Source organism: Nonomuraea sp. NPDC052116 (genome assembly GCF_040680035.1).
GTDB lineage: Bacteria > Actinomycetota > Actinomycetes > Streptosporangiales > Streptosporangiaceae > Nonomuraea > Nonomuraea angiospora_A.
Genome location: NZ_JBFAWA010000033.1, coordinates 55,329 through 112,046, shown reverse-complemented (window position 1 = coordinate 112,046; position 56,718 = coordinate 55,329). Strand labels below are relative to the sequence as shown.

55 protein-coding genes (1 of these 55 cut by a window edge) are annotated in these 56,718 nt (G+C 69.1%); 23 read left to right on the top strand and 32 right to left on the bottom strand.

All coding sequences use genetic code 11. The features are described 5' to 3' along the window. A protein-coding gene (locus AB0L65_RS46135) for a DNA polymerase ligase N-terminal domain-containing protein (RefSeq protein WP_364259923.1) crosses the window boundary here: on the top strand, positions 1-257 show its final stretch. Its footprint begins 691 nt before the window's first position; only the last 257 of its 948 coding nucleotides appear in the window; its start codon lies off the left edge, out of view; its stop codon occupies positions 255-257. Positions 258-283: 26 nt separating this feature from the next. On the opposite strand, the gene AB0L65_RS46130 is transcribed toward AB0L65_RS46135, so the two are convergent. From AB0L65_RS46130 to AB0L65_RS46100, 7 genes are all read right to left on the bottom strand, one after another. Continuing rightward, the gene (locus AB0L65_RS46130) at positions 284-1,204 is read right to left on the bottom strand and encodes an aldo/keto reductase (RefSeq protein ID WP_364259920.1); all 921 of its coding nucleotides are present in this window, start codon (positions 1,202-1,204) and stop codon (positions 284-286) included. A 260-nt stretch (positions 1,205-1,464) separates the two neighbouring features. Then, positions 1,465-2,445, bottom strand: coding sequence for an ABC transporter permease (locus AB0L65_RS46125; protein WP_364259917.1), 981 nt, complete (start codon positions 2,443-2,445; stop codon positions 1,465-1,467). Between the two features lie 5 nt (positions 2,446-2,450). Then, a complete protein-coding gene (locus tag AB0L65_RS46120; RefSeq protein WP_364259914.1) occupies positions 2,451-3,932 on the bottom strand; it encodes a sugar ABC transporter ATP-binding protein in 1,482 nt (493 codons plus the stop codon). Next, positions 3,932-4,957, bottom strand: a complete 1,026-nt coding sequence (locus AB0L65_RS46115) for a sugar ABC transporter substrate-binding protein (protein ID WP_364259911.1) — start codon at positions 4,955-4,957, stop codon at positions 3,932-3,934. The genes AB0L65_RS46120 and AB0L65_RS46115 overlap by 1 nt, the downstream gene beginning before the upstream one ends. Positions 4,958-4,971: 14 nt before the next feature. Next, on the bottom strand, positions 4,972-5,706 hold the full coding sequence (locus AB0L65_RS46110) for an SDR family oxidoreductase (protein ID WP_364259908.1): 735 nt from the start codon (positions 5,704-5,706) through the stop codon (positions 4,972-4,974). Further along, positions 5,703-7,001 (bottom strand): L-fuconate dehydratase, encoded by a 1,299-nt coding sequence (locus AB0L65_RS46105; RefSeq protein WP_364259905.1) that lies wholly within the window; start codon positions 6,999-7,001, stop codon positions 5,703-5,705. Before AB0L65_RS46105 ends, AB0L65_RS46110 begins: the two co-directional genes overlap by 4 nt. Continuing rightward, positions 6,998-7,843, bottom strand: a complete 846-nt coding sequence (locus AB0L65_RS46100; protein ID WP_364259902.1) for a fumarylacetoacetate hydrolase family protein — start codon at positions 7,841-7,843, stop codon at positions 6,998-7,000. The genes AB0L65_RS46105 and AB0L65_RS46100 overlap by 4 nt, the downstream gene beginning before the upstream one ends. Before the next feature lie 920 nt (positions 7,844-8,763). On the opposite strand from AB0L65_RS46100, the gene AB0L65_RS46095 reads away from it, so the two are divergent. After that, a complete protein-coding gene (locus AB0L65_RS46095; RefSeq protein ID WP_364259899.1) occupies positions 8,764-9,948 on the top strand; it encodes a cytochrome P450 in 1,185 nt (394 codons plus the stop codon). 202 nt (positions 9,949-10,150) lie between these two features. Next, complete coding sequence (locus AB0L65_RS46090) at positions 10,151-11,347, top strand: transposase (protein WP_364259896.1); 1,197 nt, start codon at positions 10,151-10,153, stop codon at positions 11,345-11,347. 100 nt (positions 11,348-11,447) lie between these two features. Here AB0L65_RS46090 and AB0L65_RS46085 read toward each other — a convergent pair whose 3' ends face one another. The 3 genes from AB0L65_RS46085 to AB0L65_RS46075 form a co-directional block, all read right to left on the bottom strand. Next, on the bottom strand, positions 11,448-11,858 hold the full coding sequence (locus tag AB0L65_RS46085; protein WP_364259893.1) for a DUF2000 domain-containing protein: 411 nt from the start codon (positions 11,856-11,858) through the stop codon (positions 11,448-11,450). A 56-nt stretch (positions 11,859-11,914) separates the two neighbouring features. Then, the gene (locus tag AB0L65_RS46080) at positions 11,915-12,748 is read right to left on the bottom strand and encodes an SRPBCC domain-containing protein (protein ID WP_364259891.1); all 834 of its coding nucleotides are present in this window, start codon (positions 12,746-12,748) and stop codon (positions 11,915-11,917) included. Positions 12,749-12,828: 80 nt separating this feature from the next. Further along, entirely contained in the window at positions 12,829-13,542 is a 714-nt protein-coding gene (locus tag AB0L65_RS46075) for a helix-turn-helix domain-containing protein (protein WP_364259888.1), read from the bottom strand. Between the two features lie 61 nt (positions 13,543-13,603). Between AB0L65_RS46075 and AB0L65_RS46070 the strand changes: the two genes are divergently transcribed. Further along, entirely contained in the window at positions 13,604-14,437 is an 834-nt protein-coding gene (locus AB0L65_RS46070; protein WP_364259885.1) for an AraC family transcriptional regulator, read from the top strand. Between the two features lie 3 nt (positions 14,438-14,440). On the opposite strand, the gene AB0L65_RS46065 is transcribed toward AB0L65_RS46070, so the two are convergent. Continuing rightward, positions 14,441-15,463: a GDP-mannose 4,6-dehydratase gene (locus tag AB0L65_RS46065; RefSeq protein WP_364259882.1), complete on the bottom strand. Its 1,023-nt coding sequence runs from the start codon at positions 15,461-15,463 to the stop codon at positions 14,441-14,443. Between the two features lie 254 nt (positions 15,464-15,717). On the opposite strand from AB0L65_RS46065, the gene AB0L65_RS46060 reads away from it, so the two are divergent. The 4 genes from AB0L65_RS46060 (at position 15,718) to AB0L65_RS46045 (ending at position 19,862) form a co-directional block, all read left to right on the top strand. Beyond that, positions 15,718-16,977 (top strand): glycosyltransferase family 4 protein, encoded by a 1,260-nt coding sequence (locus AB0L65_RS46060; protein ID WP_364259880.1) that lies wholly within the window; start codon positions 15,718-15,720, stop codon positions 16,975-16,977. 3 nt (positions 16,978-16,980) lie between these two features. Beyond that, on the top strand, positions 16,981-17,691 hold the full coding sequence (locus tag AB0L65_RS46055; protein ID WP_364259877.1) for a methyltransferase domain-containing protein: 711 nt from the start codon (positions 16,981-16,983) through the stop codon (positions 17,689-17,691). Next, on the top strand, positions 17,688-18,743 hold the full coding sequence (locus tag AB0L65_RS46050) for a prenyltransferase (RefSeq protein WP_364259874.1): 1,056 nt from the start codon (positions 17,688-17,690) through the stop codon (positions 18,741-18,743). The genes AB0L65_RS46055 and AB0L65_RS46050 overlap by 4 nt, the downstream gene beginning before the upstream one ends. A gap of 123 nt (positions 18,744-18,866) precedes the next feature. Further along, positions 18,867-19,862 (top strand): DUF1702 family protein, encoded by a 996-nt coding sequence (locus AB0L65_RS46045; RefSeq protein WP_364259871.1) that lies wholly within the window; start codon positions 18,867-18,869, stop codon positions 19,860-19,862. On the opposite strand, the gene AB0L65_RS46040 is transcribed toward AB0L65_RS46045, so the two are convergent. Then, positions 19,863-20,492, bottom strand: coding sequence for a class I SAM-dependent methyltransferase (locus AB0L65_RS46040; protein WP_350729798.1), 630 nt, complete (start codon positions 20,490-20,492; stop codon positions 19,863-19,865). Between the two features lie 85 nt (positions 20,493-20,577). On the opposite strand from AB0L65_RS46040, the gene AB0L65_RS46035 reads away from it, so the two are divergent. The 3 genes from AB0L65_RS46035 to AB0L65_RS46025 are packed head-to-tail and all read left to right on the top strand — an operon-like array spanning position 20,578 to position 22,339. Further along, positions 20,578-21,030, top strand: a complete 453-nt coding sequence (locus AB0L65_RS46035; protein WP_364259868.1) for a pyridoxamine 5'-phosphate oxidase family protein — start codon at positions 20,578-20,580, stop codon at positions 21,028-21,030. Further along, positions 21,027-21,218, top strand: coding sequence for a ferredoxin (locus AB0L65_RS46030; RefSeq protein WP_350729366.1), 192 nt, complete (start codon positions 21,027-21,029; stop codon positions 21,216-21,218). The genes AB0L65_RS46035 and AB0L65_RS46030 overlap by 4 nt, the downstream gene beginning before the upstream one ends. Positions 21,219-21,250: 32 nt before the next feature. After that, positions 21,251-22,339 (top strand): Zn-dependent alcohol dehydrogenase, encoded by a 1,089-nt coding sequence (locus tag AB0L65_RS46025; RefSeq protein ID WP_364259864.1) that lies wholly within the window; start codon positions 21,251-21,253, stop codon positions 22,337-22,339. A gap of 39 nt (positions 22,340-22,378) precedes the next feature. Here AB0L65_RS46025 and AB0L65_RS46020 read toward each other — a convergent pair whose 3' ends face one another. The 4 genes from AB0L65_RS46020 to AB0L65_RS46005 form a co-directional block, all read right to left on the bottom strand. Next, positions 22,379-22,963 (bottom strand): TetR/AcrR family transcriptional regulator, encoded by a 585-nt coding sequence (locus AB0L65_RS46020; RefSeq protein ID WP_364259861.1) that lies wholly within the window; start codon positions 22,961-22,963, stop codon positions 22,379-22,381. A 20-nt stretch (positions 22,964-22,983) separates the two neighbouring features. Then, a complete protein-coding gene (locus tag AB0L65_RS46015) occupies positions 22,984-24,237 on the bottom strand; it encodes a cytochrome P450 (protein WP_364259858.1) in 1,254 nt (417 codons plus the stop codon). Between the two features lie 151 nt (positions 24,238-24,388). Next, entirely contained in the window at positions 24,389-25,546 is a 1,158-nt protein-coding gene (locus tag AB0L65_RS46010) for a HAMP domain-containing sensor histidine kinase (RefSeq protein ID WP_364259855.1), read from the bottom strand. Beyond that, positions 25,543-26,199 carry a response regulator transcription factor gene (locus tag AB0L65_RS46005; RefSeq protein WP_364259852.1) on the bottom strand — a complete coding sequence of 219 codons (657 nt, stop codon included), beginning with the start codon at positions 26,197-26,199 and terminating at the stop codon, positions 25,543-25,545. The genes AB0L65_RS46010 and AB0L65_RS46005 overlap by 4 nt, the downstream gene beginning before the upstream one ends. A 119-nt stretch (positions 26,200-26,318) precedes the next feature. Here AB0L65_RS46005 and AB0L65_RS46000 point away from each other — a divergent pair, with 119 nt between their 5' ends. Further along, positions 26,319-27,419, top strand: coding sequence for a serine hydrolase domain-containing protein (locus tag AB0L65_RS46000; protein ID WP_364259849.1), 1,101 nt, complete (start codon positions 26,319-26,321; stop codon positions 27,417-27,419). A 133-nt stretch (positions 27,420-27,552) separates the two neighbouring features. Beyond that, a complete protein-coding gene (locus AB0L65_RS45995; protein ID WP_364259846.1) occupies positions 27,553-27,996 on the top strand; it encodes a macro domain-containing protein in 444 nt (147 codons plus the stop codon). A 251-nt stretch (positions 27,997-28,247) separates the two neighbouring features. Here the strand turns inward: AB0L65_RS45995 and AB0L65_RS45990 are convergent, their stop codons facing one another. The 8 genes from AB0L65_RS45990 to AB0L65_RS45955 all read right to left on the bottom strand — a co-directional run bounded on the left by AB0L65_RS45990 (position 28,248) and on the right by AB0L65_RS45955 (position 37,419). Further along, positions 28,248-29,249, bottom strand: coding sequence for a sugar phosphate isomerase/epimerase family protein (locus tag AB0L65_RS45990; protein ID WP_350729357.1), 1,002 nt, complete (start codon positions 29,247-29,249; stop codon positions 28,248-28,250). A 3-nt stretch (positions 29,250-29,252) separates the two neighbouring features. Beyond that, positions 29,253-30,410: a Gfo/Idh/MocA family oxidoreductase gene (locus AB0L65_RS45985; RefSeq protein WP_364259843.1), complete on the bottom strand. Its 1,158-nt coding sequence runs from the start codon at positions 30,408-30,410 to the stop codon at positions 29,253-29,255. Positions 30,411-30,421: 11 nt separating this feature from the next. Then, complete coding sequence (locus AB0L65_RS45980; protein ID WP_363976548.1) at positions 30,422-31,474, bottom strand: ABC transporter substrate-binding protein; 1,053 nt, start codon at positions 31,472-31,474, stop codon at positions 30,422-30,424. Continuing rightward, positions 31,471-32,400, bottom strand: a complete 930-nt coding sequence (locus tag AB0L65_RS45975) for an ABC transporter permease (protein WP_364259840.1) — start codon at positions 32,398-32,400, stop codon at positions 31,471-31,473. The genes AB0L65_RS45980 and AB0L65_RS45975 overlap by 4 nt, the downstream gene beginning before the upstream one ends. Positions 32,401-32,483: 83 nt before the next feature. Further along, positions 32,484-33,968 (bottom strand): sugar ABC transporter ATP-binding protein, encoded by a 1,485-nt coding sequence (locus AB0L65_RS45970; protein WP_350729349.1) that lies wholly within the window; start codon positions 33,966-33,968, stop codon positions 32,484-32,486. A gap of 16 nt (positions 33,969-33,984) precedes the next feature. Next, positions 33,985-35,142 (bottom strand): ROK family transcriptional regulator, encoded by a 1,158-nt coding sequence (locus AB0L65_RS45965; protein ID WP_364259837.1) that lies wholly within the window; start codon positions 35,140-35,142, stop codon positions 33,985-33,987. A 292-nt stretch (positions 35,143-35,434) separates the two neighbouring features. Beyond that, the gene (locus AB0L65_RS45960) at positions 35,435-36,307 is read right to left on the bottom strand and encodes an SDR family oxidoreductase (RefSeq protein ID WP_350729346.1); all 873 of its coding nucleotides are present in this window, start codon (positions 36,305-36,307) and stop codon (positions 35,435-35,437) included. A 53-nt stretch (positions 36,308-36,360) separates the two neighbouring features. Next, on the bottom strand, positions 36,361-37,419 hold the full coding sequence (locus AB0L65_RS45955; RefSeq protein WP_364259834.1) for an MBL fold metallo-hydrolase: 1,059 nt from the start codon (positions 37,417-37,419) through the stop codon (positions 36,361-36,363). 44 nt (positions 37,420-37,463) lie between these two features. Between AB0L65_RS45955 and AB0L65_RS45950 the strand changes: the two genes are divergently transcribed. Beyond that, positions 37,464-38,309: a glutathione S-transferase C-terminal domain-containing protein gene (locus tag AB0L65_RS45950; protein WP_364259831.1), complete on the top strand. Its 846-nt coding sequence runs from the start codon at positions 37,464-37,466 to the stop codon at positions 38,307-38,309. On the opposite strand, the gene AB0L65_RS45945 is transcribed toward AB0L65_RS45950, so the two are convergent. Next, complete coding sequence (locus AB0L65_RS45945; RefSeq protein WP_364259828.1) at positions 38,257-39,525, bottom strand: MFS transporter; 1,269 nt, start codon at positions 39,523-39,525, stop codon at positions 38,257-38,259. The two genes, AB0L65_RS45950 and AB0L65_RS45945, sit on opposite strands and share 53 nt — an antisense overlap. Next, positions 39,522-40,088, bottom strand: a complete 567-nt coding sequence (locus tag AB0L65_RS45940) for a winged helix-turn-helix domain-containing protein (RefSeq protein ID WP_364259825.1) — start codon at positions 40,086-40,088, stop codon at positions 39,522-39,524. Before AB0L65_RS45940 ends, AB0L65_RS45945 begins: the two co-directional genes overlap by 4 nt. A 74-nt stretch (positions 40,089-40,162) precedes the next feature. On the opposite strand from AB0L65_RS45940, the gene AB0L65_RS45935 reads away from it, so the two are divergent. From AB0L65_RS45935 to AB0L65_RS45915, 5 genes are all read left to right on the top strand, one after another. Next, positions 40,163-40,807 carry a phenylalanine--tRNA ligase beta subunit-related protein gene (locus AB0L65_RS45935; protein WP_364259822.1) on the top strand — a complete coding sequence of 215 codons (645 nt, stop codon included), beginning with the start codon at positions 40,163-40,165 and terminating at the stop codon, positions 40,805-40,807. Between the two features lie 204 nt (positions 40,808-41,011). After that, a complete protein-coding gene (locus AB0L65_RS45930; RefSeq protein WP_364259819.1) occupies positions 41,012-44,653 on the top strand; it encodes a multifunctional oxoglutarate decarboxylase/oxoglutarate dehydrogenase thiamine pyrophosphate-binding subunit/dihydrolipoyllysine-residue succinyltransferase subunit in 3,642 nt (1,213 codons plus the stop codon). Between the two features lie 68 nt (positions 44,654-44,721). Continuing rightward, complete coding sequence (locus AB0L65_RS45925; protein WP_192793777.1) at positions 44,722-44,901, top strand: DUF6104 family protein; 180 nt, start codon at positions 44,722-44,724, stop codon at positions 44,899-44,901. Positions 44,902-45,056: 155 nt separating this feature from the next. Continuing rightward, positions 45,057-45,884: a DUF4097 family beta strand repeat-containing protein gene (locus tag AB0L65_RS45920; RefSeq protein ID WP_350729333.1), complete on the top strand. Its 828-nt coding sequence runs from the start codon at positions 45,057-45,059 to the stop codon at positions 45,882-45,884. Next, a complete protein-coding gene (locus AB0L65_RS45915) occupies positions 45,881-46,621 on the top strand; it encodes a PadR family transcriptional regulator (RefSeq protein ID WP_364259816.1) in 741 nt (246 codons plus the stop codon). The genes AB0L65_RS45920 and AB0L65_RS45915 overlap by 4 nt, the downstream gene beginning before the upstream one ends. Before the next feature lie 7 nt (positions 46,622-46,628). On the opposite strand, the gene AB0L65_RS45910 is transcribed toward AB0L65_RS45915, so the two are convergent. The 6 genes from AB0L65_RS45910 to AB0L65_RS45885 all read right to left on the bottom strand — a co-directional run bounded on the left by AB0L65_RS45910 (position 46,629) and on the right by AB0L65_RS45885 (position 51,648). After that, on the bottom strand, positions 46,629-47,456 hold the full coding sequence (locus AB0L65_RS45910; protein ID WP_364259813.1) for an oxygenase MpaB family protein: 828 nt from the start codon (positions 47,454-47,456) through the stop codon (positions 46,629-46,631). Positions 47,457-47,563: 107 nt separating this feature from the next. Then, positions 47,564-48,520, bottom strand: coding sequence for a zinc-binding dehydrogenase (locus tag AB0L65_RS45905; RefSeq protein WP_364259810.1), 957 nt, complete (start codon positions 48,518-48,520; stop codon positions 47,564-47,566). Positions 48,521-48,529: 9 nt separating this feature from the next. Beyond that, entirely contained in the window at positions 48,530-49,408 is an 879-nt protein-coding gene (locus AB0L65_RS45900) for a hypothetical protein (protein WP_364259807.1), read from the bottom strand. Between the two features lie 46 nt (positions 49,409-49,454). After that, positions 49,455-49,874, bottom strand: a complete 420-nt coding sequence (locus tag AB0L65_RS45895; protein ID WP_364259804.1) for a type II toxin-antitoxin system VapC family toxin — start codon at positions 49,872-49,874, stop codon at positions 49,455-49,457. Then, positions 49,861-50,115, bottom strand: a complete 255-nt coding sequence (locus AB0L65_RS45890; protein WP_364259801.1) for a hypothetical protein — start codon at positions 50,113-50,115, stop codon at positions 49,861-49,863. Before AB0L65_RS45890 ends, AB0L65_RS45895 begins: the two co-directional genes overlap by 14 nt. 96 nt (positions 50,116-50,211) lie before the next feature. Further along, positions 50,212-51,648 (bottom strand): acetyl-CoA synthetase, encoded by a 1,437-nt coding sequence (locus AB0L65_RS45885; RefSeq protein ID WP_364259798.1) that lies wholly within the window; start codon positions 51,646-51,648, stop codon positions 50,212-50,214. A 283-nt stretch (positions 51,649-51,931) separates the two neighbouring features. On the opposite strand from AB0L65_RS45885, the gene AB0L65_RS45880 reads away from it, so the two are divergent. The 4 genes from AB0L65_RS45880 to AB0L65_RS45865 all read left to right on the top strand — a co-directional run bounded on the left by AB0L65_RS45880 (position 51,932) and on the right by AB0L65_RS45865 (position 56,351). Then, positions 51,932-53,053 (top strand): serine protease, encoded by a 1,122-nt coding sequence (locus AB0L65_RS45880; RefSeq protein ID WP_364259795.1) that lies wholly within the window; start codon positions 51,932-51,934, stop codon positions 53,051-53,053. Positions 53,054-53,333: 280 nt separating this feature from the next. Beyond that, positions 53,334-54,455 (top strand): hypothetical protein, encoded by a 1,122-nt coding sequence (locus tag AB0L65_RS45875; RefSeq protein ID WP_364259792.1) that lies wholly within the window; start codon positions 53,334-53,336, stop codon positions 54,453-54,455. 197 nt (positions 54,456-54,652) lie between these two features. After that, positions 54,653-55,816, top strand: a complete 1,164-nt coding sequence (locus tag AB0L65_RS45870) for a hypothetical protein (RefSeq protein WP_364259789.1) — start codon at positions 54,653-54,655, stop codon at positions 55,814-55,816. Positions 55,817-55,949: 133 nt separating this feature from the next. Then, positions 55,950-56,351, top strand: coding sequence for a transposase (locus tag AB0L65_RS45865; protein ID WP_364259786.1), 402 nt, complete (start codon positions 55,950-55,952; stop codon positions 56,349-56,351). The last annotated feature ends 367 nt before the right edge of the window (positions 56,352-56,718 follow it).

The window sequence follows — 56,718 nt, the reverse complement described above, 5'->3', positions numbered from 1 at the left end:
AGATCCTGGTCTTCTACGACCTGCTGTACGACGACGGCCGCTCCCTGGTCGACCAGCCTTACACGGAGCGGCGGGCGGCGTTGGACGCGCTGGAGCTGGCGGGAGCGCATTGGCAGACCGCTCCGTCGTGGCCGGGCGAGGCGGGCCCGGTCCGTCAGGCCGCCCGCGAACAGGGCCTGCCCGGGATCGTGGCCAAACGCCTCGACTCGGCGTACGAGCCAGGGCCCTCGAAGTCCTGGCTGTACATCCCCACCTGAGCCCCGCCGGGCTCAGCGCCTCGCCGTCACTCCTTCGGCAGTAACTCCTCCGACATCAGCTCGTCCCACACCACCTCCGGGACCGGGCGGGACAGCAGGGCGGCGTTCGCGGTGATCTCCTCGGGCGAGCGGGCGCCGAGGACGACCGAGGCGACGGCCGGGTGCCGCAGGGGGAAGGCCATGGCCGCCTGGGGCAGCGTGGCGCCGTGGCGTTCGCAGATCTCCGCGATCCTCGTCGCCCGCTCCATCACCGACGCCGGTGCGGGCTCGTAGTTGTACGTGCCGGTCGGCCGCGGGGTGGCCAGGATGCCGCTGTTGAAGACGCCCGCCGCCAGCACCCTGACCCCGCGACGCGCGCATTCCTCCAGGAGCGGCAGGCCCGACTGGTCGAGCAGGGTGTAGCGGCCCGCGAGCATCACGACGTCGATGGAGGTCTCCCGGACGAAGCGCAGAAGCGCCTGCCACTGGTTCATCCCGACGCCGATGGCCTTCACCACGCCCTGCGCCCGCAGCTCGGCCAGCGCCGGGTACGCCTCCGCCAGCGCCTGGTCCATGTGGTCGTCCGGGTCGTGGATGAGCGCGATGTCGACGGCCGGGAGTCCCAGGCGTCCCAGAGACTCCTCCAGGGATCTGCGTACGCCGTCGCCGGAGAAGTCCCACACCCGCTGGAGGTCGGCGGACACGTCGAAGCCCTGCTCGTCGCGGCCGCCCGATGACGAGGCGGGCACCAGCAGGCGGCCGACCTTGGTGGACAGGACGTAACCCGAACGGTCCTTGAGCGCGGCGCCGAGGCGGCGCTCCGACAGGCCGAGCCCGTAGTGGGGCGCGGTGTCGAACAGGCGCACCCCGGCGTCCCATGCCGCGTCGACCGTGGCCCGCGCCTGCTCCTCCGACACCCCCTGGTACAGGTTTCCGATCGGCGCCCCGCCGAAGCCGTGCCGCGACACCTCAACCCCGCCACCGTCACGCCCGACCCACGACCCGCCGCCGTCACGCCCGACCCAAGACTCGTCGCCATCACGCCGGACCCAAGACTCGTCGCCCTCATGCCCGCCCGGAGAATCACCGGCCGCGCCGCCACCGTGCCCAGCCGACACACCACCGTCACGACCGGTCGGAGACCCGTCTGACGCACCACCGTCACGACCGGCCGGGGACCCGTCCGGCGCGTCGCCGTCCGAGCCGGCTGGAGGTTCGTCGATCCCGTTCAATCCTGTGCCTTTCCGCCCGCGATCCGGCTGATCATCAACGCGATGAGGATGATCCCGCCATAGATCACCGGCTGCCAGAAGCCGGAGACGCCGATGAGCGTCAAGATGTTCTGCACCAGGCCGATCACCAGCACGCCGGTGAGCGCGCCCAGGATCGTGCCCTTGCCGCCGTCCATGCTCACGCCGCCGATGACCGCCGCCGCGAACACCATGAAGATCCACCCGACGCCCTGGTTGTTGCCGATCGCCCCGAGGCGGCCGGTCTCCAGGATCCCGGCGAGCGCCGCGAGCGTCCCGCCCAGGATGAACACCCCGTACAGCACCCGATCCACCCGGATGCCGGCGGCGCGGGCGGCGTCGGTGTTGCCGCCGATCGCGTAGAGCGCGCGGCCGAGCCGCAGGTAGCCCAGGCCGAAGATGCCCGCCGCGAACAGCACACCGGCGATCCAGATGGCCGCCGGCAGGCCGAGCCACATGGCGCTGCCCAGGTAGAGGATCGAGTCGGGGAGCTGGAACAGCGTCTTGCCCTCGGTCGGCCCCTGCAGGAGGCCGTGCACGATGATCAGCATGGCCAGCGTCACGATGAACGCCGACAGCTGGAACCTGATGATCAGGAAACCGTTGAACGCCCCGATGGCCGCGCCGACCAGCAGGGCCAGCGGGATCACCAGCGCGCCGGGCAGCCCGATGCCGAACCCGCCCGCGGCCGCCGGGATCACCAGCATCACCGCGATGGCCGGCGCGGTGCCGACCGTCGACTCCAGCGACAGGTCGAACTTGCCGGCGATGAGGATCATCGCCTCCGCCAGCACGACGAGCGAGATCGCCGCCTGCTGCTGGAGCACGTTCGTGAGGTTGCCCGCGGTCAGGAAGGTCGGGTCGAGGAACGCGCCCACGACGAGCAGGATCACGATCACCGGCACCAGCGTCAGGTCACGGAACCTGGCCAGGCGCACCCGTGGAACCGGCGCAGTCATAGTGGTCAATCTTCTATGCCCTCCATCACGGCCACGAGTTCGTGGTCCGTCCAGCCACGCGGCACGTCCTTGACGACCCTGCCGTGGAACATGACCAGCACCCTGTCGCAGATCCGCAGGTCGTCGAGCTCGTCGGAGACCACGACGGCCCCCGCGCCCCGCCCGACCGCGTCCTCGACCGCGCCGAGCAAGGCCTGCTTGGCCTTGACGTCGACCCCGGCCGTCGGGTTGATCACGACCAGCACCGTCGGGTCGTCCACGAGAGCCCGCGCGAACACGACCTTCTGCGCGTTCCCCCCGGACAGGTCCCCGACCGGCTGATCAGGGCCTTCCGTCTTGATGTCGAGGTTCTTGATCATCTCGTCGGCCTTGGCCCGTCGGCGGGCCGGCGACACGATCCCGTACCGGCCGAGCTTGCGGGCGATCGGGAACGTGGCGTTCTCCCCCACCGAGAGCAGCGGGACGAAGCCCTCGTGGTGGCGGTCCTCCGGCACGAACCCGAGGCCCGCCTTCATGGCGGCGGGCACGTCGCCCGGTTTGACCCGGGTGCCGTTGACCGTGACCGTGCCGGAGTCGGCTTTGCGGAGCCCGACGAGGGTCTCGGCCAGGCCGACCTTGCCGCTGCTCGCGGAGCCTGCCAGGCCGACGACCTCGCCCGCTTTAACGGAAATATCGATATCTACGTAGCGGTCGCCGAGCGAGAGGCCCTCGCCCGACAGCACGACCCGGTCGCCCGGCGTGCGGGAGCGGGACTCGTACGCCGTCGTGGCCTCCCCCGTCATCGCGGCGACCAGCTCGTCGTGGGGAAGCTCGGCGACCGGCCTGGTCACGATGTGCCGCGCGTCGCGGAAGACCGTGACGCTCTGGCAGATCTCATAGACCTCGTCGAGGTGGTGGGAGATGTACATCATCGTGACGCCCTGCTCGCGCAGCGAGCGCATGCGCGAGAACAGCCGCTCGATGGCCGGGCCGTCGAGCCGGGCGGTCGGCTCGTCGAGGATGATGAACCTCGTCCCGAACGACAGCGCCCGGGCGATCTCGACGAGCTGGCGCTGCTCGACGGTCAGGTCGCCGGCCAGCGCCTGCGCGTCGACGTCCACCTCGTACGTGTCCAGCAGCTCGCGTGCCCTGGCCCGCAGCGCGCGCCAGTTGATCCTGGCGCCTTTGGCCGACTGGCGGTTGAGGAAGAGGTTCTCGGCGACCGTGAGCGCGGGGATGATCGTGGACTTCTGGTAGACGCAGGCGACGCGCTGCCGCCAGGCGTCGCGGTCGGCGAGGGCGGGCGCCGCCTCTCCCGAGAACAGCACCTCGCCCTCATCGGCCGGCTGGAGCCCGGTGAGGATCGACACGAGGGTGGACTTCCCCGCGCCGTTCCTGCCGACGAGCGCATGGGTCTCGCCCTCGGCGATCGCGATCCCCGCGCCGTTCAGCGCGACGGTGGGGCCGAAGCGCTTGACGACGTTTCGGGCTTCAACGTGATTTTTCATCACTTGATCTGATTACCCCAAAGGCTCTTGTCGTCCACGTTGTCCTTAGTCACGAGCGGCGCGGGGAGCTGGTCCTCCAGGCCGTTCGGGAGCTGGATGATGTTGCTGTCATGGTCGGTCGGGCCGGGCTTGAACGTCTTGCCCTCCAGCGCGGCCTTGGCGTAGAAGACCGCGTACTTGGCATACAGGTCAGCCGGCTGCGACACCGTGGCGTCGATGTCGCCCTTGCGGATCGCCTCGAGCTCCTCCGGGATGCCGTCGTTCGACACCACGAAGACGTGCTTGGGGTCGCTCGGCGGGACGAGCAGGCTCTTCTGCTTCAGCACCTGCAGCGTCGGCGCCAGGTGCACGCCGCCGGCGTGCAGGTAGATGCCCTTGATGTCGGGGTTCTGCTCCAGGCGGGTCTGCAGCATGGACGCGGCCTTGGTGCCCTCCCACTCCGTGGGCTCGCTGAACACGGTGATGCCGGGGAACTTGGACTTCATGCACTCCAGGAACGCCTCCGACCTATCACGGCCGTTGATGGAGCTGAGCGCGCCCTGGAGCTGCACGACCTTGCCCTTGCCCCCCAGCTTCTCCCCGAGGAACTCACAGGCCTTGGTCCCGTACGCGCGGTTGTCGGCGCGTACGACCATGTAGACCTTTCCCTTGTCCGGACGGGTGTCGACGGTCACGACGGGGATCTTCTTGTTCTCCAGCTGCTGCAGCGTGTTGGCGATGGCACCGGTGTCCTGCGGAGCCATGATGATCGCCTTGGCACCCTGACCCACCAGCGCCTGCACGTTGTTGACCAGCTTGGAGACGTCGTTCTGCGAGTTCGTGGGTGGCATGAGGTCCACCTTGTACTCGCCGGCCATCTGCGGGACGTACTTGATGTAGGAGTTCCAGAAGTTGGAGTCGGCCCGCGGGTGGTCGATGCCGACCTTCCCGCCGCCGTCCCCTCCTCCGGTTGTTGTCGTGCCCGAGCCACACGCGGTGACGACCGCCAAGAGGGCCGCCGCCGCGACCGCCGATCCGAACTTCATGGGGGGTACCTTCCTTAGTTGGACGCCCTCAGCCGGAGCCCTTGCATGCCCCCGTCGACCGCGAGCGCGGTCCCGGTGGTGGCGCCGGCTTCAGGACTGGCGAGATAGGCGATCGCCGCGGCGACCTCCTCCGCGCTGACCAGACGGCCCATCGGCTGCCTGGCGTTCAGTGCGGCCCGCTCCCCCTCGGGGTCGTCGGCCTTATCGAGCAGCCTCGCGACCCACGGGGTGTCCGCGGTGCCGGGGTTGACACAGTTGACGCGAATGCCCTCACGGATGTGGTCCGCGGCCATCGCGAGGGTCAGCGAGAGCACCGCGCCCTTGGTCGCGCTGTAGAGCGCGCGCTGTGGCAGGCCCGCGGTGGCCGCGATCGAGCACGTGTTGACGATGGAGGCGTGCTCTGACTGCCTGAGGTACGGCAGCGCCGCCCGCGCGACCCGGACCATGCCGAGCACGTTGACGTCGAACACCCTCTGCCACTCGCTGTCCGGATTGTCCTCGATGGTGCCCTGAGCGCCGATGCCCGCGTTGTTGACGAGCACGTCGATGCCGCCCAGCCGCTCGGCGGCCTCCGCCACCGCCGCCCGTACCTGTGCGTCGTCCGTGACATCGACCTTGATCCCGATGAACGGCTCGCCCGGCGGATTGATGTCGAGGCAGGCGACGGTCATGTCGCGCTCGGCGAGCAGGGTGGCCACGGCCAGTCCGATGCCGGACCCGCCGCCGGTCACGATCGCTTTCAGGCTCACGCGTCCCTCCATACTTCGCCGCCGGGGAATGTGTGGGCGGCGATCGACACTGCGTGCATCTCCGCGCTGAAGCCGGGCGCGGACGGTGCGGCGTAACGACCGTTGCGGATGACCACGGGGTCCACGAAGTGCTCGTGGAGGTGGTCGACGTACTCGATCACGCGGTTGTCCATGGAGCCGGTGATCGCGACGTAATCGAACATCGACAGGTGCTGCACCAGCTCGCACAGCCCGACGCCGCCCGCGTGGGGACACACCGGCACGCCGAACTTGGCCGCGAGCAGCAGGATCGCCAGGTTCTCGTTGACGCCGCCGACTCTGGCCGAGTCGATCTGCAGGTAGGAGATGGCGTTGGCCTGCAGGAGCTGCTTGAAGACGATGCGGTTCTGGACGTGCTCGCCGGTGGCCACGGGGATGGGGTCGATGCCCCTGGCGATGGCGGCGTGGCCGAGCACGTCGTCGGGGCTGGTCGGCTCCTCGACCCAATGGGGGTGGAACTCGCCCAGCGCGTTGATCCACTCGATGCCCGATCCGACGTCCCAGCGCTGGTTGGCGTCGATGGCGATCGGGAAGTCGGGGCCGCAGACCTCGCGGGCGACCCTGAACCTGCGCCGGTCGTCCTCGAGGTCGGCGCCGACCTTGAGCTTGATCTGCTTGAAGCCCTGCTCCAGGGCCTCCTTGCAGAGCCTGCGCAGCTTGTCGTCGTCGTACCCGAGCCATCCGGGGGAGGTGGTGTAGGCGGGGTAGCCGACCTCGATGAGCCGGCTGATCCGCTCCTCCTTGCCCGCCTCCTGGCTCTTCAGGATCTGGAGGGCCTCCTGCGGCGTCAGCGCGTCGCTCAGGTAGCGGAAGTCGATGAGGTCGACGATCTCCTCGGGGGACATCTCGGACAGCAGCCGCCACAACGGCTTGCCCGCCCGCTTGGCCTTGAGGTCCCACAGGGCGTTGACCACGGCGGAGATCGCCATGTGCATGACGCCCTTCTCCGGCCCCAACCAGCGCAGCTGCGAGTCGTTGACCATGTCCTTGTAGAGCGCGCCGAGGCCCTCGACATCCTTGCCGATCACGTACGGCTCGAGCGCGCTGATGGCCGTGGTCTGGATGTCGTTGCCACGCCCGATCGTGAAGGCGAACCCGTGCCCCTCGAACCCGTCATCGGTCGTGAGCACGACATAGGCCGCGGAGTAGTCGGGATCCGGATTCATCGCATCCGAGCCGTCGAGCTCGCGCGAGGTCGGGAACCGCACGTCGTGCGTCTCCATCCCGACGATCCGGTACGCGCCAGGAGTCGTCATGCCTGCCCCACCATCTGGCGCTGCCGCCCGAGCCCTTCGATCTCCAGCTCCATCACGTCACCTTCACGCAGGTACGGCTGCCCCGGCATGCCCATCGCCACGCCGGCCGGTGTACCCGTATTGATCATGTCACCCGGCTCCAGGACCATGAACTGGCTCAGGTAGCGCACGATCTCGGCCACGTCGAAGATCATGTTCTTGGTGTCGCCGTCCTGGCGCAGCTCACCGTTCACCCAGAGGCGCAGCGGCAGGCTCTGCGGGTCGCCCACCTCGTCCGCCGTCACCAGCCACGGGCCGAGCGGGTTGAACGTCTCGCACGACTTGCCCTTGTCCCACTGCCCACCGCGTTCGAGCTGGAACTCGCGTTCGGAGACGTCGTTGGAGATCGCGTACCCGGCGATCACGCCGAGCGCCTCCTCCCGGCTGCCCAGGTAGCGGGCCTCCTGGCCGATCACGACAGCCAACTCCACCTCCCAGTCGGTCTTCACACTGCCCCTGGGCACGAGCACCTCGTCGTACGGGCCGACCATGGTGTTCGCGGCCTTCATGAACACGACCGGCTCGGCCGGGACATCCTGCCCGGACTCGGCGGCGTGGTCGCTGTAGTTCAGGCCGATGCAAACGATCTTGCCCGGACGAGCGATCGGGGCGCCGATCCGCAGCCCTTCGGCATCGACGACGGGCAGGGCACCACGCTCGAGCGCGTCCCGGACGCGCGCCACTCCCCCGGAAGCGAGGAAAGCCCCGTCAATCTCGGGCTCTCCGATGTCGCGCAGGTGACCGGCGTCATCCATGACCACCGGACGCTCCTGGCCGACAGGTCCTACTCGCAGCAGCTTCACACCGCATCCTTCTCATATACATCGGATGTCTCGATTCATGATGCTCGTGCGATCGGGCAGAGCATGTCAAGGGTGACAAGACGGATACATCCGATCCGTGACCTCGAAAGACACCCCCTGGGGGTGGTCGATGCCTGTGAAGCGACTTTACCGCTCCGATGGCTGCATTCACATACACGAATTAACGCCTCCAAATACATCGGAGGTAAACCCCACCCCCAAGACCACACCTCCCACCTGCCACGCCAACCACCACCGGCAAACATCCCCCCAGGACAATCCACCCCATGCCGGCCGGGGTGGCGGCGTGGGACTCCAGCCCCCGCGATAGGCGCCAGCGCTGGGCCCAGGTCCCCGCAGCAGGTGCTTGCATGGGCCCTGTGGCAGGTGCCCGGCATGGGCCCTGTGGCAGGTGCCAGCGTGGGACTCAAGCCCTCGCGACAGGGGCGCACGGGCCGGCTTATCGAGCACGCGGGCCCCGCCGTGTCACACACGCCAGGCCAGCCGTATCGGACATGCGAGCCGACTCAATCTGGGCGCACGGAACGGCTGCATCGCGCATGAAACCCAGCCAGGTCTCGCGCGCAGACGGCCAACGACTCACACGTAGACAGCCGATGGCACGCAGACAGACAACCGGCGGCACCCCACACAGGCGGTCGACGACTCGCGCACAGGCGGCCGACGGCACGCACGCAAACGGCCAATGACACGCGTACTTCCCACCATCAAGCGAAGCCGCCGTCGTCGGTGACCGCGGGGACCTGGCACAAGCCGCATCGCCCGACGAATGCCCGACCTCGGCGGACCTCTTGTGGAGCCGTTTCGCCACTACATTGCCCCTTGACGGTCGTACAGGGACGTAATAGAACACGTTTCAAGTAGTAGTAACCAAGCGCTTGATCAAGAGGGTGAATCTGGTGCACATCGACCTCGTCGACAGGGACATTTACGCGACCACCGGACCACCACACGAGCAGCTCGCCTGGCTCCGCGCGAACTCCCCCGTCCACTGGCACGGGGGCGAGCCCGGATTCTGGGCCGTCACCCGATACGAGGACGTCGTCCATGTATCGCGGCACTCCGACCGGTTCTCCTCGCACAAGAAGCTCGCCCTGTTCGAAGAGCTGACCCAGGAACAGATCGATCTCCAGCGCCACATGATGCTCAACCAGGACCCGCCCGAGCACACGAGACGGCGTTCCCTGGTCAACCGCGGCTTCACTCCGCGTACGATCGGCGCTCTCGAAGAGCACATCCGCGACATCTGCGATGACCTCCTGGACAAGTGCACCGGCGAGATCGACTTCGTCACCGAAGTCGCCGCGCCGCTCCCCCTGTACGTGATCTGCGAATTGCTCGGCGCGCCCGTGGCCGACCGCGACAAGCTCTTCACCTGGTCCAACCGCATGATCGGTAGCCAGGACCCGGACTACTCGGAAACTCCCGAGGTGGGCTCGGCCGCCGCCATGGAGGTCTACGCCTACGCCAACGAACTCGCGACACGCCGCAGGGACACCCCGAAGAACGACATCGTCACCAAGCTCCTTCAGCCCAACGAGCACGGCGAGACGCTTGACCAGGACGAGTTCAACCTGTTCATCCTCCTCCTGGCGGTCGCCGGCAACGAGACGACCCGCAACGCGGCCTCCGGCGGCATGCTCACCCTCTTCGAGCACCCGGACCAGTGGGCCCGCCTGGTCGCCGACCCCACCCTCGCCAAGACCGCAGCCGACGAAATCGTCCGCTGGGTCTCCCCGGTCAACCTCTTCCGCCGCACCTCCACCACCGACCAGGTGCTGGGCGGGCAGGAGATCAAGGCCGACGACAAGGTCGTGGTCTTCTACGCCGCCGCCAACCGCGACCCCGCGGTCTTCTCCGACCCCGAGGTCTTCGACATCACCCGCGACCCGAACCCGCACATCGGCTTCGGCGGCGGCGGAGCTCACTTCTGCCTGGGCAACCACCTGGCCAAACTCGAACTCCGGGTCCTCTTCGAACAACTGGCCCGCCGACGCCCCAAACTCCGCCAAACGGGCTCTGCACGCCGACTTCGCTCGAACTTCATCAACGGCATCAAGGAGCTCCCTGTCACGGTCGGCTAACCCGGCCATCCGGCTATACGCGCCACGGTGCGCCACCGCCCGCCTGTGCTGCCTCGCACCCGCATGTCCGGTGTGACACGCCCGGCACGGGCGGCGACGGCATCACCACGCAGCGCAGCGGCGTGTTCAACTTCCCCATCCTAGGTTTTGCCGCCACCTGCCGATAGCGTGGCCTTCTCGTTACAGAACGTGGGAGGTGGGTGTGCGTAGGTCGTTCAAGTTCCTGATGCGCCCCACCGCCAAGCAGGCGGTCGCGCTCACCGCGTGCTTGGATGACCACCGGGCGCTGTACAACGGCGCGCTGGAGCACCGACGCACCGCTTACAGCCAGGCGGGTGTCACGATCCGCTACGGTGACCAGTCGGTGGAGCTCAAGGAGATCCGCGCGGCCGACCCCGGCGGGCAGGGGCGGTGGTCTTTCTCCTCCCAGCAGGCAACCCTGCGCCGCCTGGACAAGGCGTTCGCGGCGTTCTTCCGCCGCTTCAAGGCGGGTGACAAGCCAGGATATCCGCGCTTCAAGGGCCGGGGCTGGTTCGACACCGTCGAATGGCCCAGGGACGGCGACGGCTGCCAGTGGGACTCTCAGCCCCATCACCCCTCAACGACCTACGTGCGACTGCAGGGTGTCGGCCACGTCCGGGTGCATCAGCACCGCCTTATATGGGGTCGGGTCAAGACGATCAGCATCAAGCGGGAGGGTGCGCGCTGGTACGTGGTGCTGTCCTGCGATGACGTTCCTGCCCAACCGCTCCCGCAGACCGGTGCGGTGGTCGGCCTGGACATGGGGGTGGCTAGCCTGGTCACGACCAGCGACGGCGACCACCTGGCCAACCCGCGCCACCTGGAGACGTCCGCCGAGCGCCTGTCCGCCGCCCAGCAGGACCTGGCCCGTAAGAAGCGCGGGTCCGAGCGTCGCCGCAAGGCTGTCGTCCGCGTGGCAGCAATACACGCCAAGGTCCGCCGTCAGCGTCTGGACGGCGCGCACAAGGCCGCCCTTGGCCTGGCACGCGGCTACGACGTGATCGTGCACGAAGCACTGCGGATCGCGAACATGACCAAGGCCCCGATACCGAAACCGGACTGCGCGGGCGGCCACCTGCCCAATGGTGCCGCGGCCAAATCCGGGCTGAGCAAGTCGATTCTGGACGCGGGTTGGGGGGTGTTCCTGCGTATCCTCGCGCACAAGGCTGAAAGCGCCGGTCGCCAGTTGATCGCAGTGAATCCCCGCAACACCTCCCGCACCTGTGCCCGCTGCGGGCACTGCGCGAAGGAGAATCGCCCCAGCCAAGCAAGGTTCCGATGTACCACGTGCGGGCACCAAGCGCACGCGGATGTGAACGCGGCCGTCAACATCCTCAGGGCAGGGCTTGCCCTTCGCCAAGGCGTGCAAGTGGTCTAGCGAGAAGCCGTTCCCCAGGGAGCGGAGGAGTCACGGTGGTGAGGCGGACGCCTTAATTTGCACGACATGGTGCGGGCTGGGATAGGCAGAGGACCAAGAGTCAGGGGTGCAGGGGGAGGCCCTTCAGGACCTTGTCCACGCCGTTCTTCGGCCCATGGATCGCCACCCCCACCAGCGCCATTTCCTCCGCCTCCACCGCTCGCACGGCCGCTCGGTTGTCCGCGTCGTGTCCCGTCTTGAACATCTCCTCGATGTAGACGGCCACGTCCATCTCCCGGCCCACCGCCTTCTCCCGGACACCCCGGAGGCCCTCCAAGTCGGCCGTGTAGACGAGCACGGGCTGGCGGAGCATCGGCAGGTACGAATTGCCGGACCCATCCTCGTACGGCTCCCCCATGAGCCCCGGCACCCCGCCTGCCACCGCGCTGGACAGGAAGGCGGTGACGTTGAGCTTCTGCCATGCGGCCAGATCCGCGCGGACCACGATGCCGATCTTGGTGTCGAAACGCATGGTCACGAGTCTCCACGTCCCGCCCCCGCCGTGTCTTGAACGCTGGTGCGGAAGCGTCAGCTCACGAAGACCGGCCGCCAGTCCGGCATCTCGTGGTAGCGCCGCAGCTCCGCGACACCCGACAGGATCCCGCCCCACGCCGCGTACGGCGGGCGTTCCGCGTCGAACCCGCTCTGCACCAGCGTCAGGCGCGTCTGCCCACCGGAGCCCTCCAGCTCCCACGTGCCGACTCCCGAGGCGCCCCAGTCCAGGGAGAACTTGCTGCCGGGCTCGAGCTCCAGCACCTTTGCGGGGCTGGGGTCGTTGTCCAGGCCGCCCATCGCGAAGCGGCCGCCCACGTACGGCTCGATCTCGATCGGGAACCCGAACCACCGCGTCGCGGCCTCCGAGTCGATCAGCGACTCGAACACCTTCTCCGGCGAGGCGTCGACGGTGACCTGAGCGCGCAGGTCCGAGGAGGTGAAGTCGATCTTGGGTGTGAGCTCGCGCCCCTCAAGGTGCTCGGCCAGGTTGGCGACGGCCAGGCACCAGTACGTCTGGAGCACGCCCCGGATGCTCTTGCCCGTGATGACGTCCTGGAAGTCGAAGTGCGTCTGCGACAACGTCAGGATCGTCGCGTCCCCGTCCTCCTCCAGCGTCAACTCGGTGGTCATCTCCTCGCCGTCCAGCACCCACGCGAAGCGCACCGTGCGCTCGTCCGCGTGCAGCAGCCGCTGGTGCGGGGCGTCCCCCTCAGGCGTGGTACGCCCCCAGAACCCGAACCGGTCGGGCAGCTCCACCTCGGCGTGCTCGGCCAGCCAGATCCGCAGCGCGGCCGGGTCGGTGAGTGCGTGGCGCACGTCCTTGGCAGGCGCCTGGATGCGTGCACGAAGCGTCATGGGCTCGGTCATCGTCATCTTCTCCTTTGGAGAGTGCGAGTGTGAGTGTGAGTGGCCGATCCGCGTGGGCGGTTGCTCGCCGGGCGTCGGCATCAGGCTGGCTGTGGTCGGTTGCCCCCACCAGGCCGCCGATGCGGGCCGGTCTCGTCCGTGGGCGCCGGAGAGGCGTCGGTCGAGGAAGGGCCGGCGGGTGCCGGAGGGGTCGAAGGTGCAGGAGGGCCGCTAGCGGCCGGAGGGTCGGCGGTGGCGGGAGGGTCGGGAGCGGCGTTCGGGTAACAGGCGACGGCGAGCTTGAACGCGTCCCCCTCCGCCCCGCCGTACCGCGTGAACAGCCCCTGCAGCATCGTCTGCAGATCGTTCAGGAACTCCTGACGCTCTTCAGGACGCACGCGAATCTCCCCCGACAACCCGATAGACGGCAGCTCGGGCGCGCTCCTGTCGAGCGCCGCGATGTCCGACTGGACCTCCTCCATGAGATCCAGCAGGTAACCGAGGCTCAGCTCGTCACGCGCCTTGCGCAGCCCGATCCGGCCCACCAGCCGGGGCGACAGCCAGTACGAGCGCGCACCGGCCTGGTAGATGCCCTCGTGGATCCCGCGCACCTTGCGCTCGGACACGAGGTCCACCAGGCCCGCCTCGACCAGCCGTTTGACGTGGTAGTAGACCCGCTGCGGTGTCTGGCCGAGCCGTTCGGCGACCTCCGAGCACGTACGCGGCTCGGCCAGCTGCCGCAGCACCTCCACGCGCTGCGGCTTGAGCAGTGCCTCGGCCTGCTCGATCTCTTCCAGGTACAGGACGTCTCTCATCGCAAAAACAATCCTTTACGTAAAAATTTGGTTTGTCAATGGCGGTGAGGACAATGGATGGATGACGCATGACTGGTCCCGATACTGGCGGTCGCCCGACCGGCCGGTGGAGGCCATGCATGCCCACTTCGAGCGGCACGTCTACCACCGGCACAGCCACGAGACCTACTCGTTCGGGGTCACCGAGACCGGCGCGCAGTCGTTCACCTGCCGCGGCTCGGCCCACACGAGCTCGGCGGGCATGGTCATGGCGTTCAACCCGGAGGACCCCCACGACGGCCACGCCACGAACGCGTACGGCTTCACGTACCGGATCGTCCACATCGGTCCCGAGCTCGTGTCGAACGCCCTGACCGACGCGACGGGCCGCCACCTGGGCCTGCCCCTGTTCGGCGAGCCCGTGGTCGAGGATCCTGTCCTGGCGGGGGCGCTGCGCTCCCTGCACGCGGAGCTCCTCGGCTCCGACGCGACGGCCCTGCGGCGCGACGAGCTGCTCACGGCCACGGTCGCGGCGATCGTACGGCGGGCCGCCACGACCCCGATCCACCCGGACGGCAGGCCAGGAAGGTCGGCGAGGGTCGCGCGGCAGGCCAGGCAGCTCCTCCATGACCGTCTCAGGGACGATCTCACGAGCGACGACCTGGCGCGGGCCACGGGCGCCAGCCGCTACGCGGTCTACCGGGCCTTCCACGCGGAGTACGGGCTGTCCCCCAGCGACTACCAGCGGCAGCTACGGCTCAGAGCGGCACGTACGCTGATCGCCGGCGGCACGGCCATCAGCGAGGCGGCCACCGCGACGGGCTTCGCCGACCAGAGCCACCTGACCCGATGGTTCACCCGCTACTTCGGCCTGACCCCGGGCACCTATCGACAGGCCGTCACAGGTGAACGATGACCGTCACGGCCAGGAGCTGTCCTGGTCGGGATCGCCTCCGTCGGAGAGCAACCGCAGATCCGACTCGACCATCATCGCCACCAGCTCGTCGAACGACACGCTCGGCTCCCACCCCAGCTGCGTGCGCGCCTTCTTCGGGTCCGCGCACAGCAGGTCCACCTCGGCGGGCCGGTGCAGCGTCTGGTCGGTCACCACGTACCGCTCCCAGTCCAGCCCCGCGGCCGTGAAGGCCGCCTCCACCAGCTCCCTGACCGACTTCATCCGCCCCGTCCCGATCACGTAGTCCTCGGGATTGGCGGCCTGCAGCATCAGGTGCATCGCCTTCACGTAGTCGCCGGCGAACCCCCAGTCCCGCCGCGCCTCCAGGTTCCCCAGCCGCAGCTCGGTGGCCAGCCCCAGCTTGATCCGGGCCACCCCCAGGGACACCTTCCTGGTGACGAACTCGGCTCCCCGGCGCGGCGACTCGTGGTTGAACAGGATCCCGGACACGGCGAACATCCCGTACGACTCGCGGTAGTTCTGCGTGAGGAAGTGCCCGTACGCCTTGGCCACCCCGTACGGCGAGCGCGGGTGGAAGGCGGTCCGCTCGTTCTGCGGCGTCTCGCTGACCTGCCCGAACATCTCAGAGGATGAAGCCTGATAAAAGCGGATCTGTCGGGAAGCGCCCGAGCCCCGGGACGCCCCCGAGCACACCCGGATCGCCTCCAGCATGCGCAGCACGCCCATCCCGGTCACCTCGGCCGTGAGCTCCGCCTGCTCCCACGACATCGGCACGAACGAGATCGCCCCGAGGTTGTAGACCTCGTCAGGCTGAACGCGTTCCACCGCCGAGATCAGGGACCCCTGGTCCAGCAGATCCCCCCGTACCACCCGCACGTCGGAGAGCAGCTTGCGCATCCTGGACACGCGCGGGTTCGCCTGCCCCCGGGCCAGGCCCCACACCTCGTACCCCTGCTCCAGCAGGTGCTCCGCCAAGTAAGAACCGTCCTGGCCGGTGATGCCGGTGATCAGAGCTCGCCTGGCCAAGGGTCCTCCTGCTATCGCGTATAGCAATCTGTCTGGGACGGAATGTACAGCTAAGCGCCCAGATAGGGCACCAGCCACCTAGAACCCGTTCCACCGAACCACGCTCGGTTACGGTAACGTCGCAGTTCGCACGACGTTTAACCGTAATTGTGAACAATTCCACCCGACCTACCGAATGGTAGCCTTCTCGGACTAAGGTCATCTTCACGGTACACGCCCATCTCAAGGGCCCTACCGGCGGAGAAAGGGGTGTCGTGGAAGAGCCAGCCCGGCGGGATCGAAGGCTGCGAGTCGCGTTGTTGTCCTACCGCAGCAAGCCCACCTGTGGTGGCCAAGGCGTCTATCTTCGCCACCTCAGCCGCGAGCTGGTCGCCTTAGGGCACCACGTCGAGGTGTTCTCCGGCCAGCCCTATCCCGAGCTGGACGAGGGCGTCATCCTGCGCGAGGTGCCCAGCCTCGACCTCTACCGCGACGAGGACCCGTTCAGAACGCCCAAGCTGCACGAATACCGCGACTGGATCGACTTGCTCGAGGTCGGGACGATGTGGACGGCGGGGTTCCCCGAGCCGCTGACGTTCACGCTGCGGGCCTACCGCGAGCTGAAGAAGCGCATCGGCGACTTCGACGTCGTACAGGACAACCAGACCCTCGGATACGGCCTGCTGGGCATCCAGCGGATGTTCCCCGTGGTCGGCACCATCCACCACCCGATCAGCGTCGACCGCCGCATCGAGCTCGAGGCCGCCACCGGCGGGAAGAGGCTGAGCCTGCGCCGCTGGTACGGGTTCGTGAAGATGCAGTCGCGCGTCGCGCCCCGGCTGAGCCCGATCCTGACAGTCAGCGAGTCGTCGCTGGCCGACATCCACCGCGACTTCAACGTCCCCCAGGCGAACATGCGCCTGATCCCCCTCGGCGTCGACACCCGCTACTTCCACCCGCGCCCGGACAAGCCCCGGCGCAAGGGCTCGATCGTGGCCGTGGCCAGCGCGGACTCGCCCATGAAGGGCGTCGCGACGCTGCTGCGGGCGGTCGCGAAGCTGGCCACCGAGCGCGACGTGCACCTCACCGTCGTCAGCCGACCCACCCCCGGCGGCCCGACCGAGCAGCTCGTCCAGGAGCTGTCGCTGCAGGACCGGGTGCGTTTCGTCCACGGCATCTCCGACGACGAGCTGGGCGAGCTGATCGCCACCTCGGAGATCTCGGTCGTCCCCTCCCTCTATGAGGGCTTCTCGCTGCCCGCCGTCGAGCACATGGCCTGCGGCACGCCCCTGGTGGCCAGCCGTACGGGAGCGCTGCCCGAGGTCGTGGGCGACGCCGCCATCCAGGTGGCCCCGGGCGACCCCGAGGAGCTGGCCGCGGTGCTGCGCCGCCTGCACGACTCCCCCGAGGAGCGCGAACGCGTGGGCAAGGCCGGATACGACCGCGTCATGGAGCGCTACACCTGGCACGTCGTGGCCAAGAAGACCGTCGAGGCATACCTCGAGGCCATGGAGAACCACAAGAGGAGAGGCTGACCAGTGCTGACCGTCGACTTCGCCCGGCTTCCCGTCGGCCCCGGCGTGCGCCTGCTCGACCTGGGCTGCGGCGGCGGCAGGCACGCCTTCGAGGCGCTGCGCCGGGGAGCGGACGTGATCGCGTTCGACATGGACCAGGCGGAGCTGGACGGCGTGGCGGCCATGTTCGCGGCGATGGACAAGGCGGGCGAGGTGCCGTCAGGGGCGAGCGGGCAGATCGTCCAGGGTACGGCGCTGGACATGCCGTTCGAGGACGGCAGCTTCGACCGGGTCATCGCGGCCGAGGTGCTGGAGCACATCCCGGACGACATGGCGGCCATGCGCGAGCTCTTCCGCGTGCTCAAGCCGGGCGGTACGGCGGCCGTCACCGTGCCGAGCTTCCTGCCCGAACGGATCTGCTGGGCGCTGGACGAGGCCTACCACACGGCCCCCGGGGGACATGTCCGGATTTATACGTTGGCTGAGCTGTCGGCCAAGCTGAAGTCCATCGGGTTCGAGATCGGCCCCCACCACCACGCCCACGGCCTGCACGCGCCGTACTGGTGGATCAAGTGCGCGGTCGGCGTCGGCAACGACGACCACCCGCTCGCCAAGGCGTACCACGAGCTGCTGGTCTGGGACATCATGAAGCGCCCGGCCGCCACCAGGATCGCCGAAGCCGTGCTCAACCCGATCATCGGCAAGAGCGTGGTCCTCTACGTCAGGAAGCCATGATCTCCCACGCGGAGGTCGTGCGGACGGGCGAGAGCATCGCGACGATCCAGCAGGACGACGGCGGCGTGCCGTGGCCGGAAGGCCACGTGGACGCCTGGAACCACGTCGAGTGCCTGATGGCCATGTCCGTCGCGGGACTCGGCGAGCCGGTACGGCGCGGCTACGCGTGGCTGGCCCGCCACCAGCGCCCCGACGGCTCCTGGCCGATGAAGCTGGCCGACGGCGTGCCCACGGAGCAGGGCGGCGAGAGCAACCACGCCGCCTACGTCGCCGCCGGGCTCTGGCACCACCATCTCGTGACCGGCGACCAGGCGTTCACCGAGGAGCACTGGCCCATGGTCAAGGCCGCGCTCGACTACGTGGCGGGGCTGCAGACCGAGCGCGGGGAGATCGTCTGGGAACGCGACGCGCACGGCGTCGCCTCGACGCTCGCGCTGCTCACCGGGTGCTCCTCCATCCACCAGGGGCTGCGCTGCGGCGTGCTGCTCGCGGACCACCTGGGCGACCCGCAGCCGCACTGGGAGCTGGCCGCCGACCGGCTGGCGCACGTGCTGGCGGCGCATCCCGAGGCGTTCGCGGACAAGAGCCGCTTCTCCATGGACTGGTACTACCCGGTGCTCGGCGGCGCGGTGCGCGGGCCGCAGGCGTTCGAGCTGCTGGAGCGCGAGTGGGCCACGTTCGTGGTGCCCGGGCTCGGGATCAGGTGCGTGTCCGACCAGCCGTGGGTGACGGGGGCGGAGACGTGCGAGCTGGTGCTCGCGCTCGACGCGCTGGGAGACCGGGGGCGGGCGGTCACGCTGTTCACGGACGTGCAGCATCTGCGGCACGAGGACGGCTCGTACTGGACGGGCTGGCAGTTCGCGAACCTCAAGCACTTCCCCCACGAACGGTCCGGGTACACGGCCGCCGCCGTCGTGCTCGCCGCCGACGCGCTGCTGGCGCTGACGCCGGGGTCCGGCCTGTTCAGGGACATCGTGGGGACGTCGGTGTCCGACCCGGAGACCTGCGGCTGCGCCGCCGGCACGGGCCTGGTACGCCGCGACGACCTCTGACCTCACCCCCGCACAAGCGCTTTTGCGGGTTCTTTGCCGCCGAAATCCGGTGCGCCGCCGATGATCGACGCAATGGGCTTACTAGCTTCTGAGTGACTCGTACGAGGCGTCTTCGGGGGAAGCGTGGGCGACACGGGCACAACTTCGTTCTTGGATCAGGTCAGGACCGAGCCGACACTGTCCCGGGCGAGGGGGCTGCGGAGGTTCCTGGTCAAGGATCCTCTGGAGTCCGATCTGGGCCGGCGACGATTCCGGCTCAGAGGAGGAGCTTCCCGAGCGGTCTTCACCGATGCCGAAAGTGCATACGTTTTCGGCTTCAACGCGGTGACGTCCCGGGAGATTGAGAAGGTCGAGGACATATCGGCTGAGCAGCGGCCCTTCGGCTACGAAGGGGCGGCCGCCGCCTGCACCGTACTCGACCTGCTCACGCTGACGCGGGGCCGGCGCCTTCACGAGCTACTCACCGGCCCCGCCCAGCATCATCGCCACGCCGCCTACGTCGGCGCCGGTCGCGGCTACGCCCTGCTGCGGCTGCGGCCCCTGTGGGGCGCGCGGCGCGCGCATCCGCTGCTGCGCTGGCTGGCCGTGGACGGGTTCGGGTTCCAGTGGAGCCTGGCCAGGGCCGACCGCATGGTGGGCGAGCGCACGATGCCCGATCTGCTGACCCGGGCGCACTGCGCGGTGTTCGATCAGGGGCTGGGGCGGCTGCTCTGGTACCACGACAGCGCCTCGCCCGACGACATCGCCGCCAGGATCGGTGGATATCCGGCGGGACGTCGGGGCGACCTGTGGAGCGGGATCGGGTTCGCGGCGACGTACACGGGCGGGGCCGACTCCGACGAGCTGTGGTGGCTGACCGAGCACGCCGGGGCCGACGGGTTCCGCGCCCAGCTGGCCCAGGGGTGCGCGTTCGCCGTCGCCGCCCGGCTGCGGTCGGGGACGCTGCCGGACCACACGGCGCAGGCCGTGCCGATCCTGGCCGGGGCCGAACCCGAGGCGGCCGCCTCGTGGACGGACCAGGCGCTCCTCGCGCTCGGGCACGAGGCGCACACGCACGAGGACTTCCAGCGCTGGCAGTCGCAGACCCGCCGGTCCTGGAGCCAGCGCCACCGCTGCTGACTAGATTCCGGGGCCGACGCGCTCCAGCACGCGGAGCGAGCCCTCCACCGACACCTCGCTGAAGGCGCCCGACCGCACCGCCCGCTGGTAGACCCGGTACGGCGCCTGCCCGCCGTCGGCGGGATCGGGGTAGATGTCGTGGAAGACCAGCGCCCCGCCCTCCATGACGTGCGGCGCCCAGCCCTCGTAGTCGCGGGTCACCGGCTCCTCGGAGTGCCCGCCGTCGATGAACAGCATCCCCAGAGGCGTCCTCCAGAGAGCGGCGACCTGCTCCGACCGGCCGACGATCGCGATCACCTCGTCCTCGAGCCCCGCGGCCGCGATCGTGGCCCTGAACGTCGGCAGCGAGTCCATCTTGCCGAACCGGGGGTCCACCAGCGTCGGGTCGTGATGGGCCCACCCTGGCTGGATCTCCTCGGAGCCCCGGTGGTGGTCGACGGTGACGACCACCGACCCGGCCTGCCTGGCCGCCGCGCCGAGATAGACGGCCGACTTCCCGCAGTATGTGCCGATCTCGCAGACGGGGCCCAGCTTCCCGTACTGGCAGGCGGCCTCGTACAGGGCCAGCCCCTCGTTGTGCGGCATGAATCCCTTGGCGTGCTTCGCTGCGTAGAGCAGCTCTGACGGCATCGTCATGGGGATGCAGCCTAGCCGAACCGAATAACATTCCAGGGGACCCTTGCAGCGCCGTTCTGAAACCTGTTCTACTTACACCGTGAATCAGCGCGCTCGCATCGCCATGTCGGACGACGACGTCACCGCCTTCCTGGAGAGCTCGCGCAAGCTGCAGCTGGCCACCATCAACGCGGACGGCACACCCCATTTGGTGACGATGTTCTATGGGCTCGACAAGGGACGCATCACCTTCTGGACCTACGCGAAAGCCCAGAAAGCCCGCAATCTTGCCCGTGACTCCCGGGTGAGCTGCCTGATCGAGACGGGCGACGACTACGCCGAACTCCAAGGCGTCCTGGTGTACGGGAACGCCGAGCGGGTGGACGGCCGCGACCGCGTCATGGACATCGGGATGACGGTCGCCCGCCGGATGACTCCGGGCGTACCGGACGAGCTGCTGCGCCCGTATGTGGAGCAGACCGGGCAGAAGCGAGTTGCGTACGTCGTGGAGTACACCAAAGTGGTCTCATGGGATCACAGGAGGCTCGCATGAGAGTCAAGGTGGACGAGCTGGTCTGCGAGGCCAACGCCGTGTGCATGGGGCTCGCGCCGGAGGTGTTCGAGGTGGACGACGACGACCAGCTCCACGTCCTGCTGCCAGAACCGCCCCCCGAGATGCAGGACCGCGTCCGCCACGCCGTCCGGTCCTGCCCCAAAGCCGCCCTTTCCCTAGAGGAATAGCCCCGCTAGGCACCAGCCGGAGGAGGAACCCCATGCGCGCCGCGATCCTGCACGCCGTAGGCAACGACAAGCTGGACATCCGCGACGACGTCACCCTGGCCCCCGTCGGGCCGGCGGACGTACGCGTACGGATCAAGGCGACGGGCGTGTGCCACTCGGACCTGTCGGCCATGACCGGCGTACTGCCGCAGCCCGTGCCGCTGGTGCTCGGGCACGAGGGCGCGGGCGCGGTGGTCGAGGTGGGCGAGCACGTCACCTCGCTCAAGCCGGGCGACCACGTGGTCATCAACTGGCGGCCCGGCTGCCAGGAGTGCGACCTGTGCCTGGGCGGCCAGCCGTACCTGTGCATCAAGTACGTGGTCGAGGCGTTCAGCAAGGGCAACTTCCGGTTCGGCGGCGACGGGGCGACGGCGTACGGGATGGCCGGGTGCGGCACCTGGGCCGAGGAGATCGTCGTGCCGTGGCAGGGCGCGATCAAGATCGACGAGGACGTGTCGTGGGAGGCGGCGGCCCTGATCGGCTGCGGCATCACGACCGGCGTGGGCGCCGCGATCAACACCGCGAAGGTCCGCCCCGGCTCCACGGTCGCGGTGATCGGCTGCGGCGGCGTCGGCCTGTCGGTCATCCAGGGCGCCCGCCTCTCCGGCGCCCGCATGATCCTCGCGATCGACCCGCTGGAGTCCAAGCACGAGCTGGCCAAGAAGGTCGGCGCCACGCACGCCGTCACCCCGGAGCAGGTCCCCGACACCCTGAACGAGCTCACCGCCGGCGCCGGCTTCGACTACGGCTTCGAGGTGGTCGGCAAGGCGGCCACCATCCAGAGCGCCTGGCAGATCACCCGGCAGGGCGGCGACGTCATCGTGGTCGGGGCGGGCGCGGTGGACGACATGGTGTCGATCTCGGCGTTCAGCCTGCTGTTCGAGGGCAAGAACCTGCTGTCCAGCCTGTACGGCGAGGCGGACGTGCGCCACGCCTTCCCCTACTTCGCCAAGCTCCACAAGGCCGGCAAGCTGGACCTGGAGTCGATGATCAGCGCCCGCATCCGCCTGTCGGACCTGAACGACGCGGTGGCGGCGCTGCGGGGCGGCGAGGTCCTCCGCCAGATCGTCGTCATGGACTGACTCTGTTCCGAGTGAAAGGGGCCGCCGCGGTGGCCCCTTTCACTGCGTCGGCGCCGGCGCGAGCCAGTGGCGATTGAGGTCGCTCACGGCCTCCAGCCAGACCTGCGGCCGCTCTCCGGCGGCGATCGCGTCCGCGGCGCTGTGCAGGACGGTGAACAGGAGCGTGGCCGCGACATGCGGGGCGACCTGGCGGAACGCGCCGTCGTCCATGGCCCGCCGCAGCGCCTTGGCGATGGCGGCGATGATGTCCGGCCCACCATCGGGCGCGGGGTTGGAGTGGAAGACCGCGGCGTGGAGCCCGCCGGGCCGGGCGATGGACTCGACGGCCGCCGCGCATTCGGCGTCGAGGGTGGCCCACCAGTCGATCGGCTCGGTGGATTCGGCGAGCCGGTGGAAGCGGTCCACGTAGTCCCGTAGCACGCGGTCCCGTACCGCGGTGACCATCTCCTCCCAGGAGGAGAAGTAGACGTAGAAGGTGCCCTTGGCGGCGTCGGCTTCGGCGGTGACGGCCTGGACCCAGTTGGTCACGTCCTGCCCGGAGTCCAGGAGCCGAATGGCGGCGTCGATGAGTTCGCCGCGCCTGGCCTCGGGGGAAAGGCGGCGCCGGCTCCTGGAGGTCACCATCGCATCAGGTTAGCCGACCGTCACGTCATCACCCCTGCGTGCGAGATGAGGAGCTCGCTGACGCCGCGAAGGTTGATGTGCTCCCGGTACGGCGGCGGGTCGGCAACCAGCTTGGGCTCCCGTACGCGCCGGGCGAACGCGGCCAGCGCCACCCGGCCTTCGAGCCGGGCCAACGGCGAGCCGAGGCAGAAGTGCGGACCGAAGCCGAAGCCCAGATGCCGCGCCTGCTCGCGGGCCGGGTCGAACCGGTCCGGGTCCGGGTTCGCCTCCGGGTCCCGGTGGGCCGCGGCCAGCAGCAGGATGACCAGGCTGCCCGCGGGCACCTTCGCCTTCCCGACGCTCATGTCCTCTTTGGCGACCCGGGCGGTGAGCTGGACGGGCGGGTCGTAGCGCAGGGTCTCCTCGACGACCGCGGACGCCGTACCGGGGTCGGCGCGCAGGGCGGCGAGGTGGCCGGGGTGCCGCAGCAGGGCGAGCACGCCGTTGGCGATCAGGTTGACCGTCGTCTCGTGCCCCGCCACCAGCAGCAGCACGATCGTGGAGACCAGCTCGTCATGGCTGAGCGCGTCGCCGCCCTCCTGCGCGGCGAGCAGCTCGGAGATCAGGTCGTCCCGGCGCGGGCTCCGGCGCCGTTCGGCGACGAGGTCGTTGACGTACCGGTGCATGTCGGCCATGCCACCCGCCCACTCGTCGTTCCCGTCGCCAGGATTGCCGAACCCGTCGAGCAGCCGGGTGAGCTGGGCGGTCCACCCGTGGAACAGCCGCTCGTCGGCCTGCGGCACGCCGAGCATCCGGCAGATGACCGTCACCGGCAGCGAGTAGGCGAGGCCGGACATCACGTCGAACGCCTCCCCCTCGGCCGCGCGGTCGAGGCACTCCTCGACCAGCCGCGTGACGGAGTCCTCCATCCGGGCGACGGTACGGGCGGTGAACGCGCTGCTGACCAGACGCCGCAGCCGGGTGTGGTCCGGAGGATCCAAGGAGAGGAACCACGGCCGCCGTACCGAGGCGGGAGCGTCCGGAGGGTACGGGTCTGCTGCCCCATCGGGCTGGAAGAACCGCCACCGCTCGGCGCTGAGCCGCGGGTCGCGCAGCAGCGTCTCGCAGTCGTGGTAGCTGGTCACCACCAGCGAGGACATCTCCTCGATCCACAACGGGCCGCGGGCGCGGAACTCGGCGTAGATCGGGTACGGGTCGGGCCTCGACGCGGGGTCGAGCAGCTTGCCGACCAGGTGGAGACCGGACGAGGTCTCGCTGTCCGTTGCCATGGACATCTGCGCTCCTTGAAGTCGCACACTATTGACCTTAGGTCATTAATAATGACCCGAGGTCAATATGTCAATGACGGAACCGTTTCGTACAAAAAGCGCCCGGTTCAGCCGCGCGCCCGCTGGACTCCTGGATGCGGGCGGCGCCCACCTCGCGTCAGCGTGCCGGCCGATCTGCCCTCGCCACCGGGCTCCGCGGGAGGTCGACGGTGACCTCGAGGCCGCCGCCGGTCCGGGCGGCGACCGCGACCCGTCCCCGGTGGGCGAGTGAGACCGCGCGCACGATCGACAGTCCCAACCCCAGGCCGGCGGTACGGACGCGGGTTCCCTGCCCATGCACGAACGGTTCCAGCGGCGTCTCCGCTTCGCCGGGCGGGATCTCGCGGCCGGTGTTGGAGATCCGCAGCACGGCGCGCCCACCCGCCGTACCCGTGTCGACGACCAGGTGCCCGCCTGCCCGGTTGTAGCGGACCGCGTTGTCGACCAGGTTGCCGATCATCCGTTCCAGCAGGACCGGTTCACCGCAGACCGGTGCGGTCCTGAGCCGGGGTTGTACGGCGATACCGGCGGCCGCCGCCCGCGCCGCGGCGGCATCCAGGGCGGCGGCCACCACAGCGGCCAGGTCGACCGGTTCCCGCGCTCCGAGCCCGGCCTGGCTGCGCGCCAGCAGCAGCAGCCCGTCCAGGACGCGCTGCATGTGCTCGACAGCGCCGCGTACGTCGCCGGCCATCGCGAGCAGCTCGGCACGGCTGGGCTCTCCGTCCAGGGTGACGTCGATCGCCGTGCGCGCGGTGGTCAGCGGCGTACGCAGCTCGTGGGCGGCGTTGGCGGTGAACAGCCGCTGGCTGTCCAGGATCCGGTCCCGCTCGGCGACGCCGCGCTGGATGCGGTCCAGCATCCCGTTGATCGTGCCCGCCAACGCCGACAGCTCGTCGGCAGGGGTGGTGACCTGCACTCGCTCGGTGAGGTTCTCGGCCGACAGCCGCCGGGCGGTGGAGGAGATCATGCGGATCGGCCGCAGCACCCGACCGGCCACCAGCCAGCTGAGCACGGCGGCCAGACCGGTCACCACGACGAGCGCCAGACCGGCCTGGGACAGCAGCGCGGACAGGGTGTCGGCCTGCACCCGGTCGGCCAGAGCGCGCAGCCCGTCCTGCGGCGGCGTGTCCGGCGAGGGAGTGCCGGTCGGGTCCAGGTGGGTGAAGAACGCGCGGCGCCGCATCAGCAGGTACGTCAATCCGGTCAGCGCGGCGCCGGCGGTCAGCACCAGGGCGGTCTGCAGCAGAGCGAGCCGGGCCCGGGCGGTCAGCCTCACGGGCCGATCCGGTAGCCGGCGCCGGTGACGGTCTCGATCAGCGGCGGGTCGCCCAGCTTGCGGCGCAGCGTGCCGACGGTGATCCGGACCGCGTTGGTGAACGGGTCCGCGTACTCGTCCCACACCTTGTCCAGCAGGGTTTCCGCGCTCACCACGGCACCCCCGGCGGCCAGCAGCTGCTCCAGCACGCCGAACTCCTTGGGCGTCAGGCGCAGCAGCCGCCCGTCTCGCTCGGCGCTGCGCCGGGCCGGATCCAGGGCCACTCCGGCGGCGCGCAGCACCGGTGGACGGGCCGGCGCGCTGCGCCGTACCAGGGCGTGGACCCGCGCGACCAGCTCGGAGAACGCGAACGGCTTGCCCAGGTAGTCGTCCGCGCCCAGCATCAGCCCGCCGACCCGGTCCTCCACGGCGTCGGAGGCGGTCAGCATCAGCACCCGCGACACCCCCCGCTGGGCGAGCCGGCGGCACACCGCGTCGCCGTGCACGATGGGCAGGTCCCGGTCCAGGACCACCACGTCGTACGGCGTGATCTCGCACTTGTCCAGAGCACTCCGGCCGTCGAGGGCGACGTCGACGGTGAAACCGTGCTTGCGCAGCCCGGCTTCGATGTAGCCGGCGAGGGGCTGCTCGTCTTCGACCAGGAGCACGCGCATCCGGGCAGTATCGCAACGCCCGCATATGGAACACATATGGGCCGCCGATCGGCCACCGATCGGTGCCGGCCGGTAGATGTGATCACCCTCGAAGTCCCGCCAGGAAAGGGTGATCGACCATGACGTCCGCACACCGGAGAAAGACGATCTCAGCAATGGCCGCCGGGGTGGCATGCGCGGTGCTGGCGCTGAGCGTCCAAGGACCCGCGGCCGCCGCCGACCAGGTCAAGCTGGGAGACGTCCAGCAGGCGATGAAGGACGTGGCGAAGACCGACGGCGTGGTGGGCGCCATCGGAGAGGTGTACGTCGACGGCAAGCGGGTCGGCCAGGGGACGGCGGGTTCGCGCCTGCTCAATGGCAAGGGCGGCCGCATCCCCCCGGATTCCCGTTACCGCATCGCGTCCCAGACCAAGCTCATGGAGGCCGCGGTCATCCTGCAACTGGTCGGGGAAGGCAAGCTGAGCCTGGATGACAAGCTCAGTGACGTCCTGCCCGAGATGGCCGAGCACGACTACGTGGATCGGGCCGGGGAAATCACCGTGCAGCAGCTGATCCGGCACACCTCGGGCATCCCCGACTTCATCGAAAGCGGGAAGTTCGATGTCTTCGACTTCACCACCGCTTACCAGCCGATCGACCTGGTGAAGGCCGCACGTACCGTGCCTCGCAAGGGCGAGCCGGGAGAGTACCTCTACTCCACCACCAACTACGTCCTCCTCGGCATGATCATCGAGAGGCTGACCGGCCATGATCGGGCCGGCGAGTTCAAGCGGCGCCTGTTCACCCCGCTCGGCATGAACCGCACCTATCTGGCCACCAAGGTCTCCGACCAGATCAAGGGCCCGCATGGACACGGCTACCACCCCGACGCCAAGGGCCTGCCCCGCGACGTCGACCGGCTCAACGCCACCATCGGCGCCGAAGGAGCGATCTCCACCGCGCACGACGCCAGCGCCTTCTACCGCGCGCTCAACCAGGGCCGGCTGCTGCCGCCGGACCTGCAACGGCAGTTGCCGCGGCCGCGGCCCAGCCTGTGCGGCGGAACGGTCGCGTCGGCCGCGGGCGGCATGCCCGGGATCAACTCCGTCACCTTCTCCTCGGCCGACGGCCGGCTTCAGTTCGCGGTGGCCGCCACGCTGAAGATCGACAACGAGCAGGCCATGGCCGTCGGTGACGCCATCAACAAGGCCGCGGAAGCTGTGCTGTGCCCCAGCCAATGACCGGAGCCATCCGTCGACCGCGATCCCTCCGCGTGAACCGTTCCCTCCTGACCGCGCTGGCCTGCACCGGCATCCTGACACCGGAGACGTCCGGCGCCGAGGCCCTCGCGCGGACCGAGGCGGCAATCCGTCCTTGATCACGGAAACCACCGGCGACCTGCTCCAAGACGACGCGCAAGCCCTCGTCAACGCGGTCAACACCGTGGGGGTGATGGGCAAGGGGATCGCCCTGGAGTTCAAGCAGGCGTTCTCCGAGATGTTCGCCGCCTACGCGCAGGCGTGTGCCGACGGCCGCATGCGGATTGGACACGTCCTTCCCGTACGGCTCGGCGGCGGCGATCGGTGGGTGCTCAACTTCCCGACCAAACGCCACTGGCGGCAGAAGTCCAGGCTGCCGGACATCGCCTCAGGGCTGGACGACCTGGCGCGGCTACTGGTCGAGCTGCGCCTCGGCAGCGTCGCCATCCCACCCCTGGGCTGCGGGCACGGTGGGCTCACCTGGCCGGAGGTGCGAGCGCTCATCTGGGAGAAGCTGGGCGATCTGGACCTCGACATCCGGCTGTACGGCCCCGGTTGAGGGTCGAGCGGCTACCACTCGCCGATGAAAGGATGAGCGGCCTTCCCGCACGGCATCCGAGGTCAGTCAAAGGACGGGCGCATGGGGCGGAGCCTCAAGCCCGTCAGACGCAGCCCGAGCGACAGCGAGGACCGCTCGGCGCGGGCTCCAGCAGGCCAAGCCGGTAATCGGGCAACGGGTGGGCGCGGGGGGCCTGAAGGGAGGCGCTGTCTGGAGCTCCGAGGCGGGCAGCGCCCCCCTTGTGAAAGGCCTTACGTCGTGGAGAAGGCGGCGTCGAAGGCGGTGGCCGGTGGGGTGATGGAGTTGAGCTTGCGGATGTAGCCGAGCGCCTCCCGAGCCCCATCCAGCCGGTCCATCCCCGCGTCCTCCCACTCGATCGAAATGGGCCCTTCGTACCCGATCGAGTTCAGCGCCCGGAAGCAGTCCTCCCAGGGCACGTCGCCCCGCCCCGTCGAGACGAAGTCCCAGCCGCGGCGCATGTCGGCCCACGGCAGGTGCGAGGACAGGCGGCCCTTGCGGCCGTCGCCCACGCGCATGCGCGTGTCCTTGCAGTCGACGTGGTAGATGCGGTCCTTGAAGTCCAGGATGAACCCGACCGGGTCCAGGTCCTGCCAGACCATGTGGGACGGGTCCCAGTTCAGGCCGAAGGCGGGGCGGTGGCCGATCGCCTCCAGGGTCCGCGCGGTGGTGTAGTAGTCGTACGCGATCTCACTCGGGTGGACCTCGTGCGCGAAGCGCACCCCGACCTCGTCGAAGACGTCGAGGATGGGGTTCCAGCGGTCGGCGAAGTCCTGGTACCCGGCGTCCACCATCGACGCCGGCACCGGCGGGAACATGGCGACCGTGTGCCAGATCGACGACCCGGTGAAGCCGACCACCGTGTCCACGCCCAGCAGGGCGGCCGCGCGGGCCGTGTTCTTCATGTCCTCCGCCGCCGCCTGGCGGACCGACTCGGGGTCGCCGGAGCCCCAGATGCGGGCGGGGAGGATGGACTTGTGGCGCTCGTCGATGAGGTCGCACACCGCCTGGCCGACAAGGTGGTTGGAGATGGTCCAGACCTTGAGGCCGTGCTTGTCGAGCTGGGCGTGCTTCTGCTCCACGTACGACGGGTCCGCCACGGCCTGGGCCACGTCGAAGTGGTCGCCCGAGCAGGCGATCTCCAGGCCGTCGTAGCCCCATTCGGCGGCCAGCCTGCACACCTCCTCGAACGGCAGGTCGGCCCACTGCCCCGTGAACAGGGTGACAGGTCGCATGTGTCAGTCCTCCACGTTCATGTAGCGGCTGCCCTCAGCCGCGCTCCGCTCGACCGCCTCCAGCACCCGCTGCACCCGAAGCCCGTCGGCGAACGACGGCGTGGGGTTGGCTCCGGTGGCGATCGCCTCCAGGAAGTCGTTGATCTCGTGGGTGAAGGTGTGCTCGTAGCCGAGCCCGTGCCCGGGCGGCCACCAGGCGCCCACGTAGGGGTGGTCGGGTTCGGTTACCAGGATCCGCTCGAAGCCGCCGCCTCCGGAGCTGAACCACAGCTCGTTCATGGCCTCGAAGTCGAACGCCAGGCTGCCGAGCGAGCCGTTGATCTCGATGCGCATCGCGTTCTTGCGGCCGAAGGCGAAACGGGTGGCCTCGAACGAGGCCAGCCCTCCGCCCGAGAGCCGGCCGATGAACAGGGCCGCGTCGTCCACGGTCACCTGGCCCATGTCGCCGGTGCCGGTGGCCTCCAGGCCCGCGGACGCCGCGGCGACGGGGCGTTCCTTGATGAACGTCTCCGTCAGCGCGGAGACGCCCACCAGCTGCTGCCCGGTGATGAACTGGGCCGCGTCCACGATGTGCGAGCCGATGTCGCCCAGCGCGCCCGCGCCCGCCTTGTCCTTCTGCAGTCGCCAGACCAGCGGGAACTCCGGGTCGACGATCCAGTCCTGCAGGTACGCGGCCCGTACGTGCCTGACCTCGCCGATCCGGCCCTCCTCGACGTACCGGCGGGCGAGCGCGATCGCGGGCACCCGCCGGTAGTTGAAGGCCACCATGCTCTTGACCGAGGACGGCGCCGCCTGCGCGGCCCGGACCATGGCCTCGGCCTCTTCGACGGTGTTGGCGAGCGGTTTCTCGCAGATCACGTGCTTGCCCGCCTGCAGCGCGGCGATGGCGATCTCGGCGTGCGAGTCACCGGGCGTGCAGATGTCGACGATCTGCACGTCGTCGCGCTTGATCAGCTCTCGCCAGTCCGTCTCGACGTCGGCCCAGCCGAGCTGTGCGGCGGCCGCCTCGGTGCTCTCCTTCGACCTGCCGCCGAGCACCGCCATGCGAGGCACCAAAGGCAGGTCGAAGAAGGCCGAGACGCTGCGCCAGGCCTGGGAGTGGACGCGGCCCATAAAGGCGTAGCCGATCATGCCCACGCCGATGGTGGTCTTGTCTGACATGCAACCCCCGATCAGGATTCGAAGCCGAGCGCCAGGTACTTCTCGACGTTGTCCTTGGTAATGGTCTCGGATGCGAGCGTGATGGACTGCGGAACCTGGTTCTCCACCAGATCACTCATGCCCTTCCCCTGCGCGATCAGACGTGCGAGTTTGATCGCCGAGGAGGCCATCGTGGGGCTGTAGGTGACCGTGGCCTTCAGCACCGAGGTGCCCGACTGGATCTCCTTCATCGCGTTCAGCGACCCGGCGCCGCCGACCATGATGAACTCGTTCCGGTTCGCCTCCTTGATCGCGGCCAGCACGCCGACGCCCTGGTCGTCGTCGTGGTTCCAGAGCGCGTCGATCTTCTTGTGCGCCTGGAGCAGCGACGTGGCCACCTGGTTGCCGGTCTCGACGGTGAACTTGGCGTCCTGCTTGGCCGTGACGCTGAACCCGAACGTCTTCAGCGCGTCGGCGAAGCCCTTGCTGCGGTCCTGCGTCAGCGGCAGCGTGGCGATGCCCTGGATCTCGACGATGACGGGGTTGGCGACGCCCTTGTCCTTGAGCTGCTTGCCGATGTACTGCCCGGCCGCGACGCCCATGCCGTAGTTGTCGCCGCCGATCCAGGTCCGGTAGGCCAGCTTGTCGGGGAAGACGCGGTCGAGGTTGATGACCGGGATCCCGGCCGCGGTGGCCTGGAGCGCGACCTGGTTCAGCTGCTGGCCGTCGTTGGGCAGGATGACCAGCGCGCTCACCTTGGCCGCGATGAGCGACTCGACCGCGGAGATCTGCTGGTTGATGTCGTTCGTCGGCTCGACCGGCTTGAACTCCACGTCGGAGTACTGCTTCGCGGCACTCTCGGCGTTCTTGGCGATGGCCGCGATCCAGCCGTGGTCGGCGGCGGGCGCCGAGAACCCGATCGTGACCTTGTCGCCCGGCTGGTCGTTGCCGCTGGCCGCCGGGGCGGGCGCGGGCGCCGAGGCCGAGTTGCCGGTCGAGGCCGCGGGCTCGTTGCTGGTGCAGCCCGTCGCTAAGAGTACGGCTCCGCCGACGAGGAATCCCCTGCGCGCGACGTTCTCACTCATGGTGATCTCTCCTTCAAGTTCCGCCGCTGGAGAAGGACGGCGACGACGATGATCAGGCCCTTGGCGATCAGCTGGTCGCTGGTGTTGAGCCCGTTGAGAATGAACAGGTTCGTGATGAGGGTGAAGATCAGCAGGCCCAGGATGGAGCCCACGATCGTGCCCCGGCCCCCGGTGAGGAGCGTGCCGCCGATGATCACGGCGGCGATGGCGTCGAGCTCGTACAGGTCGCCGTGGGTGGACGAGCCCGTCGTCGTACGCGCCATGATGAGGATCGCGGCGATGCCGCAGCAGAGCCCCGACAGGGCGTAGAGCAGCATCGTGTGCCTGCGCACGTTGATCCCGGCGAGCCTGGCCGCCTCGGGGTTGCCCCCGACCGCGTACGTCCGCCGCCCGAACGTCGTGCGGTTGAGCACGATCCACCCGAGCACCACGACCAGCGCGAAGATGTAGACCAGCAGCGGGATGCCGAGCAGGCGCGTGGTCGACAGGTCCACGATGGCGGAGTTGTCGGACTGGATGAGCTGCGTCTTGCGGTCGGACATGCGCTGCGCCAGCCCTCGGGCGGCGACGAGCATGGCCAGCGTCGCGATGAACGGCACCAGTCGCCCGTAGGCGATGAGTAACCCGTTGACCAGCCCCGCCCCGGTGCCGACGAGGATGGCGCAGATCGCCATCACCACCGGCCCGTACGACTGCGTGGCCAGCGTCGTGGCCCAGACCGAGGCCAGCGCCATGACCGCGCCGACCGACAGGTCGATGCCGCCGCCGATGATCACGAACGTGGCCCCGACCGTGATCACGCCGATCGTGGCGGCCAGGGAGAGGATGCTGACGAGGTTGGAGGCGGTGGCGAAGTTCCCGGGCACGGTGACGAGGCCGACGACGATCAGCAGCGCCAGCGCCGCCAGCAGCCCGAGATGTCGCATTTCTCCGAAACTGGCGCGGAAGCCGCCCGGCGACGGGGGCGACCCCACTCCCGCGAGCGGCCGGTCCGTTGTGGGCTCGCTCATCACGCCGCCCTCCCATTCATGATCATGTCGAGTACGCGGTGCTCGTCCAGGCCCTCGGCGTCGCCCTCGTGGATGACCGTGCCCTCCCGTAACACGAGCACCCGGTCGGCCAGGCCGAGCACCTCGGGCACCTCGCTGGAGACCAGCAGCACGCCGATCCCCTGCTCGGCCAGGTTGCGGATCACCGCGTACAGCTCGGCCCTGGCGCCCACGTCCACGCCTCTGGTCGGTTCGTCGAGCAGGAGCAGCTTGCGGCCGCCGAGCAGCCAGCGGGCGAGCACGGCCTTCTGCTGGTTGCCGCCGGACAGGGTCCGGATCGGGCGTTCGGGATCGGGTGGCCTGATGTCCAACATTTCCGACAGGCGCTTGGCCTCGGCCCGCTCCCGCTTGCGGTCGATCCAGCCGAACCTGGCGAACCCCGGCAGGGTGCCCAGCGTGATGTTGGCGGTGACGCTCTGGTCGAGGAGGAGGGCCTGGGCCTTGCGTTCCTCCGGGGCCAGGCCCATGCCGCGTTTGACGGTGCCGACGACGCTGCGGCGCATGGGAGTTCCGGCGAGCAGGACGCGGCCCGAGGCGGGGCGGGCGCCGTACACGGCCTCCAGGATCTCCGAGCGGCCCGAGCCGACGAGCCCGGCCAGCCCGACGATCTCGCCCGCCCGGACGGAGAACGACACGCCCGAGAAGACTCCCGGCGAGGACAGGTTCTCGACCTTGAGCACCTCCTCGCCCGGCGAGCGGCCGGCCCGGGGCGGGAAGACGTACTCGACGTTCCTGCCGGTCATGAGCGAGACGATCTCCCCGGTGGGGGTGTCCCGCGCGGACAGGCCGACGGCGACCGTGCGGCCGTCCTTCAGCACGGTGACCCGGTCGCCGATCTCGCGGATCTCCTCCAGGCGGTGCGAGATGTAGACCACGGCCACGCCCTGGGCGGTCAGCTCGCGGATGATGCGGAAGAGGTTCGCGACCTCGTCGTGGGCGAGGGCGGCGGACGGCTCGTCCATGATGATCAGGCGGGCGTCGTGGGAGAGCGCCCTGGCCATGGACACGACCTGCTTGGCCGCCGGCGACAGCCGGCCCACCTCGGCCGACGCGCGGATCTCCCCGTGGCCGAGCCGTTCGAGCACCTCGCGGGCGGCGCGCCTGGCGGCCGCCCGGTTGACGAAGCCGAAGCGGGCGTGCTCGTGGCCGAGGAAGATGTTCTCGGCCACGCTGAGTCCGTCGACCAGGTCGAGTTCCTGGTAGATCGTGGCGAAACCGAGCCTGATGGCGTCGATGGGGCTGCTGGGGCGCACTTCCTGGTCGTTGAACAGGATCGTGCCCTCGTCCGGCTGGTGCGCTCCGGCCAGCACCTTGATCAGGGTGGACTTGCCGGCGCCGTTCTGGCCGAGCAGGCAGTGCACCTCGCCCGCCCGTACGTCCAGGTCGACCCCGTCGAGCGCGCGCACACCGGGGAACTGCTTGACGATGCCCTTCATGACCAGCATCGGGGAAAGGTCCCTTTCAGGCGTTGACGATCCGGTTGATGTTGTCCGGCGACAGGTAGTGCTCGATGGCGAGGATCCCCGCCCCGAGCGCGGCTGCGTTGATGCCCGTACGGCTCGGCGTGATCGACAGGTGATGCGTGGCCAGCGGGAGCGACCTGCGGTAGACCGTCTCCCTGATCCCGGCCAGCAGGTGCTCGTGCACCCGCGACAGGGCGCCGCCGATGACGATGACCTCGGGGTTGAAGAAGTTGACCAGGCTGGCCAGCACCTCGCCGACGAGCCGGCCGGCCTCTCTGACCAGCCGCAGCGCCTGGGTGTTGCCCGCCTGTACGAGCGCCACGACGTCGGCGCCCGACTCGGCCGGCAGGCCCAGCTCGCTCAGCCGCCGCGCGATGGCGGCACCGCCGGCCACGGCCTCCAGGCAGGCGCTGTTGCCGCACCGGCAGCCCGCGTCCTCATGGCCGCTGACCCGGATGTGCCCGATGTCGCCGGCCGAGCCCTGGGCGCCCCTGTGCAGCTTGCCCTCGGCCATGATGCCGCAGCCGATGCCCGTGCCGACCTTGACGAACAGCAGGTGGCCGGCGCCGGGGAACGAGTGACGGTGCTCGCCGAGCGCCATCACGTTGACGTCGTTGTCGACCAGCACCGACACGCCGTCGAAGTATTCGGGGATGGGGTAGTCGTTCCAGCCCGGCATGATCGGCGGGTTGTTCGGCCGTCCCGTGGCGAACTCCACCGGCCCCGGCACCCCGACCCCGATGGCGCGCAGCGCCGACCGGGGCCGCCCCGCCTCGCCGAGCAGCTGGTCGAGACGCTGGTCCACGTGGGCGAGCACCTTCTCCGGCCCCTCGCCGATCAGCAGCGAGTCCTCGCACTCGGCCAGCAGGTTGCCCGAGATGTCCATCAACACGACCCGGCAGTGGGTGGCCCCCAGGTCGACGCCCGCGAAGGCGTGGTCCTCGGTGTGCAGGCGCAGCTGGCGCGGCGGCCGGCCACCGGTGGACTCACCGCTCTCGGTCTCCTCGACCAGCCCGCGCTCGATCAGCGCGTCCACGCGCTGGGAGATCGTGGACCTGGCCAGGCCGGTGAGCCTCGCTAGATCGGAACGGGTCGTGGCCGAACCTGCGCTGATCAACGTCAGCACATCTCCGGCAGAGCCCGGCTGGGGGGTCATGCCGCGACAATAAGATCACCGATGCGGCAAATCAAGAGTGAGTATCGACAAAACTCCGGCGACTTCCGCCGAAGATCGAACAAAGCCCGGTTTTTCCGGCTTTTTGGGCATCTATCGCGGCTTCGTACTTCGGCCAAGGTCCTTCGATGAGCGGCCATGCCGGCGTCGCCCTCTGACAGAAGTCCCTCTGGGAGCCTCGCTTGTTACGCCGCGTCATCCACGTCGCCTTGCTGAGCGCATGACGGATCCCCGCCGCCGACGTGGAGTGCCCGGCGGCGGGGACCCGCAAGCGTTAGAGCATCGCCTTCATCGAGTCGGCGGCCGTGAGCACGTAGGGCTGCTCGGCCATGACGGCCTCCCAGTTGCCGGCGACGGCCTCCGGCGTGAGGTCGTCGGTCTTCCAGCCCGGCCCCTCCGCCACGAACACCCGCGCCACCCGGCCGCCGCCCACGCTGAACACCTCGCCGCTCGCCTCGCACGTCTCGTGCACGAGGTACGCCACCAGCGCGCTCACCCGCTCCGGCGTGAACTTGGCCTCGAACTCGGCCGGCAGCAGCGCCTCCGTCATCCGGGTCCAGGCGATGGGCGCGATGGCGTTGGCCTTGATGCCGTTGCGGGCGCCCTCGATGCCGAGCGTCTTGGTCAGGCCGACCAGGCCCATCTTGGCGGTGGAGTAGTTGGCCTGGCCGAAGTTGCCGAACAGGCCCGCCGGGCTGGAGGTGTTGACGATGCGGCCGTAGCCGGCCGCCTTCATCAGCGGGTACGCGGCCTGGCTGACCAGGTACGAGCCGCGTACGTGCACGGCCAGCACCCCGTCGAAGTCCTCGACCGTCATCTTGCCGAACGACTTGTCCCGCAGGATGCCCGCGTTGTTGACGACGATGTCCACCTTGCCGAACGCGTCCACGGCGGCCTGCACGATGGCCCTGGCGCCCTCCGGCGTGGCGACGTTGTCGGCGTTGGCGATGGCCTGGCCGCCGTTCTTCGTGATGAGCTCGACCACGTCGGCGGCGGGCCCCGTGGAGGCGCCCGTGCCGTCGAGCGCGCCGCCGAGGTCGTTGACGACGACCTTGGCGCCCCGCTCGGCCAGCAGGAGCGCGTGCGACCTGCCAAGACCGTGCCCGGCGCCCGTGATGATCGCGACCCTGTCATCGAACCGAAGCATCGAACCTCCCACGCAGGAGAACAACATTCTGTTACGAGCTACGATAGACCGCGTCAGGGCAGGCGCCACAGTTCGGGTTCGCCGGGCTCCCTGCGTACCCGCCCCTTGGCCGCCAGCCACGCCAGGTGGGCCAGCGTCTCGTTGTTGGCCGCGCGCCGCATGAACGGCGGGATCGTCTCCCACGGCCGCGACCACGACAGGCGGGTGGCCACGTCCCAGCACGTGACGCCGTCCAGGGAGCCGACGACCTGCTCGATCTCCGCCAGCCGCTCGTCGTGGTGCGACAGCACGTAATCCACCCGCTCGGCCAGCTCCAGGAACCGGTACTCGTGGGCCGGCAGCACCTCCTCCACGTCCAGCTTGCGCACGGCGGCCAGCGCGTCGAGGTAGTCGGCCAGCGGGTTCGGACCCGACTGGGGGTGGACGGCCACGATGGGCGTGATCTTCGCCAGCACGTGGTCGCCGGAGAACAGCAGCCGGCGCGAGGGCGAGACGAAGCACAGGTGGCCGGGCGAGTGGCCCGGCGTCCAGATCGCCCGCAGGTCCCAGCCGGGCAGGCCGAGCTCGTCGCCGTCCTCGACCAGCCGGTCCGGTTTGGCCATCGAGACCACGTGCCTGATCATCATGGACGCGCCGGCCAGCTCGTCCAGCGTCAGCGGCGGCACGCCGCAGCGGACCAGCAGCGCGCGTTCCCGGTCCACGAGGGAGTCGATGACCTCGTCGTCGTAGCGTTCGCGGATCAGGCGGGCGTCGGCCGGGTGCAGGGCGATCCAGGCGCCGGACATCTCGCGGATGCGCCCGGCCAGACCGTAGTGGTCGGGGTGGATGTGGGTGACGAGCACGCCCTTGACGTCGGTGATCGCGTACCCGGCCACGCCGAGACCCGCGACGAGCGCGTCGTACGCCTCGTCGGTGTTCCACCCGGCGTCGACGATCACCACGCCGTCGGGGAGTTCGAGGACATAGACCAGCACGTACCGCAGGGGGTTGATCGGGATCGGCACCGGGACCGACCACAGCCCCGGACGCACCCGCTCGACCTCGGGGATCGCCCCGCCCACCCACGCCTCCCGCTGCGCCTGGCTCGCGGGAGTCACCACAAATTTCGACACATGCCGAATATAGTTCTGCGTCAGAATCATGTTCTACTGGGGTCATGAAGCTGCGCCGCGAGCTCTCCGAGGATGGCCGGTTCGTACGGCAGCCGAACCGCTTCACCGACCGCCTCGGCCCGCCCGAACCCGGCCGCTACCGCCTCTACGCCTCTTATGCCTGCCCCTGGGCGCAGCGCGTGCTGATCGTCCGGGCGCTGCTCGGCCTGGAGGACGTGCTCGACGTCACGATCGTCGACCCCATCCGCGACGAGAAGGGCTGGCGCGTCCCGGACGGCGACCCCGAGTATCTGTCGGAGCTCTACCACGCGACCGACCCGGACTACACGGGCCGCTACACCGTGCCGTGCGTCTGGGACACCAGGGACAAGCGGATCGTCACCAACGACTTCCCGCAGATCACCCTCGATCTGGAAATGTCATGGGGAACCTCCCCCGACCTCTATCCGGAACGTCTCCGCCCCGACATCGACATCATGAACGACCGCCTCTACCACGGCCTCAACAACGCGGTCTACGAGGCGGGCTTCTCCCGCGACCAGCAGGTGTACGAGGAGGCCGTGGCCCGGGTCTTCACCACGCTGGACTTCCTCGAGGTGCGCCTGGCGGAGTCGGAACACCTCTTCGACGTCCTCACCGACAGCGACGTGCGCCTGTACACGACCCTGGCCAGGTTCGACGCCGTCTATCACGGGCACTTCAAGTGCTCGGTCCGGCGGCTGGTCGACTATCCGGCGCTGTGGGCGTACGCGCGCCGGCTGTACGCGATCCCCGCCTTCCGCGAAACCACCGTCTTCGACCAGATCAAGCGTCACTACTACATCACCCAGACCAACATCAACCCGAGTGGGATCGTGCCCGTGGGGCCGGAGATCGACTGGAGCCTGTAGGCGCGGGCATCCGTACGAACAGCAGGGCCGAGGCCAGCACCACCAGCGCGGCGCCGATCCACGCGACGGCCACGCCCGCCTGCCCGGCCAGCGCGCCGAGCGTCAGGTTGGCCACGACCCCGCCCGCCTGCAGCGACAGCGAACTGGTCGAGGTGACGGTGGTGCGCTCGGCCGCGCTGACCGCGTTGTGGGTCATCTCCAGGCAGAGCAGGCCCGCCACCGAGAGGCCCACGAAGAGCGTCATGTACGCCAGCCCCGCGCTCACCAGCCCAGCCGGGCCCCTTAGCCCCGCGGTCGCGGCGAGCGCCCCGACGGACAGCGCGGCGAGCACGGTGCCGGCCGAGCCACCCGCCAGCCGCGCCACCCGGGGTGCGAGCGCGCTGCCCGCCGCGCTGCTCGCGAACCCGAGCGCCGAGACCACGGCGTAGGCCAGGCTGCCCCGCTCGGCCGTGCCGGCCAGCTCGGCCAGCCGCCCGGGGGTGAGCAGCTCGATGCTGATCAGCACCACGCCGGAGGCCGCCGCGGCGGCCGTCATGCGGCGCAGCACGGGAGCGCCCGCCGCCAGCCGGAGGCCCGCCCCGACCGTGGCCGGCACCTCGCGCAGCACGCCCGCCAGCGACCTGCGGGCGTGCGCGGGCTCCGGCATCGCGAACACCACCACGACCAACAGCACGGCCGCCGCCGTCGCGCCCACCAGCGGCGGCGCGGCCAGCGGGAAGATCACCTGCGCAGGCACCAGGAGCGGCAGGCCGCCGCCCGCCAGCACGCCCACGCACAATGCCACGGACTCCATCGCGCCGCCCCTGGCCAGCCCCGGTTTGAGGTCGGCGTCGCGGCCCTCGATCCCGTGGAGCGTGTCGACGTACCAGGAGGTGGCCGGGCCGCTGGACAGCGCCCTGGCCACGCCCTTGAGCACGCCGCTGATCAGGAACATCCAGAACGTGGTGGAGACGGCGAGCAGCACGAGCGCTGCCACGGTGAACGCGGCGGAGACGGCCAGGACCACGCGCCGCCCGAGGACGTCGGCCAGGCCGCCGGTCGGCAGCTCCAGGGTGGCGGTGACGACCGAGAACACCGTCACCGACAGCCCCACCTCCGCCAGGCCGAGCCCCCGCGCGGTCATGAGCAGCACCATGGTGGCCGCCATCAGGCCCAGGGGCAGCCAGGTCAGGAAGCTGACGAGCATGTAGCGGCGTAAGGCCGAGCGTGCGGTCACGACTCCTCCTCCTGCGATCGCGGTACGGCGCCGTGCCAGGCGTTGACCTGCCTGGCCTCGGGATCGCCGGCGTATTTGGCGACGAGGTCGCGCAGCAGCTCCTCGGCCCTGTCGTTGAACTCGCGCACCCCGGCGGGCGGCAGCGAGACGATGTGGTCGCTCATCCCCGCCACCTCGGCCCAGTCGCGCGACCAGCCGTCGAGGTCGAACTCCTCCATCACCCGCCCGACGAACTCGCCCTGCCGCAGGTGCATGATCCGGACCGCCTCGCGGCCCTCGGCCGTGTCGGACAGCTCGCCGGCGTCCCACGAGGTGTAGCGGTGGCGGGCCCGCCAGCGTCGCTCGCGCCCGTCGCTCCGGTCGTCGTCCTCCTCGATGAGGCCGAACTTGAACAGCTCCCGGAGGTGGTAGCTGGTGGAGCCCGAGCTCTCGCCGACCTTGCGCCCCAGCTCGCTCGCGGTCGCGGGGCCGTCGAGACGCAGCAGGCCGAGCAGGCGCACGCGCAGCGGGTGGGAGATCGCCTTGAGCACCCGCGGGTCGCTGATCTTGTACCGCTCCTTCATGCTTAACACGGTAAACCGCAAAGCTAATTTTGCAAAGAGATTTTTGCGGTCTCGACCGCTTCTAGACTGTGGGGATGCTTGACGACATCTGGGTGGACGACTCCGTCTTCGCACTGCGCCCCGACTTCGCGGTGCTGGTCATGACCGCGCACGGCCTGCGCAACGGGCCCACGGACGACCGGTCCCGGGCCTGGCTGGCGGCGGCCTCCGAGTACGAGGTGCAGACGGACAAGATCGACGCCTGGAAGGACGCCTATCGGGCGTTCGGCGCCAAACCACAGCGGACCAGGCCCTCGGTCGACGCCCTGACCCGCAGGATGCCGCTGCCGGAGATCAACCGGGCGGTGGACGCGTACAACTCGATCAGCGTGAAGCACGCGCTGCCGATTGGCGGCGAGGACCTCGACCACTACGCAGGCCCGGCCCGGCTGCTGCGGGCGGCCGGCGACGAGGCGTCCGAGGAGGCGCTCGGCACGCCCGAGCCGGGCGAGGTGATCTGGCGCGACGACGTCGGCGTCACCTGCCGCAGGTGGAACTGGCGTCAGGTCGCGCGCACCCGGCTCACCGAGGAGACCACCAACGCGATCTTCCTCCTCGAGCGCCTCGAGCCGATGTCACTGGAGGAGCTCAAGGAGGCGGGTGAGGAGCTGGCCGACCTGCTGTCCGAGTTGTCACCAGAGGTACGGATCGCTAGCAGATTGGTGTCCGGCGGGAAATAAACCTCCCGTCGTAGTGTTGATACCAAAGAGTAATAATTGCGGCACCACCCGGATTGACTAGGGGGACGTGACCTCTTTGCACTGTCCTGAGAGGATCGTTCGAGGCGGCACGGCCTCTTCGGCGCGCGCTGCCGGTCCGGGCGAGTAGCCTTGGACAGGTTCTCTAACATCAACGCCGATCTGCGGAAGAGGGCGATTTCCGCCGTGTCGTCAGAGTCGTCGCGGACAAACCCGCTGGCAAGCTTTGGTCAGAACGAGTGGCTTGTCGACGAGCTGTACCAGAAGTACCTCCAAGATCCCGAGTCTGTCGACAAGGCATGGTGGAACTTCTTCGCTGACTACAACCCTGATTCCGGAACGGGCCGGGCAGCGCCGGTCAGGGAGGTGGCGAACGGCACCGTGACCGCTCCCGCTCCCCCCCAGGCGCCGCCGAAGGCACCACCGGCTGCCGAGAAGCCGAAGCAGCCGGCCACCCCGGTGCCCAAGGGCGCCGAGGAGGTCAAGCTGCGCGGCGCCGCTGCCCGCACGGCCGCCAACATGGACCTGTCACTGACGGTCCCGACGGCCACCAGCGTGCGCGCGATCCCGGCCAAGCTGCTGATCGACAACCGCATTGTGATCAACAATCACCTCAAGCGGGGTCGCGGCGGGAAGATCTCCTTCACCCACCTGATCGGCTTCGCGATCGTCAAGGCCCTGAGGGCCATGCCGGAGATGAACTACTCCTACACGGAGGTCGACGGCAAGCCGACGCTGATCAAGCCCGAGCACGTGGGCTTCGGTCTGGCGATCGACGTCCAGAAGAGCAACGGCGAGCGCCAGCTCCTCGTGCCCTCGATCAAGGGCGCCGAGGCGATGGACTTCCGCCAGTTCTGGATGGCGTACGAGGACGTCGTCCGCAAGGCCCGCGCGGGCAAGCTGGGCGTCGACGACTTCGCCGGCACCACGATCTCGCTGACCAACCCCGGCACGATCGGCACCGTCCACTCCGTGCCGCGCCTGATGCCCGGTCAGGGCACGATCATCGGCGTCGGCGCGATGGAATACCCGGCCGAATACCAGGGGGCCGCGCCCGACACGCTCTCGCGCCTGGCCGTCTCCAAGGTCATGACGCTCACCAGCACCTACGACCACCGGATCATCCAGGGCGCCCAGTCGGGCGACTTCCTGCGCCAGATCCACCGGCTGCTGCTGGGCGAGGACGGCTTCTACGACGAGATCTTCGAGGCGCTGCGGATCCCGTACGAGCCGGTCCGCTGGGTCCAGGACGTCTCGGCCTCCCATGACGACGACGTGTCGAAGTCCGCCCGCGTGATCGAGCTGATCCACGCCTACCGCGTGCGCGGCCACCTGATGGCCGAGACCGACCCGCTCGAGTACAAGCAGCGCAAGCACCCCGACCTGGACATCCAGTCCCACGGGCTGACGCTCTGGGACCTGGAGCGCGAGTTCGCCACGGGCGGTTTCGGCGGCCGCGCGCTGATGAAGCTCCGCGAGATCCTCGGCGTGCTGCGCGACTCCTACTGCCGCACGGTCGGCATCGAGTACATGCACATCCAGAACCCCGAGGAGCGGGCCTGGATCCAGGCGCGGGTGGAGAAGCCGCACAAGTCGCCCGAGCGTGCCGAGCAGCTCAACATCCTGTCCCGGCTCAACACCGCCGAGGCGTTCGAGACGTTCCTGCAGACGAAGTTCGTCGGCCAGAAGCGTTTCTCCCTGGAGGGCGGCGAGTCCCTGATCCCGCTGCTCGACTCGGTGATCAGCGACGCCGCCGACGAGGACCTCGACGAGGTCGTCATCGGCATGGCCCACCGCGGCCGCCTCAACGTGCTGGCCAACATCGTGGGCAAGTCGTACGCGCAGATCTTCGGCGAGTTCGAGGGCAACATCGACCCGCGCACGGCGCACGGCTCCGGTGACGTGAAGTACCACCTCGGCGCGACGGGCACGTTCACCTCGCCGAGCGGCAAGACCATCACCTCCTCCGTGGTCGCCAACCCCTCCCACCTGGAGGCGGTCGACCCGGTGCTCGAGGGTGTCGTCCGCGCCAAGCAGGACCTCCTGGAGCGCGGTGAGGAGGGCTTCACCGTCCTGCCCGTGCTCGTCCACGGCGACGCGGCCTTCGCCGGCCAGGGCGTCGTGGCCGAGACGCTCAACCTGTCGCAGCTGCGCGGCTACCGCACCGGCGGCACCGTGCACGTGGTGGTCAACAACCAGGTGGGCTTCACCACCTCGCCCGCCTCGTCCCGGTCCTCGGTCTACGCGACCGACGTGGCCCGGATGATCCAGGCCCCGATCTTCCACGTCAACGGCGACGACCCCGAGGCCGTGGTGCGCGTGGGCCAGCTGGCCTACGAATACCGCCAGGCGTTCCGCAAGGACGTCGTCATCGACCTCATCTGCTACCGCCGCCGCGGCCACAACGAGGGCGACAACCCCGCCTTCACCCAGCCGCTGATGTACGACCTGATCGACGCCAAGCGCTCGACCCGCAAGCTCTACACCGAGGCGCTGATCGGCCGGGGCGACATCACGGTCGAGGAGGCCGAGCAGGCGCTGCGCGACTACCAGGCCAAGCTGGAGCAGGCGTTCACCGAGACCCGCGAGGCGGCGAAGAAGCCGGCCGAGGCCGCCGCGATGCGGGTGCCGCCGACCGAGGTCGTCAAGTGGTCGCACGCCGACACGGACACCGCGATCAGCGACGAGACGCTCAAGCGCATCGTCGACACCCAGCTCAACCTGCCCGAGGGCTTCACGCCGCACCCGCGCCTGGCGCCGGTGCTGCAGCGCCGCGGCCAGATGGTCGAGACGGACACGATCGACTGGGCGATGGGCGAGACGCTCGCCTACGGCTCGCTGCTGATCGACGGCCACCCGGTGCGCCTGGTCGGCCAGGACTCGCGCCGCGGCACGTTCACGCAGCGCCACGCCGTCCTGGTGGACCGGATGACCGGCGCCGACCACACGCCGCTCAAGACCTTCAACCAGGGCACCACGAAGTTCTACATCTACGACTCGCTGCTCAGCGAGTTCGCGGCGCTCGGCTTCGAGTACGGCTACAGCGTCGTCCGCCCGGACGCCCTGGTCGCCTGGGAGGCGCAGTTCGGCGACTTCGTCAACGGCGCCCAGACGATCATCGACGAGTTCATCTCGTCGGGCGAGCAGAAGTGGGGTCAGAAGTCCTCCGTCGTGCTGCTGCTGCCGCACGGCTTCGAGGGCCAGGGCCCCGACCACTCCTCGGCCCGCATCGAGCGGTTCCTGCAGGTCTGCGCGCTCGACAACATGACGGTCGCGCAGCCCTCGACCCCGGCCAACTACTTCCACCTCCTGCGCTGGCAGGTGGAGTCGCAGCGGCACAAGCCGATGGTGGTCTTCACGCCGAAGTCGCTGCTGCGCCACAAGGCGGCCACGTCCAAGGCGTCCGACTTCACCACGGGCACCTTCCAGCCGGTCCTGGGCGACACGACCGCGGACGCGGCCAAGGTCACCAGGGTCGTGCTCACGTCCGGCAAGCTCTACTACGACCTGGCGGCGGAGCGCGACAAGAAGGGCCGCAACGACGTCGCGATCGTCCGGCTCGAGCGCCTCTACCCGTTCCCGGGTGAGGAGCTGGCCGCCGAGCTGTCCCGCTACGGGGCGCAGGCGGAGCTGATCTGGGCGCAGGACGAGCCGGTCAACATGGGGCCGTGGCCGTACCTGGCGCTCAAGCTGGCCGAGGACCCGGAGACGCTGGGCGGCCGCCCGCTGCGGCGCGTCTCGCGCCGTCCCAACAGCTCGCCGGCGACGGGCTCGCACAACTCGCACGACACCGAGCTCGAGGAGATCCTCCACGAGCTGTTCGGCTGATCCAACACCAGAGTGAGCCCCCGGCCCCGGCTGGGGGCTCACTGCCGTTTCAGGAGGACTTGAGAAAGATGTACTTCACCGATCGGGGGATCGAGGAACTGGTCGAGCGGCGGGGCGAGGAGGAGGTCAGCCTGCTCTGGCTCGGCGAGCGGCTGCGCGAGTTCGTCGACCTCAACCCGGAGTTCGAGATCCCGATCGAGCGGCTGGCCACCTGGCTGGCACGGCTCGACGACGACGAGGACGACTGACCCATCCCACCGCGCCCCCTTCCCGGCCACGGCGGCAAGGGGGCCACGCGCCGGTGGGGCCCCAGCCCGCCCCCAAGGAACGACACCTCGACGCGCCAACGCGATACATCTTGAGTTTCCCAAGAACGCGACATATCGTGTTACGTAGGGAGAACATGTCGCCAGAAGGGCGGGGGAACATGCAGCAGTGGACGATCGAGGGCCCAGAACAGCTGACGTTCGGCCAAGTGGAAGCGCTCGACGTGCGCATCGTCGCCGGCCGCCTGGCCGTGCTGGCCAGCGACGGCCCGCCCACAGTCGAGGTGTCCGAGATCGAGTCGGCGTCCCCGCTGCTGGTCACGTACGACGAGGACGCCAAGGAGCTCTCCATCACCTACAAGGACCTCACCTGGGACGGCCTGCTCGGCTGGCTCCGACGCGACCGGCGCAGGACGGTCCTGACGATCACTGTTCCCAAGCACTGCACCGTCAACGCCGGAGTCGTCTCCGCGCCCGCCGTGGTGGCCGGGTTCGAGAGGATGACGCAGGTCAGGAGCGTGTCCGCGGAGATCGTGCTCGACGGCGTCAGCGGCGACGTGAACGCGACGACCGTCTCGGGCCCCGTGGAGAGCCGGGCGATGGACGGCGACCTGGCGTTCAAGAGCGTCTCGGGCGACCTGACCGTGGCCGACGGCACCCCGCGCCGGCTCAAGGCGAACACCGTCTCCGGCCGCATCACGGCGGATCTGGCGCTTCGGCCGACCGGCCATGTGACACTCAACAGCGTTTCCGGTGACATCCTTGTCAGGCTGCCGGAAAACGTGGAGGCGGACGTCAACGTGCGATCCACCTCCGGCAGGCTGGTCAGCACGTTCCACGAACTGTTCAACTCGAACGGCCCCGGCACGAAGTCGATGTCGGGCAGGCTGGGCGGCGGCATGGCGTCGCTGTCGGCGATCACGGTCTCCGGCGAGGTCGCGCTGCTCAAGGGGGAGAAGGAATGAGCCCTGTCTTCGGTCACGGCCGGCTCCGGCTGTACCTGCTCAAGCTGCTGGAAGAGAGCCCGCGTCACGGCTACGAGGTCATCAGGCTGCTCCAGGACCGCTTCCTCGGCGTCTACTCGCCCTCTCCCGGCACGATCTACCCGCGCCTGGCCCGCCTGGAGGAGGAGGGCCTGGTGACGCACGAGGTGGTCGAGGGCAAGAAGGTGTTCTCGATCACCGACAAGGGCCGCGAGGAGCTGAACGCCCGGCTCGACGAGCTCGACGACCTGGAGCAGGAGATCTCCGCCTCCGTGCGCGACATCGCCCGCGAGGTCAAGGAGGACGTCCGCGACACGGTCAAGTCGTTGCGCGACGAGCTCACGCGGATGGCCAAGGACGTTCGCACGGGGGCCCGGGACGACACCCAGCGGCTCAAGGAGCAGCAGAAGGCGGACTTCAGGCGGCTCAAGGAGCAGCAGAAGCGGCAGTGGATGGAGCACGCCACCCACTGGCAGGACGAGGGCGAGCGGCTCAGCGGGGAGTGGCGCAGGATCTGGTCCGAGGTCTGGGCCACGCTGGGCGGCTCGCCGACGAGCCGCGCCGACCTCGACGCGGAGCTGGGCGAGCTGCTGGCCGACTTCATCGCCGAGGCCCGGCAGGAGGCGTCCGAGGCCCGGCTGACGCCGGAGAAGCTGGCGGAGCTGCGTACGGCGCTCGACGAGACCCGCCGCCGCGTCCGCGACATCCTCGAAGGCTGACCTCCGTTCATGCCGACCGGAGATGCCCTTCCAGGCGGCGCGCGCCGCGGGCGGCCTTGCGGGCGCGGTAGGCGATGGGCATGTACCTCAGGCGTTCGGGCAGGCGCGGCGTCAACGCCGCCACCGCATGCCCGAGGTGCCGCAACCGCCGCTCCTCCCGCGCCGTCCACGGCAGCCCCAGCTTCCGCCGAATGGCGGGCGGCAACGTACCGACCGTCACGAAGTAGTTGAACTCCCCCGATCCCACTCCCACAGGCGTCCACAGCCGCCGCAGCGGCCTCGGCAGCCCGGGCGGCGCCGGCGTGCCGCGCAGGGTTGACAGCACGTCGAGCGCCGTCGGGTGCGCCTCCAGCCGGTCGGCCACCATCGCGTCGAAGTACCGCCAGAACGCCTCCAGGTCCGCGGGCATCTCCCGCTCCGGCACCCGCAGGATCGCGCCGAGCTGCCGCGACTCGGCGTAGAGCCGCCGCTCCTGCGCGACGGTGAACGGGGTGCCGAAACAGCGGTTGAGCACGACGAAGCGCTCGAACAGCGACAGGTGCACCCACGCCCACGCCTCGCCGTTCAGCGCGTGGTAGGGCCTGCCGAGCTCGTCCACCCCGCTGATCTGCCGGTGCAGCCTCCTGAGCCGCGCGCCCTCCGCCGGGCCGTCCGCGCCGCCGTACACCCATTTCTGGATCGAGACGAGCGTGCGGGTGAGCCGTCCCCACGGGTCGTCCTTGTACGTGGAGTGCTCGGCGACGGCCGCACCCACGGCCGGGTGCATCGTCTGCATGACCAGCGCGCTCCCGGCGACGAGCAGATTGCGGTATTCGCCGGTGGTGTCCCAGTGCATCGAACCTGGACCGAAGGGCTGAACCTCCATCATCACGGCCTCCCGGGTGAGACAAGCCCACTCATGCTTGTATCACCCGGAAAGCCGGGAAGTAACCCTTTACTTATTCAGACGGTGAAGACGATCTTTCCGAAGATGTCCCCTTCGGCCATGGCCGCGAACCCGTCCCGCGCCTCCGCCAGCGGCAGCACCCTGTCGACGACGGGCCGTACCCCGGTCTGCTCCAGGAAGACCGCCAGCCGGCCGAGCTGTTCCCGCGTGCCCATCGTGGAGCCGACGACGGACAGCTGCAGGAAGAAGACCCGGTTCAGGTCGGCGGGCGGGACCGCGCCGCTGGTGGCGCCGCTGACGACGATGCGCCCGCCCGGCTTGAGCGACTTGAGCGAATGGTCCCAGGTGGCCTGACCGACGGTCTCCATGACCGCGTCCACCCGCTCCGGCAGCCGCGCGCCCGGCTCGAACACCTGGTCGGCGCCGAGTTCGAGGGCACGCGCGCGCTTCTCCTCGGAGCGGCTGGTGGCCCACACCCGGTAGCCGGCGGCCCGGCCGAGCGCGATCAGCGCGGTGGCGACGCCGCCGCCCGCGCCCTGCACCAGCACGGTGGAGCCGGGCTCGAGCCCGGCCTTGTCGAACAGCATCCGGTACGCGGTCAGCCAGGCCGTGGGCAGGCAGGCGGCGTGCTCGAAGCCGAGCCCGGCCGGCTTGGGCACGAGGTTGCGCCGCGGCACGGCCACCCGCTCGGCGAACGTGCCGTCGTGCACCTCGGACAGCAGCGTGCGCTTGGGATCGAGCGTCTCGTCGGCGCCCGTGCCGATCACGGAGTGCACGATGACCTCGTTGCCGTCCTCGTCCACGCCCGCGGCGTCGCAACCGAGCACGATCGGCAGCCGATCCTGTCTGATGCCGACGCCTTTGAGCGTCCACAGGTCGTGATGGTTGAGCGCGGCCGCGCGCACGGAGACGGTCGTCCATCCGTCCGGGACCTTCGGCTCCGGACGCTCGCCGAGCGTCAGCCCGGCGAGTGGGTTGTCGGGGTCGGTCTGTGTGGCGGTTACGGCGAACATGGCCGCACCCTACTTCAGCGTGATCCGAATCCCTTCCAAGGCCCGCTTCCTGAACGACTGTGGCCCCGTGACGGCGACCAGCACGTCGCCCCTGCACACCGAGCCGGCCGGCCGCCCGCGCCCCACGATCACACTCGGCATCCCGGCCTTCTTCTTGCAGCCGGGCGTGGGCGCCAGCACGACCATCTCCCCCGCGCCGCCGCCGAACCACAGCTGCGGCCCCAGCGGCTGCCCCTGCGCCGTCTCCCCCGGCCTGGCCAGCCGCAGGGGCGACTTGGCCGACAGCACGAGGTAGCCGTCCTTCGTCTCCCTGCCCTTCAGCCCTCGCGCGAGCGCCACCCGCTGGTCGAACGTCAGCCCCTGCCCCCGGTCGTACATCGCCAGCCGCCACCGCCCGAACGTGAACAGCAGCACCTGCCCGTAGTAACCGCTGCCCGCCCGGCGGGGCCAGAGGGTGACGTTGGGCGCGTAGTTCCTGATCGCCTGGCCACCCGCGGTCACCTCGAACTCACCGTTGTACGGGGCGGACAACTGCCGATACTGCCCGTCGATCCAGACTCCCTGGTAGGGCCGCGACCCCATGGCGGCCAGACCGAGCTCGGCCGGGTATCGCACCTCGGCCCGCACCCCGTGCGGGAACACCACCTCCATGACCTCCTCACCGCCCTTGGCCGCGGGCCGGACGGTGAGGGCGTTGGGGGCGCTGTCTATCTTGGTGAGGGACCTGATGGGCTCGGAGGTCGGCCCCGCCGGCGGCGCAGGCTCGGGATCCCGGCTGGTGAGCAGGCTGACGACGGGGATCAGGAGGAGCGCGAGTACCACCACCAGCCCGACCCACCGGCGGCGACCGCGCTCGCCTACCTCGATGACGTCGAACCGGTCAACCACGACGGTTCCTAGCCGAGTAGTGCGGGCTTGCGCCCTTTCATCCAGTTCAGTTGAGCGGCGACCGCCAGCGCAAGCCCTGGAACCTGGCGAAATCCTTGTCGCAGGTCACAAATTCACAACCGTGCTCGATGGCGAGTGCGGCGAGATAGGCGTCGGGGACGAGGTTGCCAACGGCGCCGGCTTGCTCGCACAGCTTGACGAAGATCTCCCAGTGTCTCGGGCCGGCGTGCACCACCACCGCATGGGGTTGGTGGCGGACGATCTCGGCGAACGTCCGCGCGGTCTCGAAGGAGGTGGGGCGCGGGATACGCGTCGCCACGCGGATGAAGCCGTTAAGCGCGAAGTCGCTGACTGCATAGGCCTCGTCGCCGTTCAGCATCTCGGTGAGCACGACATGGCACTGCTCGTGGTGCTCCATGTCACGCCGGTGCGCGTTGACGAGCACGTTCGTGTCAAGCATCCGCATGGCAGGTCCTCATAACGCGCTCGATGTCTTCCTGCTCGAGGATCTCCTTGATCTCGGCCCAGGTCAGCCTCGGTCCTGACGCGGATCCGGAGACGGGTAGCTCGATGCGCGGCCGTTCGGCCACCTCCGTGGAGCGGTTGAGAAGTTGCCTCAAGGCGTCCTCCATCACTGAGTTGAGACTGCGTCCGTTACGTGCCGCGTACGCCTTCGCCTCGTTGAGGAGCGTCTCGTCGATGCGCACCGTTGTCCTCCGCATGACTCCAGCGTCCGCCGCTGACATCAAAATGTCAACTCCAGATAGTAGTCGTACGGTCACGGTCTTTGCATCAACTTTGAGTCACCACGCCGCCACGTTGACCTTCCCGTCAGAAGACACCCGCACCACCTGCCCCACCAGCTCCCGTGACTCCGCGTCCGCCAGCAGCCCGGCCTCCTCCACCACCGCATAGGCCCGCCCGCCCGGCACCTCCACCACCAGCACCCCCCTCTCGGCGACACCGTCGCGCCCGTGCGCCACCGTGTACCCCGCCACCACCCCCTCCCCCGCCCAGGCCCCCACCAGAGGCACCTCCTCGGCCACGAACACCGGCGCGGCGCTCCCCAGCCGCCCTCCCGGCTCGCTGGACCACACCGCGTACGTGTGCTTGGTCAGATGCATCCCCACCCCGCTCACCAGCCCGTGCCCGGACTGGGCCCGCAGCAGCCCCGCCATGGTCGCCGTGGAGTGCAGGACGTAGTCGCTGGCCGGCCCGCCCGCGTACGGCAGCCCGCCGGTGACCGTGAGCCCGCGCCGGTCCAGGGGATCGAGCCCGATCGCGTCGCACGCCTGCCGCAGCGCCACCGCGAAACAGCTGTACAGGTCGAGCGCGTGCATGGCGCCGAGCCCGAGCCCGGACCGCCGGAAAGCGGCCGCCGCCACGTGGGCGATGGCCTGGGAAGAGCCGAGTTCGGGCCGCGCGGCCACCTCCCAGGTGTCCTCCCCGTACGCCCACCCGCGCAGGTAGACCCGTCCTTCGGCCGGCACCCCGAGCCGGTCGGCCAGCCGCGAGCTGGCCAGGATGACGGCCGCCGCCTGGTCCACCTCCAGCACGGCCACCGTGTCCCTGGTGTAGGGCCAGCCGACGAAGCGGTCGCCCTTCGCGAGCTCGTCGGGGGTGCGGACGGTCCGGCGCCAGGCGTACGGGTTCGCGGCGGCCACCTCGGTCATGGGCGCCATCAGCCGGCCCCTGTCGCGCATCTCCTCCGCGATCGTGAGCCCGGACGCCGCCCGCCGCGCCGTCTCCATGATCGCGTAGGTGTGCACCGGCATGAAGAGCCCGTGGGCCAGCGCGTACGGGTGCGGCGGGCGCTCCCATCCGTACGGGGGCTTGGGCACGGCGGGGTGGCTCCACGGGACGTGCTCGCCCGCCCGCCGGTACGCCCGGCGCGTCGCCAGCGCCTCGGCCCCCGTGACCAGCGCGGAGTCGAGGTCGCCCGCCGCGATCCTGGCCGCCGCCTCGCCGATGAGCAGTTGCGGGGCCGTACCGCTGACCTTGGAGTACGCACGGTGGCGCGGCGTCGCCCCGAGGCGCTCGGCGAGGCGGCCGACCGGCGAGTCGTACTGCCACGAGTCGGTGTGGACGATCTGGATCGAGTCCAGCCGCTCGACGGGGAGCCGGGCGTCCTCGGCGGCCGCGCGCGCCGTCTCCTCCCACAGATCGAGCGGTTCCGGGCCGGGCTGCTCGCGAATGGTGCGTTGTGCGATGCCGATGAGGCAGGGGGTGCGAGGATCCATGAATCCATCTAACCAGAACAAGATTCGGTTGATAAGAAGTGGCATTTGATAATGCCTGTTACCACTGTTGCGCAAGACAAAAAACGGACGGCGCGACCTGCGGGGATGCCAATTACGAATACATGCGGTTTCGCTATTTCTATAACGGAATGGAACCGGGCCATGCTTTTTCGCGTCGTTTCATGGCCAGCCCCCTGCGCCATTCATTAGCGTTCCGATCGTTTTCCTGGCCCACCGGGGCGCAGTACCCCGCTCTGGGCCGCCGAAAGCCGAAAGGAGCTCCATGTTTTCCCGAGCAAGGCGCATCGCGTTCCCGCTCGCCGGCCTGATGGCCGTCGGGCTGGCCGCGGGCATGGTCGGCGGCACCCCGGCCAACGCCCAAGCACCCTCCGACGTCGTGTCCCAGAACTCCGCCACCCCCGCCGAGCAGGCGGTCCAGTTCTGGACCCCCGACCGCGTCAAGCTGGCCACCGACTACGACGACGGCCTCGGCCTGACCTCCAAGGGCGTCAAGGGCAGCAACGACGCACCTGACGGGCCTCCGGGATCCGTCCCGCCGATCGGCGAGGAGAAGACGAAGGCCAAGAAGAGCAAGCACGTCAATCTGCCCAACACGGTCGGCCGCGTGTTCTTCACGCTGCCCAAGGCCGACCCGCGCGACCCGAGGAGCTGGCGCTACTGCTCGGCCAGCTCGGTCCAGGGCAAGTACCGCAACCTCGTGGCGACCTCGGCCCACTGCGTCTACGACACCAGCAAGAACACCTTCTACGACAACTGGATCTTCATTCCGTCGTACTGGGACGGCAACAATGTCTGGGAGGGCAAGGCGCCCTACGGCATTTACGCCGCCAAGACGTTCAACGCGCACGACGACTTCGTGGTGAAGGAGGATTACGACTTCGACTACGCGTTCGTCAACGTCTACAACGGCATCAAGGTCAACTGGGAGAAGGTCGGCAACCGCTGGCAGTGGACGGTCAAGAACGTCGGCCGCCTCGGTGACAACGTCGGCGGCCAGGGCTTCACCTGGAACAGGAGCACGAAGCTGGACGTGTTCTCGTTCGGGTACCCGGCGGGCGAGCACCCCGACGGCGACAAGCCTTACACGGGCCGCACGATGAAGTTCTGCTACGGCAAGACCCGGCCGATGCCCGAGGCCAGGAAGTACAACCTGCAGGAGCACATCGGCTTCAAGTGCTCCTTCACCGCCGGCGCGAGCGGCGGGCCGTTCATCTACAACTACAAGAGCGCGTCGCGCACCGGCTACCTGGTCGGCGTCAACAGCGTCGCGTGGGACACCGACGCCAACGACCGCTACGACTACATCTCGTCCCCGTACTTCAACACCGACACGTACAAGGTCTACAAGGCCGCGGCCAACCGCTGGACCGGCAACTTCCGCTGATCGAGGTGGCTTCCGAGGCCCCGGTTCCCCTGGGAACCGGGGTCTTCCACTGAGGCGTACATCACTGGAACAGACGTGGAATGAGTGGAATTCAACAAGCGCCTACACCCACTCTGACCTGCGGAAACGCCCCTTACCAATGATCATTTAGAGATCTGTCTGACGGTGTCCTTATAGTGCACAGAGCACTCTTGATCAGGTAACGAATCTCTATCCTGGCTGCAATACCACCAGTACATCTGGAAAAATCCACCCTTACGACCCCAAGAAAGGCTAATTCATGATCCCCCGGGCCAGGCACTTGGTGGCGGCTGCGCTCAGCAGCGCGCTGCTGATGGCGCCCGCCTTCACGGGGATCGCGAACGCCGCGCTCGACAGCAACGCCGTGCTCGACAGCAAGGTCTTCGCCGTCTCGCTGGCCAGGACCGCGGTGGACGTCAAGCGGGTCGCCGACTACTGGACACCCGACCAGCTCAAGCAGGCCGACAGCTACAGCCCCGCGACGCCCGGCACCCAGGCCGCCACCCCGGCGCCGTCGGCCTCCGCGCAGGCCTCCAACCCCGCCACGCAGGCCGCGACCACCGTCACGCGGGCCGTCGCCGCGCAAGCCGTGTCGCCCGTGCTGCCGCGCAAGGGCTCGGTCGCCAGGACCATGGGCAAGGTCTTCTTCCGGTTCGGGGACAAGGAGTACTGGTGCTCCGCCAGCGCGGTCGCCGCCAGGAACCGCAGCGTCGTCGCGACGGCCGGGCACTGCGCGTACGACTCGCGGCAGGCCAAGGCGGCCGACTACTGGATCTTCGTCCCCAACCCGGGGCCCAACGGCGAGACGCCCGACGGCATCTACGTGGGCTCCTCGATCAGCATGCACGAGGACTGGTCGGGCAAGGGCGACTACGACTTCGACTACGCGTTCGTGACCGTGCACCGCGGCTTCAAGTGGGAGGCCAAGGACGGCCGCTACGTCATGAAGGACGTGGGCCGGCTCCAGGACAACGTGGGCGGCCAGGGCATCGAGCTGAACAAGAAGCCGACCACGTACACGGTGGCCGCGTTCGGCTACCCGGCGGGCGCGCAGCCCGACGGCACCCGCCCGTTCGACGGCAAGCGCCTGGAGATGTGCAAGGAAGGCCCCACTCGCTGGACCTCCGCCGTCAGCCTCGATCTGCAGAAGGGCGTGCAGCTGCTCAACTGCGACTTCAGCCCGGGCGCGAGCGGCGGTCCATGGCTGATCGGCTTCAACAAGGACCGCTGGACCGGTTACCTCAACGGCGTCAACAGCCTGACCTGGAACAGAGACGCGAAGGGCTGGTACGACGCGGTGTCGTCCCCGTACTTCGACACCACCGCCGGAGCGGTCTACCGACGCGCCGCCGCGCAGACCACTCCGCCAAATGTGACCTAAATCACTGCAACCGTCCGGTCACTGGTGGTGATCAGCGCATCCTTTGTCTCAGCAAGGTCACGACGCCCCGTTGGAACGCTGACATGATCTACCCGAAATTCACATAGGCATTGTCAAACCGGTAAGTTCCGGGCTGTCCGTTTGCTGAGTTATGGGGGTGCACCAGGCGCCTCATGTCAGCGCAACCTGGAGTTACCTTGAAGCGAATCCTTCTGCCCGTCGGCGGTGCCGTCCTCGCGACCGGCCTGCTCGCCGTAGGTCTGACCGGTACGGCCCAGGCCGACGGCGACGTTTCCAACGACCCGATGGCCAACAACACCTCCGAGGCCGCCTCCGTCGCCTCCTTCTGGCTCGCCTCGAACGGGGCCGCGCTTCGCCAGGCGACCCAGTACACCTGGGACGCGAAGGAAGTCCGGAAGGTCGTCTCCAAGGGCGGCTACAGCCCCGACGGCAAGCCCGGCACCACGGCGCCGACCGGTGAGACGAAGTCGACCGGCAAGGCCCAGAACGTGAACATCCCCAAGACCATCGGCAAGGTCTTCTTCGTCGACGGCTCCGGCAAGTTCCGCTGGTGCTCGGCCACCTCCATCCAGTCGAACTACCGCAACCTGGTCTCCACGGCCGGCCACTGCGTCTACGACACGGACAGCGACAAGGCCCTCCTCGACAACTGGGTCTTCGTCCCGGGCTACTACCAGGGCAAGACCCCCTGGGGCATCTACGTGGGCAAGCAGGCCTTCACCCACTACGACTTCGACACGTACGAGGACTACGACCGCGACTACGCGTTCGTGACCGTCTACAACGGCATCCAGTTCAACGGCGTGAAGCAGGTGGACCGCAAGGACTACCAGGGCTTCACCGGTCCGAAGCGCGCGTGGGGCGGCCACTACTACATCCTGCTGTCCAAGGACGCCGGTCGTCTCGGCGACAACGTCGGCGGCCAGGGCTTCTCCTGGAACCAGCCCACCGGCAAGCCGGTCCGCGCCTTCGGCTACCCGGCCGCTCCGCACCCGGACGGCAACAAGCCGTACAGCGGCGTCACGCCGAAGAACTGCTACGGCACGACCACCGCCAAGGCGGTCGGCGCCCCCTGGCTCAAGATCGAGGAGCACATCGGCCTCAAGTGCGCCGTGACCCCCGGTTACGACGGCGGCCCCTGGCTCCAGAACTACAGCAACGGCAAGCGCCTCGGTTACGTGAACGGTGTGACGAGCACCTTCGCCGACCAGGACGGTAACGACCGCGTCGACTACATCACCTCGCCGTACTTCGACGGCGAGACGGCGGCGGTCTACAACGCGGCCAAGAACGTGTGGTCCGGCAAGATCGTCGGCCCGAACGGCGAGCTGTACAAGTAAGCCCTTCCAGGGGAAAGGCGAGGGTCTCGGCATTCCGAGGCCCTCGCCTCATCTTTTGTCGGGGTAACTTCCGAAGACGAAGATCTTTTTTGGATCTGCTGACACAGAGTGTTTACCTTGTCACGATGGGCACATGCATCGTGGCGATCTGACGAACGCCGAATGGGAACGGCTGGCATCGCTGCTACCCCCCGGCGACACCCTTGGAGACCGGTGGGACGAGCACCGGATGATGATCAATGGGGCGCTCTACCAAGCCAGGACCGGTCTGCGATGGCGTCATCTGCCCGGGCGGTTCGGCTGCTGGGTGACCATCTACCGGCACCACCGCCACTGGACGGCCGACGGCACGTGGCGACGGCTGCTGAGAGCGATCGAGACCGCCCAGGACGACACGCCCACCGATGACGGCACCGCACCGCCACAACGCCCCGTGCCCGCCCACCATCCGCGCCACGATGCCCTCGCCCGCGATCCGGTGCTGCTGAGCCTGCGCACTCATCTGGCGGCAGTCGTCCGGCAGAGGGACATCTAAGCCAAACCTGGCGAACCGACCCGTTCGCCCTTCCTCCGACGGCCGAGGAGCACCCCTCCAGCTCCCCGCCCGCCATCACGCACGCTGAGGCGCTCAAGGGCACCCCAGTCCGCATAGGCCAGGCGCAGGGGACGACCCCACGCCTGGCGCTCAACAGCCGTCCTCGCCGCCCCTCCTCCCGGCGAGGGCGGCTTCTTTTTGGCCCCTATAACCCGAACCTGAAGATCACCTGTGAGGATTGGAGCGAGTTAGACGGATTAGGCGCCAATCCGGTTCCTGTGATCTAAGTCACGTTTCGCCGACTACAGAACGTGGCGATTGACTAACGACACTCCAGTCCCATCAGTAATAACCCCTCCATACCCTG

Bases quoted from the DNA above. Each gene is read 5' to 3' on its own strand.
- AB0L65_RS45975 (WP_364259840.1), bottom strand. From the start codon at position 32,400: ATGCGACATCTCGGGCTGCTGGCGGCGCTGGCGCTGCTGATCGTCGTC.
- AB0L65_RS45925 (WP_192793777.1), top strand. From the start codon at position 44,722: ATGTACTTCACCGATCGGGGGATCGAGGAACTGGTCGAGCGGCGGGGC.
- AB0L65_RS46075 (WP_364259888.1), bottom strand. From the start codon at position 13,542: ATGAGAGACGTCCTGTACCTGGAAGAGATCGAGCAGGCCGAGGCACTG.
- AB0L65_RS45990 (WP_350729357.1), bottom strand. From the start codon at position 29,249: ATGCGACCTGTCACCCTGTTCACGGGGCAGTGGGCCGACCTGCCGTTC.
- AB0L65_RS46105 (WP_364259905.1), bottom strand. From the start codon at position 7,001: ATGACGACTCCTGGCGCGTACCGGATCGTCGGGATGGAGACGCACGAC.
- AB0L65_RS45880 (WP_364259795.1), top strand. From the start codon at position 51,932: ATGTTTTCCCGAGCAAGGCGCATCGCGTTCCCGCTCGCCGGCCTGATG.
- AB0L65_RS46115 (WP_364259911.1), bottom strand. From the start codon at position 4,957: ATGAAGTTCGGATCGGCGGTCGCGGCGGCGGCCCTCTTGGCGGTCGTC.
- AB0L65_RS45920 (WP_350729333.1), top strand. From the start codon at position 45,057: ATGTCGCCAGAAGGGCGGGGGAACATGCAGCAGTGGACGATCGAGGGC.
- AB0L65_RS46040 (WP_350729798.1), bottom strand. From the start codon at position 20,492: ATGCCGTCAGAGCTGCTCTACGCAGCGAAGCACGCCAAGGGATTCATG.
- AB0L65_RS45905 (WP_364259810.1), bottom strand. From the start codon at position 48,520: ATGTTCGCCGTAACCGCCACACAGACCGACCCCGACAACCCACTCGCC.
- AB0L65_RS46015 (WP_364259858.1), bottom strand. From the start codon at position 24,237: ATGTCCATGGCAACGGACAGCGAGACCTCGTCCGGTCTCCACCTGGTC.
- AB0L65_RS45915 (WP_364259816.1), top strand. From the start codon at position 45,881: ATGAGCCCTGTCTTCGGTCACGGCCGGCTCCGGCTGTACCTGCTCAAG.
- AB0L65_RS45910 (WP_364259813.1), bottom strand. From the start codon at position 47,456: ATGCACTGGGACACCACCGGCGAATACCGCAATCTGCTCGTCGCCGGG.
- AB0L65_RS45895 (WP_364259804.1), bottom strand. From the start codon at position 49,874: ATGCGGATGCTTGACACGAACGTGCTCGTCAACGCGCACCGGCGTGAC.
- AB0L65_RS46125 (WP_364259917.1), bottom strand. From the start codon at position 2,445: ATGACTGCGCCGGTTCCACGGGTGCGCCTGGCCAGGTTCCGTGACCTG.
- AB0L65_RS45875 (WP_364259792.1), top strand. From the start codon at position 53,334: ATGATCCCCCGGGCCAGGCACTTGGTGGCGGCTGCGCTCAGCAGCGCG.
- AB0L65_RS46050 (WP_364259874.1), top strand. From the start codon at position 17,688: ATGATCTCCCACGCGGAGGTCGTGCGGACGGGCGAGAGCATCGCGACG.
- AB0L65_RS46020 (WP_364259861.1), bottom strand. From the start codon at position 22,963: ATGGTGACCTCCAGGAGCCGGCGCCGCCTTTCCCCCGAGGCCAGGCGC.
- AB0L65_RS45885 (WP_364259798.1), bottom strand. From the start codon at position 51,648: ATGGATCCTCGCACCCCCTGCCTCATCGGCATCGCACAACGCACCATT.
- AB0L65_RS46085 (WP_364259893.1), bottom strand. From the start codon at position 11,858: ATGCGTTTCGACACCAAGATCGGCATCGTGGTCCGCGCGGATCTGGCC.
- AB0L65_RS45980 (WP_363976548.1), bottom strand. From the start codon at position 31,474: ATGAGTGAGAACGTCGCGCGCAGGGGATTCCTCGTCGGCGGAGCCGTA.
- AB0L65_RS45935 (WP_364259822.1), top strand. From the start codon at position 40,163: ATGCTTGACGACATCTGGGTGGACGACTCCGTCTTCGCACTGCGCCCC.
- AB0L65_RS46080 (WP_364259891.1), bottom strand. From the start codon at position 12,748: ATGACCGAGCCCATGACGCTTCGTGCACGCATCCAGGCGCCTGCCAAG.
- AB0L65_RS45865 (WP_364259786.1), top strand. From the start codon at position 55,950: ATGCATCGTGGCGATCTGACGAACGCCGAATGGGAACGGCTGGCATCG.
- AB0L65_RS46025 (WP_364259864.1), top strand. From the start codon at position 21,251: ATGCGCGCCGCGATCCTGCACGCCGTAGGCAACGACAAGCTGGACATC.
- AB0L65_RS45985 (WP_364259843.1), bottom strand. From the start codon at position 30,410: ATGTCAGACAAGACCACCATCGGCGTGGGCATGATCGGCTACGCCTTT.
- AB0L65_RS46120 (WP_364259914.1), bottom strand. From the start codon at position 3,932: ATGAAAAATCACGTTGAAGCCCGAAACGTCGTCAAGCGCTTCGGCCCC.
- AB0L65_RS46070 (WP_364259885.1), top strand. From the start codon at position 13,604: ATGACGCATGACTGGTCCCGATACTGGCGGTCGCCCGACCGGCCGGTG.
- AB0L65_RS46030 (WP_350729366.1), top strand. From the start codon at position 21,027: ATGAGAGTCAAGGTGGACGAGCTGGTCTGCGAGGCCAACGCCGTGTGC.
- AB0L65_RS45950 (WP_364259831.1), top strand. From the start codon at position 37,464: ATGAAGCTGCGCCGCGAGCTCTCCGAGGATGGCCGGTTCGTACGGCAG.
- AB0L65_RS45960 (WP_350729346.1), bottom strand. From the start codon at position 36,307: ATGCTTCGGTTCGATGACAGGGTCGCGATCATCACGGGCGCCGGGCAC.
- AB0L65_RS45970 (WP_350729349.1), bottom strand. From the start codon at position 33,968: ATGCTGGTCATGAAGGGCATCGTCAAGCAGTTCCCCGGTGTGCGCGCG.
- AB0L65_RS45965 (WP_364259837.1), bottom strand. From the start codon at position 35,142: ATGACCCCCCAGCCGGGCTCTGCCGGAGATGTGCTGACGTTGATCAGC.
- AB0L65_RS46005 (WP_364259852.1), bottom strand. From the start codon at position 26,199: ATGCGCGTGCTCCTGGTCGAAGACGAGCAGCCCCTCGCCGGCTACATC.
- AB0L65_RS45940 (WP_364259825.1), bottom strand. From the start codon at position 40,088: ATGAAGGAGCGGTACAAGATCAGCGACCCGCGGGTGCTCAAGGCGATC.
- AB0L65_RS46000 (WP_364259849.1), top strand. From the start codon at position 26,319: ATGACGTCCGCACACCGGAGAAAGACGATCTCAGCAATGGCCGCCGGG.